Origin of the sequence: Fortiea sp. LEGE XX443 (assembly GCF_015206815.1) — a bacterium.
Classification (GTDB): Bacteria; Cyanobacteriota; Cyanobacteriia; order Cyanobacteriales; family Nostocaceae; genus Nostoc_B.
The window spans coordinates 57,672-113,852 of record NZ_JADEXZ010000008.1; the positions used below are offsets into that span (position 1 = coordinate 57,672).

The 56,181-nt window shown below is 39.5% G+C and carries 48 protein-coding genes and 1 pseudogene; 25 read left to right on the forward strand and 24 right to left on the reverse strand.

All coding sequences use genetic code 11. The annotated features are described in order from the left end of the window. The first annotated feature begins 71 nt into the window (after positions 1 to 71). Both IQ259_RS05605 and IQ259_RS05610 read left to right on the forward strand, forming a co-directional pair. Positions 72 to 887, forward strand: a complete 816-nt coding sequence (locus IQ259_RS05605; protein WP_193882156.1) for a DUF4058 family protein — start codon at positions 72 to 74, stop codon at positions 885 to 887. A gap of 33 nt (positions 888 to 920) precedes the next feature. Next, a complete protein-coding gene (locus IQ259_RS05610; RefSeq protein WP_193882159.1) occupies positions 921 to 1,808 on the forward strand; it encodes a M23 family metallopeptidase in 888 nt (295 codons plus the stop codon). 34 nt (positions 1,809 to 1,842) lie between these two features. Here IQ259_RS05610 and IQ259_RS05615 read toward each other — a convergent pair whose 3' ends face one another. Beyond that, positions 1,843 to 2,871 (reverse strand): isochorismatase, encoded by a 1,029-nt coding sequence (locus IQ259_RS05615; RefSeq protein WP_193882161.1) that lies wholly within the window; start codon positions 2,869 to 2,871, stop codon positions 1,843 to 1,845. Positions 2,872 to 3,140: 269 nt separating this feature from the next. Between IQ259_RS05615 and IQ259_RS05620 the strand changes: the two genes are divergently transcribed. From IQ259_RS05620 to IQ259_RS05630, 4 genes are all read left to right on the forward strand, one after another. Continuing rightward, on the forward strand, positions 3,141 to 3,506 hold the full coding sequence (locus IQ259_RS05620) for a hypothetical protein (protein ID WP_193882164.1): 366 nt from the start codon (positions 3,141 to 3,143) through the stop codon (positions 3,504 to 3,506). A gap of 67 nt (positions 3,507 to 3,573) precedes the next feature. Then, on the forward strand, positions 3,574 to 3,696 hold the full coding sequence (locus IQ259_RS27510; protein WP_255525245.1) for a hypothetical protein: 123 nt from the start codon (positions 3,574 to 3,576) through the stop codon (positions 3,694 to 3,696). Positions 3,697 to 3,819: 123 nt separating this feature from the next. Continuing rightward, positions 3,820 to 4,017, forward strand: coding sequence for a heterocyst-inhibiting protein PatX (gene patX / locus IQ259_RS27070; protein WP_370568003.1), 198 nt, complete (start codon positions 3,820 to 3,822; stop codon positions 4,015 to 4,017). Positions 4,018 to 4,399: 382 nt separating this feature from the next. Next, positions 4,400 to 5,155 carry a Uma2 family endonuclease gene (locus IQ259_RS05630; protein WP_193882170.1) on the forward strand — a complete coding sequence of 252 codons (756 nt, stop codon included), beginning with the start codon at positions 4,400 to 4,402 and terminating at the stop codon, positions 5,153 to 5,155. Positions 5,156 to 5,190: 35 nt separating this feature from the next. Here IQ259_RS05630 and IQ259_RS05635 read toward each other — a convergent pair whose 3' ends face one another. Further along, entirely contained in the window at positions 5,191 to 6,090 is a 900-nt protein-coding gene (locus tag IQ259_RS05635) for a ferritin-like domain-containing protein (RefSeq protein ID WP_193882173.1), read from the reverse strand. Positions 6,091 to 6,387: 297 nt separating this feature from the next. Between IQ259_RS05635 and IQ259_RS05640 the strand changes: the two genes are divergently transcribed. Further along, entirely contained in the window at positions 6,388 to 6,588 is a 201-nt protein-coding gene (locus IQ259_RS05640; RefSeq protein WP_193882176.1) for a hypothetical protein, read from the forward strand. A 292-nt stretch (positions 6,589 to 6,880) separates the two neighbouring features. Here the strand turns inward: IQ259_RS05640 and glnA are convergent, their stop codons facing one another. After that, positions 6,881 to 8,296 carry a type I glutamate--ammonia ligase gene (gene glnA / locus IQ259_RS05645; protein WP_193882179.1) on the reverse strand — a complete coding sequence of 472 codons (1,416 nt, stop codon included), beginning with the start codon at positions 8,294 to 8,296 and terminating at the stop codon, positions 6,881 to 6,883. A 359-nt stretch (positions 8,297 to 8,655) separates the two neighbouring features. Here glnA and apcB point away from each other — a divergent pair, with 359 nt between their 5' ends. The 7 genes and pseudogenes from apcB to IQ259_RS05675 all read left to right on the forward strand — a co-directional run bounded on the left by apcB (position 8,656) and on the right by IQ259_RS05675 (position 14,353). Continuing rightward, the gene (apcB, locus tag IQ259_RS05650) at positions 8,656 to 9,165 is read left to right on the forward strand and encodes an allophycocyanin subunit beta (RefSeq protein ID WP_193882182.1); all 510 of its coding nucleotides are present in this window, start codon (positions 8,656 to 8,658) and stop codon (positions 9,163 to 9,165) included. Positions 9,166 to 9,286: 121 nt separating this feature from the next. Continuing rightward, entirely contained in the window at positions 9,287 to 9,706 is a 420-nt protein-coding gene (locus IQ259_RS05655; protein ID WP_193882185.1) for a XisH family protein, read from the forward strand. Further along, positions 9,694 to 10,029, forward strand: coding sequence for a XisI protein (locus tag IQ259_RS05660; RefSeq protein WP_193882188.1), 336 nt, complete (start codon positions 9,694 to 9,696; stop codon positions 10,027 to 10,029). Before IQ259_RS05655 ends, IQ259_RS05660 begins: the two co-directional genes overlap by 13 nt. Before the next feature lie 191 nt (positions 10,030 to 10,220). Next, positions 10,221 to 10,685, forward strand: coding sequence for a hypothetical protein (locus IQ259_RS05665; RefSeq protein ID WP_193882190.1), 465 nt, complete (start codon positions 10,221 to 10,223; stop codon positions 10,683 to 10,685). An 8-nt stretch (positions 10,686 to 10,693) separates the two neighbouring features. Next, on the forward strand, positions 10,694 to 12,868 hold the full coding sequence (locus IQ259_RS05670) for a Z1 domain-containing protein (protein WP_193882192.1): 2,175 nt from the start codon (positions 10,694 to 10,696) through the stop codon (positions 12,866 to 12,868). 77 nt (positions 12,869 to 12,945) lie between these two features. Beyond that, positions 12,946 to 13,044 (forward strand): annotated as a pseudogene (locus IQ259_RS27075) (TlyA family rRNA (cytidine-2'-O)-methyltransferase); the annotation flags it as partial. A 73-nt stretch (positions 13,045 to 13,117) separates the two neighbouring features. Then, positions 13,118 to 14,353: an LL-diaminopimelate aminotransferase gene (locus IQ259_RS05675; RefSeq protein WP_193882194.1), complete on the forward strand. Its 1,236-nt coding sequence runs from the start codon at positions 13,118 to 13,120 to the stop codon at positions 14,351 to 14,353. 44 nt (positions 14,354 to 14,397) lie between these two features. On the opposite strand, the gene rppB is transcribed toward IQ259_RS05675, so the two are convergent. After that, positions 14,398 to 15,750 (reverse strand): two-component system sensor histidine kinase RppB, encoded by a 1,353-nt coding sequence (gene rppB, locus IQ259_RS05680; RefSeq protein ID WP_193882196.1) that lies wholly within the window; start codon positions 15,748 to 15,750, stop codon positions 14,398 to 14,400. Continuing rightward, a complete protein-coding gene (rppA, locus tag IQ259_RS05685) occupies positions 15,747 to 16,442 on the reverse strand; it encodes a two-component system response regulator RppA (protein ID WP_193882202.1) in 696 nt (231 codons plus the stop codon). The genes rppB and rppA overlap by 4 nt, the downstream gene beginning before the upstream one ends. 252 nt (positions 16,443 to 16,694) lie before the next feature. On the opposite strand from rppA, the gene IQ259_RS05690 reads away from it, so the two are divergent. Together IQ259_RS05690 and IQ259_RS05695 are read left to right on the forward strand one after the other, a co-directional pair. Next, the gene (locus IQ259_RS05690) at positions 16,695 to 17,792 is read left to right on the forward strand and encodes a cysteine synthase family protein (protein ID WP_193882205.1); all 1,098 of its coding nucleotides are present in this window, start codon (positions 16,695 to 16,697) and stop codon (positions 17,790 to 17,792) included. Positions 17,793 to 17,806: 14 nt separating this feature from the next. Next, positions 17,807 to 19,135 carry a hypothetical protein gene (locus IQ259_RS05695; RefSeq protein WP_193882207.1) on the forward strand — a complete coding sequence of 443 codons (1,329 nt, stop codon included), beginning with the start codon at positions 17,807 to 17,809 and terminating at the stop codon, positions 19,133 to 19,135. Positions 19,136 to 19,705: 570 nt separating this feature from the next. Here the strand turns inward: IQ259_RS05695 and IQ259_RS05700 are convergent. From IQ259_RS05700 to IQ259_RS05725, 6 genes are all read right to left on the reverse strand, one after another. Further along, on the reverse strand, positions 19,706 to 20,497 hold the full coding sequence (locus IQ259_RS05700) for an ABC transporter ATP-binding protein (RefSeq protein WP_193882210.1): 792 nt from the start codon (positions 20,495 to 20,497) through the stop codon (positions 19,706 to 19,708). Between the two features lie 18 nt (positions 20,498 to 20,515). Beyond that, entirely contained in the window at positions 20,516 to 21,451 is a 936-nt protein-coding gene (locus tag IQ259_RS05705) for a branched-chain amino acid ABC transporter permease (protein ID WP_193882213.1), read from the reverse strand. Positions 21,452 to 21,477: 26 nt separating this feature from the next. Further along, complete coding sequence (locus IQ259_RS05710) at positions 21,478 to 22,428, reverse strand: branched-chain amino acid ABC transporter permease (protein WP_193882216.1); 951 nt, start codon at positions 22,426 to 22,428, stop codon at positions 21,478 to 21,480. A gap of 7 nt (positions 22,429 to 22,435) precedes the next feature. Further along, positions 22,436 to 23,629 carry an ABC transporter substrate-binding protein gene (locus IQ259_RS05715; protein ID WP_193882219.1) on the reverse strand — a complete coding sequence of 398 codons (1,194 nt, stop codon included), beginning with the start codon at positions 23,627 to 23,629 and terminating at the stop codon, positions 22,436 to 22,438. Positions 23,630 to 23,704: 75 nt separating this feature from the next. Continuing rightward, positions 23,705 to 24,886 carry an FAD-dependent oxidoreductase gene (locus IQ259_RS05720; protein WP_193882222.1) on the reverse strand — a complete coding sequence of 394 codons (1,182 nt, stop codon included), beginning with the start codon at positions 24,884 to 24,886 and terminating at the stop codon, positions 23,705 to 23,707. A 106-nt stretch (positions 24,887 to 24,992) separates the two neighbouring features. Continuing rightward, positions 24,993 to 25,541 carry a peroxiredoxin-like family protein gene (locus IQ259_RS05725; RefSeq protein ID WP_193882225.1) on the reverse strand — a complete coding sequence of 183 codons (549 nt, stop codon included), beginning with the start codon at positions 25,539 to 25,541 and terminating at the stop codon, positions 24,993 to 24,995. A 405-nt stretch (positions 25,542 to 25,946) separates the two neighbouring features. On the opposite strand from IQ259_RS05725, the gene IQ259_RS05730 reads away from it, so the two are divergent. Beyond that, entirely contained in the window at positions 25,947 to 26,735 is a 789-nt protein-coding gene (locus tag IQ259_RS05730; protein WP_193882285.1) for an HAD family hydrolase, read from the forward strand. 398 nt (positions 26,736 to 27,133) lie between these two features. Here IQ259_RS05730 and IQ259_RS05735 read toward each other — a convergent pair whose 3' ends face one another. Together IQ259_RS05735 and IQ259_RS05740 are read right to left on the reverse strand one after the other, a co-directional pair. Further along, positions 27,134 to 27,349 carry a type II toxin-antitoxin system HicB family antitoxin gene (locus IQ259_RS05735; protein WP_370568001.1) on the reverse strand — a complete coding sequence of 72 codons (216 nt, stop codon included), beginning with the start codon at positions 27,347 to 27,349 and terminating at the stop codon, positions 27,134 to 27,136. Beyond that, positions 27,346 to 27,531: a type II toxin-antitoxin system HicA family toxin gene (locus IQ259_RS05740; RefSeq protein ID WP_193882227.1), complete on the reverse strand. Its 186-nt coding sequence runs from the start codon at positions 27,529 to 27,531 to the stop codon at positions 27,346 to 27,348. Before IQ259_RS05740 ends, IQ259_RS05735 begins: the two co-directional genes overlap by 4 nt. 124 nt (positions 27,532 to 27,655) lie before the next feature. On the opposite strand from IQ259_RS05740, the gene IQ259_RS05745 reads away from it, so the two are divergent. The 3 genes from IQ259_RS05745 to IQ259_RS05755 all read left to right on the forward strand — a co-directional run bounded on the left by IQ259_RS05745 (position 27,656) and on the right by IQ259_RS05755 (position 32,829). Continuing rightward, positions 27,656 to 28,831 carry a DNA double-strand break repair nuclease NurA gene (locus IQ259_RS05745; protein WP_193882229.1) on the forward strand — a complete coding sequence of 392 codons (1,176 nt, stop codon included), beginning with the start codon at positions 27,656 to 27,658 and terminating at the stop codon, positions 28,829 to 28,831. Positions 28,832 to 29,200: 369 nt separating this feature from the next. After that, positions 29,201 to 31,927 (forward strand): PAS domain S-box protein, encoded by a 2,727-nt coding sequence (locus tag IQ259_RS05750; RefSeq protein WP_193882231.1) that lies wholly within the window; start codon positions 29,201 to 29,203, stop codon positions 31,925 to 31,927. Positions 31,928 to 32,043: 116 nt separating this feature from the next. Further along, a complete protein-coding gene (locus IQ259_RS05755) occupies positions 32,044 to 32,829 on the forward strand; it encodes an FHA domain-containing protein (protein WP_193882233.1) in 786 nt (261 codons plus the stop codon). 63 nt (positions 32,830 to 32,892) lie between these two features. On the opposite strand, the gene IQ259_RS05760 is transcribed toward IQ259_RS05755, so the two are convergent. After that, entirely contained in the window at positions 32,893 to 35,829 is a 2,937-nt protein-coding gene (locus IQ259_RS05760) for a calcium-binding protein (RefSeq protein WP_193882235.1), read from the reverse strand. 1,631 nt (positions 35,830 to 37,460) lie between these two features. Then, entirely contained in the window at positions 37,461 to 38,228 is a 768-nt protein-coding gene (locus tag IQ259_RS05765; RefSeq protein WP_193882237.1) for a class II glutamine amidotransferase, read from the reverse strand. A gap of 554 nt (positions 38,229 to 38,782) precedes the next feature. On the opposite strand from IQ259_RS05765, the gene bla reads away from it, so the two are divergent. Together bla and IQ259_RS05775 are read left to right on the forward strand one after the other, a co-directional pair. After that, positions 38,783 to 39,631 carry a class A beta-lactamase, subclass A2 gene (gene bla / locus IQ259_RS05770; RefSeq protein WP_339383983.1) on the forward strand — a complete coding sequence of 283 codons (849 nt, stop codon included), beginning with the start codon at positions 38,783 to 38,785 and terminating at the stop codon, positions 39,629 to 39,631. Between the two features lie 468 nt (positions 39,632 to 40,099). Then, positions 40,100 to 40,390, forward strand: a complete 291-nt coding sequence (locus IQ259_RS05775; RefSeq protein WP_193882242.1) for a DNA-binding transcriptional regulator — start codon at positions 40,100 to 40,102, stop codon at positions 40,388 to 40,390. A 4-nt stretch (positions 40,391 to 40,394) separates the two neighbouring features. On the opposite strand, the gene IQ259_RS05780 is transcribed toward IQ259_RS05775, so the two are convergent. After that, positions 40,395 to 41,087, reverse strand: coding sequence for a hypothetical protein (locus IQ259_RS05780; protein ID WP_193882245.1), 693 nt, complete (start codon positions 41,085 to 41,087; stop codon positions 40,395 to 40,397). A gap of 528 nt (positions 41,088 to 41,615) precedes the next feature. Here IQ259_RS05780 and IQ259_RS05785 point away from each other — a divergent pair. Then, complete coding sequence (locus IQ259_RS05785) at positions 41,616 to 42,767, forward strand: histidine decarboxylase (RefSeq protein WP_193882248.1); 1,152 nt, start codon at positions 41,616 to 41,618, stop codon at positions 42,765 to 42,767. A 69-nt stretch (positions 42,768 to 42,836) separates the two neighbouring features. On the opposite strand, the gene IQ259_RS05790 is transcribed toward IQ259_RS05785, so the two are convergent. Then, complete coding sequence (locus IQ259_RS05790; RefSeq protein WP_193882251.1) at positions 42,837 to 46,217, reverse strand: amino acid permease; 3,381 nt, start codon at positions 46,215 to 46,217, stop codon at positions 42,837 to 42,839. Positions 46,218 to 46,384: 167 nt separating this feature from the next. Next, positions 46,385 to 47,701: an aminopeptidase P N-terminal domain-containing protein gene (locus tag IQ259_RS05795; protein WP_193882254.1), complete on the reverse strand. Its 1,317-nt coding sequence runs from the start codon at positions 47,699 to 47,701 to the stop codon at positions 46,385 to 46,387. 542 nt (positions 47,702 to 48,243) lie between these two features. On the opposite strand from IQ259_RS05795, the gene IQ259_RS05800 reads away from it, so the two are divergent. Continuing rightward, on the forward strand, positions 48,244 to 49,500 hold the full coding sequence (locus tag IQ259_RS05800; RefSeq protein WP_193882257.1) for a VCBS repeat-containing protein: 1,257 nt from the start codon (positions 48,244 to 48,246) through the stop codon (positions 49,498 to 49,500). Positions 49,501 to 50,105: 605 nt separating this feature from the next. Here IQ259_RS05800 and IQ259_RS05805 read toward each other — a convergent pair. The 6 genes from IQ259_RS05805 to IQ259_RS05830 all read right to left on the reverse strand — a co-directional run bounded on the left by IQ259_RS05805 (position 50,106) and on the right by IQ259_RS05830 (position 53,088). Beyond that, positions 50,106 to 50,477 carry a hypothetical protein gene (locus IQ259_RS05805; protein ID WP_193882260.1) on the reverse strand — a complete coding sequence of 124 codons (372 nt, stop codon included), beginning with the start codon at positions 50,475 to 50,477 and terminating at the stop codon, positions 50,106 to 50,108. Beyond that, positions 50,470 to 51,474, reverse strand: coding sequence for an LLM class flavin-dependent oxidoreductase (locus tag IQ259_RS05810; protein WP_193882262.1), 1,005 nt, complete (start codon positions 51,472 to 51,474; stop codon positions 50,470 to 50,472). The genes IQ259_RS05805 and IQ259_RS05810 overlap by 8 nt, the downstream gene beginning before the upstream one ends. A 12-nt stretch (positions 51,475 to 51,486) precedes the next feature. Continuing rightward, positions 51,487 to 51,822, reverse strand: a complete 336-nt coding sequence (locus IQ259_RS05815) for a hypothetical protein (RefSeq protein WP_228014380.1) — start codon at positions 51,820 to 51,822, stop codon at positions 51,487 to 51,489. A 235-nt stretch (positions 51,823 to 52,057) separates the two neighbouring features. Further along, entirely contained in the window at positions 52,058 to 52,369 is a 312-nt protein-coding gene (locus IQ259_RS05820) for a hypothetical protein (RefSeq protein WP_193882269.1), read from the reverse strand. A 2-nt stretch (positions 52,370 to 52,371) separates the two neighbouring features. Next, positions 52,372 to 52,653 carry a hypothetical protein gene (locus tag IQ259_RS05825; RefSeq protein WP_193882272.1) on the reverse strand — a complete coding sequence of 94 codons (282 nt, stop codon included), beginning with the start codon at positions 52,651 to 52,653 and terminating at the stop codon, positions 52,372 to 52,374. 30 nt (positions 52,654 to 52,683) lie between these two features. Beyond that, positions 52,684 to 53,088, reverse strand: a complete 405-nt coding sequence (locus IQ259_RS05830) for a hypothetical protein (RefSeq protein WP_193882275.1) — start codon at positions 53,086 to 53,088, stop codon at positions 52,684 to 52,686. A 1,581-nt stretch (positions 53,089 to 54,669) separates the two neighbouring features. Here IQ259_RS05830 and IQ259_RS05835 point away from each other — a divergent pair. Beyond that, positions 54,670 to 55,959, forward strand: a complete 1,290-nt coding sequence (locus IQ259_RS05835) for a dihydrolipoamide acetyltransferase family protein (protein WP_193882278.1) — start codon at positions 54,670 to 54,672, stop codon at positions 55,957 to 55,959. Positions 55,960 to 56,181 lie beyond the last annotated feature (222 nt).

The window sequence follows — 56,181 nt, forward strand, 5'->3', positions numbered from 1 at the left end:
GATCTAGGACTATTCAGCTACCATGATAATTAACACTCGTGGGTCAATCAAATTAAGTCTGAGGTAGATAAATGCCTTCTCCATTTCCAGGAATGAACCCATATCTAGAGCATCCTGATTTGTGGCCAGGATTACATCACTGGCTAACTATTGAAATTGCGAGGTTACTATCTCCTCAGTTGCGTCCCAAATATCGAGTGGCGGTAGAAGTTCGGATGTATGAAACCAGTGGAGTCAATTCCTTATTTGTTGGTATTCCTGATGTAACGATAAAAAGTCTATCAAATGTGGCAGATTCAACAAAATCAAATGTCGCAGTTGCAGAACCATTCACCAAACCAATAAGAGTAAAAGTTCCCACACCGGAAATTATCAAAGAAGGTTATTTAGAGGTGCGAGAAGTTGGAACGGAAGATGTAGTTACTACTATAGAAATTTTATCGCCAACTAACAAGCGCCGAGGAAAAGGGAGAGAAATGTATGAGGAAAAACGCCAAGATGTACTAGGAAGTAAAACTCATTTAGTAGAGATTGATTTACTGCGAACTGGGGAAGCAATGGCATTTTTTGATACTGACATTGAAAGCCACTATCGTATTTTAGTTTGTCGTAGCGATCGCCGTCCTTATGCTGATTTATATGCTTTTAATTTACAAGAAGTAATTCCGGCTTTTCCGCTACCTTTGCGTGGAGAAGATACCGAGCCAATTATAGATTTACAGAGATTATTAAACGAAGTGTATGAAATATCGGCTTACGATTTAGTTATAGACTACAATCAAGAGCCATTTCCACCACTATCAGAAGCTGATGTAGCTTGGGTAGATAGAATGTTGCAGGACAAAGGTTTACGCTCAACAGCAAACAGTTCTGAAATCCCCAATTAAAATCTAAAGTTAGGGATCTTTTAACTTACACTCATGACATTTTCTGATCGTCTGCTTTTGCTTTGTAGCCTAGTCAGCACATTTGGACTAGCATCCACACTACCAAACTTAGAAAGCGCTCACGCGCAAGTTGCCAACTGTCCGACTCCTGCTTTATCTCGCTTCCAGCGCCATAAAGTTGATCGTGGCGAAACTTTAGAGAGCATAGCACAGCGCTACAATCTCGCCCCAGAAACATTAATTGTGATGAACCCAGATGTGAATAATGGACGTGTTAGGGTGGGTAATGAACTGCAAATACCCCCCTACAACGGCATTGTTGTAGAAGTGCCAAGCGGTCAAAATTGGCGGCAAGTAGCAGCAAAATATAAAGTTCGTCCTGATGCACTCTTTGAAATCAATGGTTGTCAACAAAACCCCAAGATTGTATTTGTACCGGGGTTGAGTTGGTTGCCAAATCGTCCACAAACTGCATCTCTCATACCAGCAAATTCAAATACACAAACAGTATCCATCAGTGGATATCCTTTACCAAAAGTAGCAGATGTAGGGTTAGCCTATGGCTGGCAAATTAACCCCCATAATGGTGAGGTGTTTTTTCACAGTGGTATAGATTTGTTAGCCGCCGTTGGCAGTTCTGTAGAGGCGATCGCACCGGGTAGTGTAGTATTTGCTCAAGAGCAAGGTAGTTATGGCAATTTAGTCATTGTTAACCACAGCAGTGGACTGCAAAGCCGCTATGCTCATCTTGACACTATCAAGGTTAAGGTTGGTCAGCAAGTCAATGCTGGAGATTTGTTAGGAACGATTGGAACTACTGGACAGCCATCTGCTAAGGAACCACATCTCCATTTTGAAATGCGTTCTAGCTCATCTCAAGGTTGGGTGGCGCAAGACCCAAAGGGTTATTTGAAGAAGTGATAAACGCAGAGTATCGCAGAGAAGGTTTTCGGGATTAGATGAAATCAGTTGATTGAATAATGTGCATTCCTGCCTCAGCAAATCTAGTAAAGGCTGCATCTGCCTGTTCTGTATAATCTACAATACCTGGAACTACAACAGGAGAAGTGCAATCTTCTAGTAGATAAACTTTTTTGGCAAGGGTAGCATCTACCTGCTTAATTTCTGTTAATAAATCATCAATTGTCCAAGCAACACAATGGCTTTTTGCTTGACCACCGATAATAACAACATCAAATTCTAAAAGTTGCTTAATTAACTGTGTATTTTTCTGTGCAAGTGAGCGTTTATCAAAGCCAAATAAAACTTCTGGACGTAAAATAGAATAATTTTCTGTTAAAGCATTCTCACCTTTAAGTTCAAATTGTGTCTGACTTTGACGTGCAATGCAGTGAAAAAATATCGCCTCCTCTACAGATGAAACTAGAGCATGACCAATGCCACCCAACATAGAATGATAAGGCCAAACAGTCAAAGGATATTTACCATCTTGACTTAGCTGTTTAACGTAGTGATAAGCTTGCTGTTCTAGCAATTCATAGTCACCGTTAGTCACACTATTAGCAACTGCGGGATTGACTTTCCAAATACCTGTTTCAATATCTGCTGGAGTGATATTAGTAGCGGCTGGTGTTGGGTGTTCTCCGTCAGCATTCACCCAAAAAATCGGATGAAAAATTTGCATTGCTGTATGAGTATCTAGGGTTGGAATAATTGTGGTAATTGTCCCTAAGTTGTGATAAATGAACTCACACAATCTTCGGTTATCATCGACTGCACTAGTTCCAGATTTACCGCCGACAAATAATTCAAATTCGGGAATACAAAAGGTATTTTGAACATCAATTAAAAGTAGACAAATACGAGTTTTGTCTGAAGATGCTGGTTGAATATTGTGTTGTTCTGCCCATACTTCGGCTGCTGCTGCACATTCTTGGTATGGTACGCGCCAAACTTCGCCTACTTTTTCAGGGTTGAAGTGGGGAGGAATGGGAATTTTAGTTGGAATTAAAGGTTGACTCATAAAACCATCGCTTTACTGATGGTATTGATAACACAGCGATTTAGCGATCGCCTCTTAAAATTAAGAAACTTTAAGTTCTAGAGGTTCAGAATCATGCAACTCTACTCATTTAGCTGGTGGTAAGTAGAAAGGTGCAAATAAACGGAACTATGTAACGGAAAGTAAAGTAGTTTGAAAACCTCTTCCCTTCTGCCTTCTGCCCTCTGCCTCCTGCCTTGTCATAACGACAATTTTTAACACCGACCTACTTAATAGCGATCGATTGTTGAATGAAGGTTGATATTAATAATGCTCTAACTGTTTTTTCCGGTTTGCTAATGGTAGTCGGTGCTATTTATCGATTAGCTCAGGTTGAGGCGAACATCAACACCAGAATTACTCGCCTAGAATCTACTATCAATAGAGCCGTTGATGATTTGAAGGATACTTTGGTGGACAGATTGAACTTTACAGAAAAAAAATTAGATGTTCATCTGACTGAGTATACAGAGAAAAAACTGTTTGCAGAATACAGGCATAATGCTACCGACAAAATCGTTGAACATAAATTCAATCGACTTGGGGGACTAATAAAACAGCTTGCAGGCTTTCTCAATAAGGAATCTGGTTTTATTCTCCGCGATGATGAGTACTAACTCTCTGGGGATTTTTACTAATCCAAAGAGTTCTGAGTAACTTGAAATACAGCAAATATCAGCATCTATGAGTCTATCTGCCACTGCTGTTGAACATCAGCAATTATGTCCTCAAATATCGCTGTGTCCGAATTTTGTTGCCCTATCTGCGGAACTTGAGCGTAACGTCAAACTAAATTTCTTTCTGTAAAACAGAATACTATTTGCCGAACTTTCCGGACACATATTCAGAAACTAAGTAGCAGTAGATATCAGAGTTACACAATAAATATCTGCTATGCGTGTTACATTTTCACTGTTAGTTTCGAGTTTGATGTTCGGCTCATTGGCTTTTAACTGCCAAGAGAAGTTAAATCGCTCACATACACTGCTTGATGATAGAGAGGTACAAATGTTGTTTTCGGCAAAGCCTAAACCTAAACCTAATGAGCCAAAAAAAACCACGCCCCATCGCGGTAGTGGACGCAGAGATTTAAGTGAATCTCTCAATCATGCTTTTCCTATTGCTTAAGCACTTGTGATATTATGTCTCTTATAAAGACAAAAATCAGCTTGTGGCGAAGGAATCTCATAAAAATCAAACTTTTACATCACTTTCTGGCAGCCAAATCATATTTCATCCTTAAACTCTGTTTCTAGAACCTGCTTGCATCTTTGCGTTGGCAACCCCAAGCAAACTGACTTATCCATAACATCACCTATTCCTTCAATTAGATAATCTCTTCTCTTTTCCGGATTTTGCCGAGACCATACACTACAAAATCAAGGGCATCTCATTCAAATATTTTTTAAATTTGCTTAAAAATCAGCATCTAGGCATATCTACCAGCGATCGCTTCATATCTGTGTAGAGAGCGATAACATAAGAACAAACTAATCATTGTGCTGTGTTTATGGCAACCCAATTCAGTGAAGCTAAATCGCTAACTGAACCGATAATCTCTTGGGAAGCGTTGCCCGACGATTATCAATTAGAGGATGAACCAGTGGAGAATACCAATCAGCCAATTTTGGCTGGTGCTTTGCGTGAAAGCCTGGAAATTAGTGGGTTCATCCAACCACAGATGTTGATAGCCTCGAATTTTGGTCTTTGTGCGACTATCAACGGGCAATTAATTCTGAAAGCACCTGACTGGGTTTATGTTCCAGCCGTTAATCAGATTCTGAGTGATCGCAAAAGTTATACTCCTAATTTAGAAGGAGATGTGCCGGCGATCGTTATGGAATTTCTATCCGATACCGAGGGCGGGGAATATTCAGTCAAGCGCACTTATCCGCCAGGAAAATGGTTTTTCTATGAGCAAATTTTGCAGGTTCCCATCTATGTGATTTTTGAACCTAATGATGGTTTGTTGGAATTTTATCAACTAGAAAATCAACGCTATGAGTTGAAGCTACCAGACGAAAATGGTCGTCATTTTGTAGAGTCAATGAATTTATTTTTGGGAACTTGGCAAGGTACTAAAGAAGCTCGAACTGGTTATTGGTTGCGTTGGTGGGATGAGGCTGGTAATTTATTACCGTGGGCTGTGGAACAAATTGAACAAGAACGCCAACGCGCTGAACAAGAACGCCAGCAAAAAGAAAGATTGATGGCTTATTTAGCATCTCAGGGTATCGACCTGAACAATTTACCGGCCTTCGAGTAAAAATTAGGGGCGAACATTTGTTCGCCCTTATTTATTTAAACGCTATTTTTTTCTTTTGTTATCTCGTTCTTTTTAATGCCGTTGAGAAACATTGGCACAAACTTTTCCATGAATTCTTGTGGATTGCGTTGCCAAGCTTTTTGTGCAGCTTGAATTCTGGTAAACTGCAACTCAGGTGCTAACAAAGCTTGGGGTAAACGTTCCATCAGGTATTGGGGACGTTCCCACAGTGGCATTGTGTTTGACACTTCTACCAACCTTGTCACCCTTCGTAGTTCTGCACCTAGGGTAATATCCATGCCTGATTCGTAGGCTGCCTGTTCAATTGCGGCATATTTACGCTTGGCTTGCTCTACTTTTTGCCGATGTTCTGGACTTTTAGCGGCTATTTGTCCTAACCAATGATTTCCCCACCGAACGTGTCCTGCTTCTTCTGGGAGAATTTTTTCGATGGTTTCACGGATTTTGATGTTTTCTGCTGTTTGTGGTGCTTGCTTGAGGGCGTGAATGTGAGCAGAGAAATACTCACAACCACGTTTTTCGGTGATGTTAATTGCTGCCATACCAGCAATTATGGTGTCGTCCAAATTAGTTTTTGGATCGTGAGTATTTTTGTCAAGCAGCCATTCAAATTCATCAATATAAGGCATTCCTGGGGGATTTCCGACATTGGCACCCAGTTCTACTAACAGATCAGTTAGCCACATGGAATGCCGAGCTTCATCGCAAATGTGATGAGATAAATCTCGGATCAGTTCTGGTGGCTGCCCGTCTAGTTTTTCAATTACTTCAGTTAGGTCTTTGCAACTGCGTTGTTCGCTGTAGCGATAGCGGTTGAGAGTCATTAGATGCAGTTCGCGATCGCTAACTACCCGTTTTAAGATATCTCTCGCACCTAGAGTATTCTGGAATTTTCGTGGGTAAGTAACTGTCATAGTATGAAGTTTTATTAACTATTATTTTTGATGCTATCTCAGTTTTTCAGTCCCTGCCGGAAACTGAAATGATTATTTTTTACAAAGATGAATCTGAACAAAAATATCAGAAATTCATGACTTTCAGAGTTATGACTCACGCAATCATACTCATTTCAGCCCTTAAAATATTAAGATTTGTTATATTTAGAACAGAAAAATTAAAACTGTAACTTAAGCTACAGAATTTTTGCTATATTAATAAGCGAAAGGATAAATACCTAAAATATATAACTAAAACCTTAGGGGGACTGAAGTATGTCTATTCAAGAAAAATCTCGTGCATTGATAGTGCGTCAACATCATCAAGTTAAGAACCGTCAACAATCAATGCTGATGCGTGCTGCACAAGAACTCGGTCTTCCTGAAGAGGTATCCCATTATTGGAATCCCATTCAAGGCAAGATAGACCAAACTACACGCACGATTTACGGTAGCAGTCATGCTGCCATGAGCTAGGTTAAAAGAGTTGTCAACAGCGTTAACTCATAAAAAAGCCACCCCTCACAGGTGGCTTAAAAAATTACTAGTACGGCTTGGCGGAAATAAAGCTATAGCAAAGTGCTGAGTATAAAACCAGTAACTATAAGGCTTTGAGTCATCAACACTGTCTTAAGCTCAGTGACTACGGCTGTACTGTCTCAAATATGTAAAAAGCTGATGAATTCGGTCTTTTTACACCTTGGCTTCCCTGTGAGATACTAGGCGATCGCTCAGGGTGACTTTTGCCTTGTTCTACTACTGGTTGCAATTAGCAATCGTAATAGAGAAAGAACTCATAAGGATGAGGACGCAACTGCATCTGCTCAACTTCATTAGCCAGTTTGTAGTCAATCCAATTTTGGATGAAGTCTTCAGTGAACACGCCTGTATCTGTTAAGAAAGCGTGATCATTTTCGAGGGCTGCTAATGCTTTATCTAGAGAACCTGGAGTAGAAGGAACCTTTGCTAGTTCTTCTGGAGACAGTTCATAGATATTTTTATCTAAGGGTTCACCAGGATCGATTTGGTTTTTAATCCCATCTAAACCAGCACACAGCATAGCCGCAAATGCCAAGTAAGGGTTAGAAGTCGCATCTGGACAACGGAACTCTAAACGCTTGGCTTTGGGGTTGTCACCAGACAGAGGAATACGCACAGAAGCAGAACGGTTACCTTGGGAGTAAGCTAAGTTTACCGGGGCTTCATAACCAGGTACTAGACGCTTGTAGGAGTTCGTGGTGGGATTGGTGATTGCCAACAATGCTGGTGCGTGCTTGAGGATACCACCAATGTAATGCAACGCCATTTTGCTCAATTTAGCGTATTCATTACCTGCAAACAGGGGTTGACCATCTTTCCAAATGGACTGGTGACAGTGCATACCGGAACCGTTATCGCCAAAAATTGGTTTTGGCATGAAGGTGACGGTTTTGCCATACTTTTTGGCTACGTTTTTAATGACATATTTGTAAGTCATCAGCCAGTCAGCCGCTTCAATTAACTTACCGAAACGGAAACCGAGTTCGCACTGACCACCAGTTGCAACTTCGTGGTGTTGCTTTTCAATGGGAACACCGCACTTCGCCATTGTTAAGAGCATTTCTGTGCGGATATCTTGGAAACTATCTGTTGGCGAAACTGGGAAGTAACCCTCTTTGAAGCGTGGTTTGTAACCCAGGTTGGGGCCTTCTTCTCTACCAGAATTCCAACGACCTTCTACAGAATCTACGTAGTAGTAGCCGGAGTTGGCGGTTTGGTCAAAGCGGACATCATCAAAAATGAAGAATTCAGCTTCAGGGCCAAAGAATGCGGTGTCACCAAGACCAGTGGAGACTAGATAATCTACAGCTTTTTGGGCAATAACGCGCGGGCAACGGTTATACCATTCACCTGTGCGGGGTTCTTTAATGCTACAGATTATGCTGAGGGTTGGCTCTTGCATGAATGGGTCAATCCAAGCTGTGTTCGGATCTAACACCATTGTCATGTCTGATTCTTCGATACCTTTCCAACCCCGAATACTGGAACCGTCGAAAGGTACGCCATCAGAGAAAGAACTTTCATCGATTTGGTTATGGTAGACGGTTAAGTGCTGCCATGTTCCTGGTGTATCGATGAATTTCAGATCAATCATCTGAATATTTTGGTCTCGAATCAACTTCAAGACTTCTTGTGGGGTTGTCATTGTTACTCCTTCTCTGCCAATTTCCTATTGTAAAACCAGAATCTGCCAAAGCATCCTAACCCTACTGATCCGAACCAAGTTGTGACACACCTGGATTATCGTAAAGATTTGAGATTACATAATTATGTAGTTTTTGTTACAGATTGTCTGGATTACAGGTTATATTAACCTTTCGCAAGTCATCTGTACAAAACTGGAAAGTTCATTTCATCGGGGTCAACTTTGGCATAAAATCCTTAAGTAGCGGATAGATTGTTTTTGTGCCGAACTTATTTTAAATAGCACAAAAATTTACTGGTGCGTAAATGCAGCCAAATAAATATCAAACCACAGATAGTTAACGATTGGGAGAAGAAGGAATGCGCGATGCAGTCACAAGTTTAATTAAGAATTATGACGTAGCTGGGCGGTATTTTGACCGGAATGCGATCGACAGTCTGAAATCTTATTTTGAAAGCGGCACAGCACGGGTACAAGCTGCTGCTGCAATCAATTCTAATGCTGCGGCGATCGTCAAGCAGGCTGGTTCTAAATTATTTGAAGAACTACCAGAGTTGATTCGTCCCGGCGGGAATGCTTATACAACTCGTCGTTATGCAGCTTGTCTGCGGGATATGGACTACTACCTGCGCTACGCTACTTATGCGCTGGTTGCTGGTAATACAAATGTGTTGGATGAGCGTGTACTACAAGGGTTGAGAGAAACTTACAATTCTCTAGGAGTACCTATTGGCCCAACAGTTCGCGGTGTCCAGCTGATGAAGGATATGGTTAAGGAACAAGTAGCAGCAGCTGGCGTGGTTGATACTGCTTTTGTGGATGAACCTTTTGATCACATCACCCGTGAGTTGAGTGAACAGGATGTTTAGTGACGTAAAGATCAGCTAGATGTCTGTCATATAGTTTAATAAAGCGATCGCCTCTTGATTATGTTAACGAGAAGCGATCGCTTTTTTACAAAGATTATACTTAAGGAGTGAGTTTCAACCAATGCCTGCCAGAGATATCTATCATGCCGCAGTCATTCAAGCACTTATAGCAGATGGTTGGGTAATAACCAATGATCCCTTTTATCTCGCCTATGGAGGTAGAGAACTTTACATAGATATTGGAGCAGAAAAAGTTACAATTGCTGCTGAGAAAGATAATGAAAAAATAGCCGTTGAAATCAAAAGTTTTCTAAGTCTTTCTCCTGTGAGTGACTTGCAAGAGGCTGTGGGACAGTATGAAATTTATCGCACTGTGCTGAAAGAAGTAGAGCCAACACGCCAACTTTATTTGGCAGTGAATAAGCGTGTTTACGAAGGTATATTTTCTGAACGTTTTGGTCAGCTAATTGTTAATAAAATAGGAATAAACCTAATTGTTTTTGACGAGCAACTAGAGAGGATTATCAAATGGATAAACTAACTCGTTATCGAGAAATTATTCGTCAATTGATATTTGAATATGCTGGACACAAACCTGCTAATGGTAAAATAGAAACGGAAGCAGTTATTGACTCAGAACGCGACCATTACGAAGTAGTACATGTTGGCTGGGATGGTGTGCGCCGCGTGCATGGTTCAGTAGTGCATATAGATATTATTAATAATAAAGTGTGGATTCAGTATGATGGTACGTCTGAACCTGTAGCCACAGCATTGTTAGAAGCTGGTATCCCGCGCGAAGATATTGTGTTAGGTTTCCATCCCGCAGAACTGCGCCAATACACAGATTTTGCTATATCTTAATTATTTTGATGTAGGGCGTGGTAAGGCTAAAATTTTGCTTACTTTCGTGTGGGATGAGCATCTAGCTGCTTATCCTACACGAATCATTCGTTTATTCCGCAATGCCAAAATGACTTATATCCCTTTAACAACAATACTAAACTTTAGCTGTATACTATGTATTATAGTATACAGCTAAAGCCAATAGTTCCATGAGCATTAATGATCTAGAATTTTTGCACGGTGCAGCTTTTCTCCGACTCCTTAAAGGAACGTCTCATGTATCTATAAGTTATTTATCTTGCATTCATCCGTCTCTTTATCTCACTGAAAGTAAAAATAAACAATCCGCCATTTTATTTAAAATATCAAAAAAGCCCAATTCTTCTTGGTCATTTAGCTTCAGTTCACAGGAAGAATTTGCGCTGATAAGTTTTCAAAAAAGTTATCCTGATGTCAAACTTTTTATCGCATTAATTTGTCATCGGGATGGTATTTGTTGTCTATCAGAAGAACAATTATGGACAATTCTTGATCAGAATGAAGGTTTAGCAAATCAGCGTATTTCTGTAAAAAGAGAACTAAGAGGGAGTTATTATGTTAAAGGTACTGGGAGAGTGCCTTTAGAGCGAACAATCCCTCAAAATAATTGGCCGGATGCAATTTTATCAGCATGAAATAATTTATGACGAATACTCCTATCGAAAATAATGGCGACTGCATTAATAGATTAATTAAGAGATTAGAGAAACAAATCGGACAAAAAGAAGCTAATCAACTTAAAGAAACCGCTATTGAAGTTGTTCAAAACTGTGTCAATGTTTATTCAGAAAATTTTGGTGCTGGTGATGTTGGAAAAAATAGCACAGGGTTAGTCAAGCAACTTTATAAAGGACAAGACCCTATTCCAAATGGTACAACCGGACTCATTTATGGTCGAGTTCAAAGTGGTAAGACAAACACAACCATTGCAACTTTAGCACTGGCTCATGAAAATAATTTTCGTTGTTTTATCATCTTAACATCTGATAATACTTGGTTAGGGAAACAAACGGCTGATCGATTTAACAATCAAATTAAAGGCCCTGCTTTTTTTGATTGGGAAGCATGGAAAAAAGACCCCGATGGTTTTGCAGAAACTAAAGTTATACCTTATATCAAAGATAGAGGTATTGTATTAGTCTCTACAAAAAATGTTCATCACTTGGAGAATTTATTGAAGGTTTTAAAAAAAGCTAAAGTCAAATATGTCCCCACACTGATTTTTGATGATGAAGCAGATAATGCTAGTTTAAATACGAATGAATCTAAACAAGCTAGACAAGGTAAAGATACGATTTCAGATAGTGCGATTTTTGAAAAAATAGGTGGAATTCGTCAAGAAGTTTCTAATCATATTTATATTCAAATCACTGCAACTCCCCAGAGTTTATTATTACAAAAGCTCTCTCATCCTTGTAAACCAAAATTTTGTGCAGCACTACCAAAGCCAGGAGTTAGTTATATGGGAGGAGAGTTATTTTTCACAGAGCAAAGTAACTACTCTTGTATTGTAGATGCTGAAGAAATTAACCTATTGAAGAAACAAAAAGGTTCAATTAATCCTGGTAATCAATGGATAATTCCTGAAGGATTAAGACTTGCATTGTGTTGCTTCTTTCTAGGTTCAACTTACAAAATGTTATCTTCGGATCAAGAAGATGCAAAGTATTCCTTTCTTGCTCATATTTGTTATAAACAAGATATACATAGTGTTTTAGAAAAAGTTATTGGTCAGTTTGTGATTAATTTAGATAAAGCAATCAGAGAAAAAAGTTCTGAGACAGAAAATAAACAAGCTAGAAAATGGTTAGAACAAGCTTATGAAGAGTTAAATAAAACTGCCAATAACTTACCTACACTAGATGAATTAATAGATGAGTTAAAAAGCCAAATTGGTAGTGTAATTACACCTAAAATAATTAATGCAAATAATCCTGACAAACAACCTAATTATAATCCAGGTATGAATATACTAATAGGAGGTAATAGATTGGGTCGGGGAGTTACAATTGACGGTTTAATGGTAACTTATTATGGGCGTGATCCAAAACAGAAAATGATAGATACGGTTCATCAACACGCTCGAATGTATGGTTATCGTCCACAACTGAAAGATGTTACCCGTCTTTTTTTACCTGAACATATACTAAAATCTTTTCGCTCTATTCACGAAGCGGATGAAGCAATGCGTCAAGCAATAGGAGATGACATTCATAATATTCAACTTCAACCTGTATGGATAGGAGGAAATTTAAAACCAACCCGCTCTAATGTTTTAGATCCATCAGTCATTGATGTATTAGTCCCAGGTTCGTTAGTTTTTCCTCAAAATCCAGCTTATAAAAAAGAAGAAATTGAGCAAAATTTTGGAGAGATTGAAAAGCTTTTAATTAATTATCAAGATAATGATCTATATGATGAAGTAGATATAGATTTTATTATTAAAATACTCGGTTATACGAAAAGTTATTATGTACCTTCAGAAAAATGGGAAGATAAGCGTATAATCAAAGGCTTAACAGACATGAAATCGAAAGGTATGACAAAAGGCCGTTTAAATGTTCGCAGAGGTGAAAGAAATCATAACCAAGGATTAGATATGGCCAGAAAAGAACCTTTTCAATGGATGTTTGGCTTCGGTTCAGGTAGGTGGTCAATAAAAGCTCAACAAGAATATACTGATATTCCAACATTAATTATTTGTTATCAAAAAGGAGATAAAAATAAGGGATGGGGTGGACATCCCATCTATCTACCCATGTTAGTTTTGCCTAAACAAAAATTTGTTTTAATGTTTAATTATGCTGAAGATGAGTAATGTCTGAAAGTGCCATTCTAATTTCAACGAAAAATTCAGGTGAAAATTTTTAGAAGGTAAGCTTGGTTAATTAGCGATTGGATACGCTACTCGTAAATTTAAATTTATGTTCTTCTCGCGCCATAGAACAGAGGCTAATTCAGACGGATGAGGTTAATGTGAATGAGCAGGTAATCGCGTGATAAAAGAGAGATATCGCCAAGAGCAATTAGCTGTAAGCTGTTGTAGTGCGTGTTTCACTATATTACTATGGCAACGATTAACGACAACTACCTGAAGCTGAAAGCTGGTTATCTGTTCCCGGAAATTGCGCGGCGGGTAAACGCTTTCGCCGAAGCTAACCCTGATGCCAAAATTATTCGGTTGGGAATCGGCGACGTTACCGAACCTTTACCAGAAGCTTGTCGCACAGCGATGATTAAAGCTGTGGAAGAAATGGGCGATCGCGCAACTTTTAAAGGCTATGGGCCAGAACAAGGCTATGCTTGGTTAAGGGAAAAAATTGCAGCCCAAGACTTTCAAGCACGGGGAGCAGAAGTAGATGCTGATGAAATCTTTATCTCCGATGGTTCCAAGTGCGACACAGGTAACATTCTCGATATCTTTGGTAACAACAACGTCATTGCTGTCACCGATCCTGTGTATCCTGTATATGTAGACACAAATGTTATGGCAGGACACACAGGTTCAGCCAACGATAAAGGCGAATTTGAAGGCTTAGTATATCTGCCAGTTACCGCAGAAAATAATTTTACAGCGGAAATTCCTAGGCAAAAAGTTGACTTAATTTATCTGTGTTTTCCCAATAACCCCACGGGTGCAACTGCAACCAAAGAACATCTCAAAGCATGGGTAGACTACGCCAAAGCCAACGGCTCAATTATTTTCTTTGATGCAGCCTACGAAGCGTATATTACCGATTCTTCCTTACCTCATTCCATTTACGAAATTGCAGGTGCAAGAGATTGCGCGATCGAATTTCGTTCCTTCTCCAAGAATGCAGGCTTTACCGGAACTCGTTGCGCCTTAACCGTCGTACCCAAAACCTTGAAAGCCAAAGCCGCCGACGGTTCCGACGTAGAACTGTGGAAGTTGTGGAACCGCCGCCAGTCCACCAAGTTCAACGGTGTATCTTACATCGTCCAACGAGGTGCGGAAGCAGTTTACTCTGAAAATGGACAAGCACAAATTAAGGCATTGGTCAATTTCTATTTAGAAAATGCCACAATCATTCGGGAAAAACTGACAGCCGCTGGACTAGCAGTCTATGGTGGTGTAAATGCGCCTTACGTTTGGGTGAAAACACCTAATGGCCTTTCCAGTTGGGATTTCTTCGATAAATTACTGCATACTTGCAATGTTGTCGGTACACCTGGTTCTGGCTTTGGGGCTGCGGGTGAAGGTTACTTCCGCATTTCTGCATTCAACAGCCGTGAGAATGTAGAGGAAGCGATGAAGCGAATTACAGAGAAGTTTAAGGTGTAAAAGTTTGAGGTGAGCATTACTCACCTCATGTTTCTACCTGACTGTTATTGATGTGAGCGGACATCGAAAGGTAACTTAACAGTAAAAGTGCTACCTTTACCAAATTTACTCTGCACATCTATACTGCCGTGGTGTGCATGGATAATTGCTTGAGCGATCGCTAGTCCTAATCCAGAACCACCAGTGCTACGGGAGCGATCGCTATTCACTCGATAGAAGCGGTCAAAAATCTGAGTCAGATCCGGCTGCGGAATCCCAATGCCTGTATCTTGAACCTGAATCACAGCATAATGGTCACTGCGGTCTAAGCAAACGGTGATCTTTCCGCCTTTTGGAGTATATTGAATTGCATTGATAATTAAGTTAGAAAACAAGCGATAAAGTTGATCTGCATTACCAATAACATCCAAAGAAGTTGACATCCGTACTGAAGATGTCAATGTTACACCTTGAGCGATCGCCAATGCTGCAAATTCCTCTATTAAATCGTTAATGATATCATCCAAGCAGCAAATGTCTCGTTGCATTGGTACTGATTGACGATCCAGGCGAGTCAGCAGTAATAAATCTGTTACCAGAGTTGTGAGTCGCTGATTCTGACGCTGGAGAGTTTGCAGAATATCCCGCGCCTCTATTTCTTCTATTTGAGGCATCAAAAGGGCTGATTCTACTGTTGCTTGTGTTGCGGCTAGAGGTGTCCGTAATTCGTGTGCAGCATCTGCTGTAAATTGTTGAATTTGTCTATATGATCGATAAATCGGCTGCATTGCTAATCGTGCTAACCACCAACTAGCAACACCAACCAGAATCATGATTATTGGTAATCCCAATCCTAAAGTGAGTTTCACAGCCACAAGATAACTCTTGAAGTCTGCAAGACTTCGACCTACTTGAATGTAACCCCAATCACGATTTTCTTGAGTGTGCAGAACAAAAGAAATCTGATGGTAGAGATGTCCTTTGCTATCTTTTAGAGTTTGCCAAAGTTCCTTATTAAAAAACTGAGACAATCCTTGGGGATAATTTCCGGCGATCGCAATCAAGCGTCCTGAATTATCAAAAAAACGCACATAATAATTACCTTGATTGATTGCGCTTAAAATATGACGTTTAGAACTTAACTCCTCTTGAATACACCTTTTATCAACCACACAAATATTAGGTAAAAGCTGTTGTATAACTGGTTCTAATTCACCAGGTTGCTGTAATTTCAGTTCAATACTGTCGTGTAATGTTCCGGCAACAGATTCCAATTCTCGATCTAATGTCATCCAATGAGCATGAGAAATTGCTCTATAAATACCGAATCCACAGAGGCTTAAAATCAAAGCCATGACGAGCGCATACCACAGCGCCAAACGCAAGCGGGTTTGCTGAAACAGTTTATTTTGATTCATGGCGTGAAATTGAAACGATATCCCATACCATGCAAAGTTTCAATCATGTTCTTACAACCACTATTAGCTAGTTTACGACGCAGTAAACGCATTTGAGCAGCAACCACATTACTAACTGGTTCTGCACTCACTTCCCAAAGCTGATTACGAATTTGCTCAGTGGTAACAATTTGGTTCGGGTGCTTCATAAAATACTCTAGTAGCTGAAATTCTTTATTAGTAAGAGGAATTTCCTGTTTATTTCCCGCAGTATTTTGACTAACAACCATATTGTTGCCGTAATCTAGAGTCAAGTTGCCAACAGTTAATTCCTGTGGCTGAAATTGAGGCGATCGCCTCTGCAAAGCCCGCAATCTAGCCAGTAATTCCGCCATCCCAAATGGCTTTACCAAGTAGTCATCAGCACCTGCATCTAGTCCAGCAACTTTATCTTCCATTCGATCTTTTGCTGTCAGCATCAATATAGGCAGAGGGCTTTTGTAAGAACGTAGTATTTTGCACAACTCTAAACCTGACATTCCCGGTAGCATCCAATCAAAAATAGCTAACGTGTATTGTGTCCACTTATTTTCTAAATATGCCCACGCATCAGTACCATCCATTACCCAATCAACCAAGTACTTCTGCTGTGTAAGAGTTCGTTTAATAGCAGCACCCAAATCTGGTTCATCTTCGACTAGTAGCACTCTCATAAGCTAAAATACCTCTCATTTACATATCAAAATTTTATCAATCTCTTGTGGGCTAGTATCTTCTTCGCCCTACGGATTGTAACTTAAATACCGATTAATTTAGACTTCATCTGTCAACAGTAAGTTGTTATTTTTTGGGGAAATATTTAAGACAAGAACTGAAATTTCATCTTGATTTCATATTCATCCTTCACCATAGAAATATCGGGTCTATTTATAGTGGAATATTCCTCATTTTTCTAGATATTGAATATGAATTATCTTCCCAAGTCTTTATCTTTCGATAACTTTTATAGTTCACAATGTAATAATCGTAATAGATACAAAAAAATTGCATCTGTCGATGTTACTCAGGCACTAGGAAATGTGCCGATTGTCAGGATTGGAAACATCTCCCGTGTATGCCTTGAATCAGAGTGTTTATTGAAGCTTGAAAGTTGTAATCCCGGAGGATCAATTAAGGAGAAAAATGCAGTCTATTTGGTTACACGTGCGGAGAAAGAGGGGCTACTTGTACCTGGTGGTACGATTATCGAGTCAAGCTCAGGAAATTTCGGCGTTGGGCTGGCGATGGTAGGGGCAGTCCGGGGGTATCGAGTTATGATTGTTGTCGATACCAAAACTGCTCCACCGTTTAGACGGATGTTGAAAGCGTATGGTGCTGAACTTGTCGATGTACCGCTACATGAAGCAGACGAATCGGGATCTATGCAAAAGGCACGAATGAAACGGGCGAAAGAACTTGTAGCAACCATTCCTAATGCTTGGTATCCATGTCAGCACTTGAATCCTTGGAATACTGAGGCACATTCATACTACACTGCGCGGGAAATTGAAGCCCACTTTGCTGATGAACTTGATGCTGTGGTAGTTGGTGTGAGTACTGCGGGGCAAATCATGGGAATAGCTCATTATCTTAAACCGCGATTCCCGAAAATTCGTATTGTTGGCGTTGATGTGGTGGGTTCAGTGATTATGGGAACACCAGCAAAACCGTACAAGATGACGGGTATAGGGTTATCTTTCTTTCCACCGAATTTGGATCTCTCGCTGCTCGATCGCGCTTACATAGTACCCGAAGATTTGGCTTACTCGGTGTGTCACGCCCTGGCACGTCGTGAGGGATTGCTTCTGGGTGCGTCAACAGGAGCAATTGTAGCTGGTGGACTGCATCTGGCGCGTGAGCTTGGTGCTGGTGCGCGGATTTTGATGATCAATCCAGACCGAGGGGATAGATATCTTGAGACAGTGTATGATTCCGATTGGCTTGATCGTCATGGATTCACCCTGAAACAAGACTCACATCTTGAGGATGCGATCGCTTCACTAAGTCCCGTGTATTTTGAGTAGTGCTGAAAAATATCATGAACACCTCACCCCAACAGAAACAAGAAAGTAATCAAATAAGTTCTGGGCGATCGCTACTAGCACTACTGACGCAGTTTATTCCACTTTCCCTGTCTGATGTGGCCATGACTCTGGGAGATCCGCTTCAGACATCTGCACTTAGTCGCCTACCCTTTCCCCAAGAGACATTAGCCGGAGTCGGGGTAGTTAAAGGAGTGGCTATATTTTTAGAAAGCCCGATCATCATGATTCTTCATGCCTCAACAGCACTGGGAGGCCAAGCCAAATCTCGACGCGCACTTTGGCAGTTTACGATAATTGGGGGACTAGTTCTTAGTGGTATCTTTCTGTTACTCACCTGGGAACCTTTATATAACTGGTTACTGCTGGATATATTCGGCGTTAGCTCATCAATTGCCGCACGAGGCAGAACTACTTTTTTATTAATGTTTTTGTGGCCTTTCGTGATTGCTTGGCGGCGATTCTTTCAAGGGTTGCTAATTCGCGCCCACAAAAGCATAGCTGTAGGTTGGGCGAGTGTAGCGCGATTGACTTGGGTAATTGTGGCGCTGGCAGTGGGAGTAAGTTTGCGGTTAGATGGAGCAATGCTCGCAGGGATCACCATGATGGGAGCCATACTCATTGAGGCAGTATTGGTGACATGGTTTTGTTTGCGTCTTGGTGCGATCGCTATTCTTAACCAACAAGTATATTCTGAGACTAAGAAACTGCCTCAAACCTTTGGTGGAGTCACCTTTTACTATCTTCCTTTAGCCTCAACAATGCTTGTGGTTTGGGGTGCAAGAGCCATACTCTTGAGTCTGATTGCTCGTTCATTCGATGGCAGTCTGGCACTTGCTGTCTGGCCTGCGGCCTGGGGACTTGTTCTTTCAGTCGCTAACGGTACACGCATGATTCAACAAGTGGTAATTTCTGTTTATGAAGAAACTTCCAAGCGAACACTTGCTGCTTTTGTAATTATTGTCGGGCTGAGTTTTACTTTAATACCGTTTTGGCTGGGGTATACAGAGCAAGGATTATTTTTACTGCGTCAATTTTTGGGGAATAATCCCCCTCTTGTGGAAGCAGCTCGTCCAGTTGTACAAATACTCTCATGTTTACCCCTGCTTTTGGCTCTGCAAAATACGTTTCAAGGGCTGCTTATTCACAAAGGCAAGAACTGGTTCATCAACTTGGCAACACTGGTTGCGGCAATTTTTACTTTAGTTGTGTGTGGAAGTCTGATTTTTACCAGACATAGTGGAGCTACTTCAGCAGCATTTGGAATGCTTGCGGGTGTAATTAGTGAAGTGGTAGTACTTTTTCTCGCGCTACAACGTAAATAATTGGATATATAGCAGGTGACAGGGAACAGGTGACACTTCGGCATGGTTCGACTGCGCTCACCAGCCGCTCAGTGACCGCATGTGACAGGGTTAAAAGTCTTTTAGTACATGAGTTTTATCATTGGCCGATGTCCTAACTGCCTTGGCTACTGCTATAACCCTGTTCTGTCACTCTCCGAAAACATTTGCTATTGCTGAATTCTAGAGCTTTTGCATAGCAAGCGATCGCACGATTATTTTCTAATCACAAATACAAGACCCATTTTTTTCTAATAGGATAGCTTGTATTGATTGCCTCATAAGACTTCTAGCAATTGCCCTCCCGGAAAGTGACAAAAGCGGGATAACCTTGGTTTGTCATTTGGGCGGCAGCACAATAATGTGTAAACGCTAAAACCAAGACACACAGAAAATAGTACAGCCTTCCCTTGAATTTTGCTGTAATTGTAGGAATAAGCTAGTCGTCATTTAAATTGCACAATTTTCATAATAGTAAAAGCTGCAAACCCTCTCCCTTGCTCCCTGCCCCCTTGCGGTCTTAATGTGCTTTCTTATATGCTTAACAGCTTATCATTCATTTCCTAAATAAGCTGCAATTACAGCCGGGTTATTTCTAACTACAGATGGTTCACCCAAAGCAATTAATTGCCCAAAATCTAAAACAGCAATGCGATCGCATAAACCCATTACCAAGGGTACGTGATGTTCAATTAGAATGATTGTTAAATTGAAGCGATCGCGAATATTGCGAATAAATTTACTCAGGTGCTGTTTTTCACTGGGGTTCATCCCTGCTGCGGGTTCATCTAGGAGTAAAATTTGTGGTTTTAAAGCTAAAGCACGGGCAATTTCTAAGCGACGTTGATCACCGTAAGCGAAGTTTTTAGCTTTTTCTTCGGTGCGATCGCTCAATCCAACTAATTCTAATAATTCTAAAGCTTGTTGCCTACTTTTGTACTCTTCACTGGGAGCAGGTGGCAATCCCAAAACTCCTGTAATCATATTACTTTTAGTATGTAAATGTCTGGCAATTATGATATTTTCTAATGCTGATAGTTCAGCAAACAATCGGATGTTTTGAAAGGTTCGAGCAATACCTAAACTTGCAATTTGATATGGACGCAGTTGAGATATTTCCGTACCTTGATAAATTAATTTTCCATCAGAAGGCGGAATGAAGGCTGTAATTAAATTAAATAGAGTTGTTTTACCAGCGCCGTTAGGGCCAATTAATCCAAAAATCTCATATTGATTGACTTTAAAAGATACATTATTCACTGCTATCAAACCCCCAAAGCTGCGGGTTAGGGACTTGATTTCTAATAAAACTTTGCTTTCATCTGTAGAAGTAATCTGAGCCATTTTTAAATTTGCATATATTTACTTATTTCTTACTTTACTCAATTTAAAAATATCAGGAGTAACTAAACCTTGAGGAAAGAAAATAGTACCTATCACTATGAGTAGACCAAAAATAATTAATCTTCCATCTCTGAGAAATTGCGCTAACCAATTTAACCAATTAGGAAAAATACCTGAGTCGGCTATAGCGCGTAAAATTTCTGGTAAAGCTGTAAATACCATCCCGCCTACAACTGAACCTAAAAAAGTTCTGGAACCGCCAATTAAAACAAAAGTTAAGTAAATAATACTAGCATCAAATGTACCTTGTCGCGCATTCCAAGTATTCAGAAAATGAGCGCTAATTGCACCTACAATTCCTGCCAAAATTGCACCAAGAGTAAAGGCTAAAACTTTATAGTAAGTGGGATTAATTCCCATAGCCCCTGCTGCTAATTCATCTTCCCGAATAGCGGTAAATGCCCTACCAACTCGTACACGTTCTAAACGGTAAAATAACACCATACTAATTAATAGTAATGGCAAAGCAATCCATAAATATTCAATTTGTGTTTGAAAGGGTTGAGGAATGCCAAAAATACCAACAGCACCACCTGTAATTTCTAAATTTAAGGAAAAAACTCGCAATACTTCGACAAAAGCAATAGTAGCGATCGCTAAATAAATTCCTCGTAACCTTAGGGCTGGAATTCCCACAACTGCACCTAATATACCAGACACTAAACCAGCAATTAACATTTCTAATAAAAGTAAATATATCGGAAATGAATTACTATTAGATGCAAAAAATTTTGTGGACAAAATCGCTGCAATATATCCACCTAAAGCATAAAATCCTGGACTTGCTAAAGATAATTGCCCAGTCATTAGAGGTAAATAAAGTGAAAGTCCTAATAACGCTCCTAACACCATAGAGACGATGAGTGAACCATAAGTTGAAAAAAAATCAGCCATAAATGACAGTCAGAATGCAAAATTAATTAGACTTTTTGAATAAATCGACGACCTAGTAAACCTTGAGGTCTAACTAACAGCATGATAAACAAAATACCAAAGGCGACAGCATCTTTGTAGCCTGAATATTCTGCGGGGACAAAAGCTTCTACCAATCCAATTAATAATCCTCCCAGTACTGCACCAGGAATACTACCTAAGCCACCCAAGACTATCACTGCTAAACCTCGCAATCCGAAGGCGATACCAAAATAAGGGCCAGCAATACTCACGCTAGAAGCCACCAAAGTTCCTGCTAATCCTGCTAAAAAACTGCTGATGAAGAATGTCAGAACAATAAAGCGATCGCTGTTGATACCGAGTAGACTAGCAGTGGTTGGATCTTCTGCGATCGCCTGCATGGCTTTACCATATTTAGTTTTATTAATAAAATAGGTAAGAATTGCCACAATTACCACTGATACAACAAAAATTAACACCTGCACACTGCGAATTGGAATTGGTTTTTCAACAGTACCGAAGTTAATTGCAGGTGGTAAATTACCAAAAGTATTGGCTGGATATGTGTAACTTTCTGCACCTACTAAATACTGAATTAAATTGACAATTACTACTGCTACACCCAAGCTAGAAACAACTGTTAACAAAGAGTCAGATCCTTGACGACGTAACGGTAGAAAAGCAACACGTTCCATTACTACTCCTACCAATCCTGCTAAGGCACTTCCGATAATTATGGATATAGCAAATGGTAATTGTACCGGAAGTGCCGCATTAGCCAGCAAACCGTTAAATCCAAAAGTTCCACCCATGAGTGAGTATGTGAAATATGCACCCAAGGTAAAAATTGCACCATGAGCTAAGTTAATGATGCCTAAAATTGAATAAACTAGAGTATATCCTAAAGCAAAAATTGCATAAACACTGCCAATAGATAACCCATTTAATAATTGTTGTAAAAACAGACTAATATCCATGTAGTCACTATTTTAAAAATGTAAATTTGCCTTTACTTCCGTCTGATTCCATTTTAATTTGAGCTACATAAAAGTCTTTTTGGACTACTTCTCCTATGGGTGTAAAACCAATTTCACCTAAAGGTGTGTTGTACTTCCCAGTTAGTAGCTGTTTGTTCAATTCTGTTCGCAATTCTTGGATTTGTAACTGATTAACTTTGCTCTTTTGATCTAAAGATTTGAGAGCTTCTACATATACCTGTACTGCGGCAAAAGCTTGGGCGCTAAATTGTGGTGGTTCTTTCTTATATTGGTCTACATAGGCTTTACGAAACGCCGCATTAATTTCGCCTGGATGTTCAGGGCTATATGCTTGAGCAATCAGTACACCATCGCAAAGTGCTTTACAAACTGGCAATATATTTGAAGTGTTCAAACCATTACCACCGACAATTAAGCCTTTATAACCTAGTTCTCGGAGTTGTCTAACTAAGTTACCGCCATCAGCGGCTAAACCTGAGATAATCACTAAATCTGGTTTAAGGTTAATAGCATTGGTTGCTTGGCTTTGAAAATCTGTGTCGCTAGTTTGGAACCTTTGGACTGTGACTAATTCCAAACCTTGCTCCTTCACAGTTTGTTGAAAAATCTCTGTTTCTGATTTGCTGAATGCGTCATTTTGTGCATAGAAAACCGCAACTCTTTTAATGTTAGGATTTAGTTTGATTGCAGCTTTTACGGAATTAGGAGCAACGACAGAAACAGGTGCCGAAACACGAGCAATGTAATCGCCGATTTCGGGTATACCTTTGGCTGTATTTGATGGGCCAAGCACTGGTATTTTAGAACGTTCAGCAATTGGGTCAGCACTAAAAGCTTGTTGTGATAAAGTAGGCCCGACAATTCCAACAACTTTATCTTTATTAATTAATGCTTGAAAGGCGTTAATTGTTCCAGCTTCATCACCGGCTGTATCTTGAAATACTAATTTAAACGGTGTGCCATTAATCCCACCTTTATCGTTGAAATATTTCTCGGCAATTTTAGCTCCAGCAACTTGTTCTTGACCGAGTAATGCAACATTACTAGTTTGTGCAACAGCGATACCAATGGGAATAATTTTATTTGTAGAGTTTGTGCTAGTGTTAGAGCCACCACAGGCGGTTAGTAATAAAGCGCAAGTAGATAATAATGCTGTGATATGAGTAAAAGCGTTTTTCATCAAAAAGTAATTATGTACTGAATCGGGGAATAAATTTATCAAGGCGCGAAGACTATGATATCGTACAGCGCAGAATTAACGAAAGCGTTCCATAAAACGGCGGTCAATCCAATCTTTCCAGCACCATAATAGGGGATGGGGTGGTAAGGTGAATGCGCCTTTGGTGGCGATCGCTCTTTTGTCGCCTGTACCAATTAAACTTAAATATTGTTGTTGTGGTTTATAAGCTTTGAGTGGCTTACCTAATACAGTTCGTTGCAAGTTCTCAAATAACGGCTTACCTTGACGTACCGCAAATACTCCAGCTTTCGGACAAGGATGATTTACTATTGTGGCAATATCACCTACTGCAAATACCTGTGGATGGGTTTGAGATTGCAAAGTATCTTCTACTAAAATAAAGCCTTGTTCATCAGTTCCTAATCCTGTAGTTTTTAACCAGTCTGGTGCTGATGCTTGTGTTACCCAAAAAACTTTTTGACACTCCAGACTTAATCCAGATTCACATTTAACTGTAAATAATTCTTCATTTCTCTTACTCACAGGTGCAATTTCAGATACAGTTTCCCCTAGATGCAACTTAATATCTCGACTAGTTAAAACTTGTTTTACTTGGTATTGCACAGAGGAATGATAATGAGGCAATATTTTTTGATGGCGCTGAAATAAGTGAACTTCTAGATTTTGAATTGATTGTTGATTTGCCTTCAAAATCTGCTGTAAATGTGTTTGCATAGACAGTGCTAATTCCACGCCACCAGCGCCACCACCAACAATAGCAATTTTAAGTTTTTGTTGGGGATTATCTTCTACACTTTGCAGTAATTTATACCAATGTTCTAATAGTTTTGCTACTGGTTTAGCTGGGATTGTATATTCTGCTGCACCAGATACAGATATTGTGGCTGGAGTGCTGCCAATATCAACAGACAGAATATCAAAATTTATAGCAGGACGATTAGCACAAATGACTTTGTGATTGTTTAAATCTAGACCAATTACTCGGTCTATATATAACTGTGCATGAGCAAAGTTAGCTAATTTATACAAATCAATATGGCATTCATCATAACTATATAACCCGGCAATGTGTCCTGGTAACATCCCAGAATAAGGTGTATTGGATGCTGGGCTAATTAAAGTTAAATGCACACCTAGTAATGGTTTCATACCAAACATTCTTAAGGCGATCGCATGACTATGACCACCACCAATCAGCACTAAGTCTTTAACTATGGGCTGTAAATTTTGCTGCATTTATGCGTTACATTCACTGACTTTGCTATGTGGAGTAAGTGATAGAGCAACTGTCTACCCTTACCCCATCATTATTAACAAAATTAACGCTAATCTAGTCTAAAAATTACTCCCACTCGGTTCCACGGAAAGGGTAGTTTCTGGGAATGATGTACTCCAGTCCTTGTAGTAAGAAACCAAAATCTACACGGGAGAAGGGATGAGTACCGATGTTTGCAAAGTATAAGCGACCATCCGGCTTGATGAGAAACACAGCAGGTTCGCTAAATAAAGCTGGTTCACTTTCAAAATGTCCTTTGGTGAGATACAGTCCCCAACGGCGCATTTCATCGGGGGTCAAGCTGTACCCAATTGTGATATTTTGGGTATTGGCTTTTTGTTGAAATTGTTGCGCTCTTTCTACAGTATCGCCGCTGATTGCGATCGCTCCTACACCTAGTTTTTTGAAAGCATCAAGTTTTTGCTCTAAATCGGTAATATATTGTTCGCAAATGGGACAGTGTAGACCTCGGTAGAACACAACCATTGTGTAGTTTTCCGGGGTTTGGTCAGCTAGTTTCCAAATGCTTCCATCTAAGGTTTTGACCTCCAAAACAGGAGCCGGATTGCCCATGATTAGTTTCGGTGAGGTCATTTTTTCGGATTGAGTAATCATGATTTTGTCTCCAATTTAATAGGTGCGTTCAGTCAAAAATTTACCTCGCACCTGTTTATACCTTGAAGGTGAACTATTGAGCAAGACTATTTTGAAGATAAAACTTATAAAAGTTATCAATAATTTTTTAGTGGGAAGTATGCACAAGGTAAAAATTCAGGTTTGAGCGAACAATATAATGTGTCAACCCTACAAAATAAATAATGTTTTCTTAATTTCTTTTTTTAGAGATATTTGTAATAGCAACTATAGCAGTTCTAAATCGTGCGTGAATAAAAATATCCCCAACTTCTTAGAGAAGTAGAGAATCTAAATCTTTCAATATTTTGCAAAAACTAACGAAAATTACCATCAGATTTTGATTTTTCAGGTAAGCTGGCAAAAGCAGTTTTCATGCTCAAAACTATGACGGCCAGTAGCCCTACAATTTTAGCCTTAGACTTTGACGGAGTAATTTGTGACGGACTAATTGAATATTTTGAGGTAGCATGGCGTACCTACTGTGCAATTTGGTCGCCTGTTAACGATACACCACCCGACGATGACTTGGCTTTAAGATTTTACCGTCTTAGACCTGTGATTGAAACAGGTTGGGAAATGCCTTTGTTAATCAAAGCTTTGTTAGAGGGAGTGTCTGATGAGCAGATTCTTCAGGAATGGGTAACGATTACTCCACAAATTTTGTTAAATGATAAGTTGCAGGCTAGAGAAATTGGTGCAAAACTAGATCACCTGCGGGATGACTGGATTGCTACAGATTTAGATGGCTGGCTGAGTCTGCACAAATTTTATCCAGGTGTGATCGAAAAAATTAAATTGACTCTAGATAGTGATGTGCAGTTGTTCATCGTCACCACTAAAGAAGGGCGGTTTGTGCAGCAACTGTTACAACAAGAAGGGGTGAATTTACCGTCAGCAGCAATTTTTGGCAAAGAAGTGAAACGACCCAAATACGAAATTCTGCGAGAATTAATTCAGACAGCCAATCAACAGCCAGTTAGTTTATGGTTTATCGAAGACCGAATTAAGACTTTGCAGTTAGTTCAACAGCAAGGTGACCTTGAAGATGTAAAACTTTTCTTGGCAGATTGGGGCTATAATACTCAACCAGAAAGAAAAGCTGCTCAAGATGACCAGCGGATTCAGTTACTATCGCTGTCGCAGTTTGCCAAAAACTTCTCTGATTGGTTGTAAAAAAGTTGTAGAGACGTGATATTTTGCGTCTCTAGTTTATCAAAGCTTGTCTGGGTCAATACCCAATGCTGTGAGTTTAGCAGCTAGTTTCTCCCGTTATCGAATAATCGCATGTTACTTTATGAGAGGTGATGGAATCCAGTATTATGGACTACCGTTGTTTTGAATCACATGATCAAAGACCTTAATGAGCCAGTCTTCAAAAGAGTCATTTTCCACACAAATACTCTACTTATATTTTCCCGTCCGACTTTACCTTGAGACTTGCGCGTGTACTGCCGATCATAAGTCCACGCTCTGTACGAATGATACTTATTTGTTCATTAAATACTGGACTCATAGTATAGCCTCATCTCAAGTCCAACAGTAAAATTCACGTTGCATTTATTTTACCTGTATTAAGCGGCGACTTCGATATAAGCTGATGAGGTTGTGGGCTGCGGAATCTCCAATCCTTCTAACTTCAAACCATCAAGATGGAATTCTACCGCCTCACGCATATTTTGTTCAACTTCTTCACGGGTTTCTCCTGTCGAGACACATCCTAGTAAGTCAGGAGAATAGGCAGAATATCCAGTTTCTGTCTTTTCAATCACAATAAGATATTGCATCATTTCAGACCCGCTTGTTTTAAGATGCTATCCAATGTTCCCGGAGCCAGATCATCACCCGGTTTTCCTGGTACAGTAACCAAACCCAATTTATCAGGGTGTTTGTATTGACGATGGCTACCTCGTGTTCGAGCCAAATACCATCCATATTCTTCAATTAGTTTGATTATATCTCTAACCTTCATTTCTTAAGTTTATGCTACGCTCAGTACAAGTTTGTAATTAAGAAAGTCAGATATGATTGATGTGGGTTTCGCATTTTGAATGTGTTGTTGAATTTTAAAGAATTGATATAACTTCTAAAAATCTATGCTTGACCTGACAAAATTAGCGCGACAAATGCAAGGTTTAAGTCAGCATCTATCACTAGAAGCTGTTGCTGGTCGTCAGCGTTTAGAGTTAGCGCAACAACATTTAAAAAATGCTTACGAGTGTCAGTCAGATTTAATCGAACGTCAAGAGAAATGGCGCGATCGCATTCTCTTTGCTAATGCTACTCCAATTGAGCCATTAGAAACTCGCATTGATATTCCTGTACCGCCTAAGGTACATACTGTGATTGCAACGGATGGTTCACAAATTGCACCCAGCCATCACGAAATTGCTTACTGCTATCTCTTAAATATTGGCAGAGTTGTTTTACACTACGGTCAAAATCGCCATCCACTACTTGATAGTTTGCCAGAGGTATTTTACCGCCCAGAAGATTTATATGTGTCTCGACAGTGGGGAATTAGAACTGAGGAATGGATGGGTTTTTGTCGTACAGCTAGTGAAACAACGGTACTAGCCGAATTAGCATGTGCAGCTAGGGGAGATGCACCAACTCTCGCAATGGTGGATGGTTCGTTAATTTATTGGTTTTTGGAACAATTACCACTTGATGCACGCGATCGCATTTTACCGCCGATTTTGCAAGCTTGGCAGCAAATGCGTGAGGCAAAAATCCCGTTAATGGGTTATCTCAGCGCTTCTCGTAATGTTGAAGGTATCAACTTTTTGCGGTTGATGGCTTGTCCTCATCCAGTCCCCGATTGTGTAAGTTATTGTCCAAACCAGTTAGAAAAAGTTCCTTGCAAAGTTTTTGAACCATTACGAGACACGTCTTTGTGGTCAACCCAACTCCAACCAGGACAACGCGGCCCTCTGTGGCGGAGTAATGCGCGGATTTTAGAGTTTTATGAAGGAAAAAGCATTTATTTTTGTTACGTCCACGTTGGTGCGGAAATTGCCCGCATCGAAGTACCAGCATGGGTTGTAGAGAATGCAGCGATGTTTGATGAAGCTTTGGGGTTAATGTTGGCGCAAGTCCAAAAAGGATATGGCTACCCAGTGGCGATCGCAGAAGCGCATAATCAAGCTGTGGTAAGAGGTGGCGATAAAGCGCGTTTCTTTGCCCTTTTAGAAAAACAAATGATTAAAGCTGGTTTGAAGAATGTCGGCACTTCCTACAAAGAAGCACGAAAACGGGGAAGTATTGCTTAAAGATTTGCATAGTTTGCTGCTTGTAAACAATTATCAACCTTTTACAAACATCGTTAAATAACTTTTTGTCACATTTCTTATCTTAATTTTGAATAGTTAACGTTAACTTAACAGTTTTTTAGGGAAATCTATACTTATAAGATTGGGTAACAAAATACTATTCATACTCGACAACACAAAGTTATCAGGTAAATCTAATTACAAAAAGTGGAGAAGTAGGGCGGAAATTTAACAACATTTATAATACTTTTTCATTGAAATTAACCGAATAATTTTATCTTGTCGAGTTGCTAGTACTTTATTGGCATGACTTGTGAAAATGTAGTAATTCTCACAAATCAATATTTTCAATAACTGGCAAACTTGAATATGAAAATCAAAGTTCAATCAACAAATTACCAATCCGAAGAACAATATTCTCGGTTCTTTTCTCTGTCTTTAGATTTATTATGTATTGCAAGTTTTGATGGCTATTTTAAGGAAATAAACCCAGCCTGGACAAAAATATTGGGTTGGTCAGAGCAGGAATTACTTGGCAAACCATTTATCGAGTTTGTACATTTAGAAGACCAAGAGTCTACTGTTTTAGAAGCCCAAAAACTAGCAATGTCTTTTGAGACAATTCGCTTTGAAAACCGCTATTTATGCCGGGATGGTTCTTATAAATGGCTCTCATGGACTGCAACACCATTTAGTGAAGAAAAGTTGATTTATGCAGTAGCTTGTGATATTAGCTTCCAAAAAGAAAACGAAATTGCATTGCAAAAAACTATCCAGGAATTAGAAGCATTCAAATTTGCTTTAAACGCTCATTCTTTGGTAGCTATTACCGATGCAACAGGACGGATAAATTATGCTAATAAATTATTTTGTGAAGTTTCGCAATATTCAAAAGAAGAATTATTAGGACAAGACCATAGAATTATTAATTCTGGGTATCATTCTAAGGAATTTTTTAGCAATTTATGGAAAACTATTTCCGCAGGAGAAATCTGGAGAGGCGAAATTAAAAATAAAGCCAAGGATGGTAGTTTTTACTGGGTAGATACTCTAATTGCACCTATGTTGGGTGCGAACGGTAAACCACAGCAATATGTAGCGATTCGTACAGATATTACAGAGCGTAAACTTTCCGAGTTAGCTTTGTTGGAGCGATCGCGTTTATCATTATTAAGTGCAGAAGTCAGCTTGGCTTTATCTCAAAGTGGTACACTTTCAGATATTCTTCAAAGTTGCACAAATACAATATCGAAATATCTTGATGTTGATTTTGTCTGTATCTGGACTTTTGAGCGACAAACACAGCAGCTAGAATTACAAGCTGGCGTTCATTGTCAAGATGCTACTTGTAATGCTTTAAACGATGATCAAGAGTTTCCCAATCACATGATTGTGGCTAACAAAATCGTTAGCGTCATGTCTCAAAGCTGTCAACCGATTTTAAATGAAGAAGTCAGAGTAAATTATCCAGATAATTTACTGGATACAGCATTTTCAATTTTGAAATTTTCTGCCTATCCCTTAATTATTGAGCAGCAATTAATTGGTATTATGGCTTTGTTTAGTCAGGAATTGTTTAATGAACCTAGTCATAACTTGTTAAATTGGATTGCCAATAACATTGCTGTTGCTATTGATAGAATTTGGGCTAGAGAAGAACTGTTAAGTCGTCGAGAAGCATTATTACTGCGTCTAGCTAGTCAAATTCGTAGTTCTCTTGATCTCGATACTATTCTAGAAACTGCTGTTCACGAAATCCGCAGTTTATTACAAGTAGATCGTTGCTATTTTCTGAAATACTCACCTGATTCTTATCAACCTAACCTGACTATTACCCATGAAGCTCGGAACATTAATTTACCTTCTATCTTAGATAATTTATCGCTGCAAAATAATCCTTATTTGACAAAAATGCTCTTAGATCAAAAGTTAGTTTGCATCGACGATATTCACAGGGATTTGCACAATGATCAAAATATCCAAGCACTCCTGAGTGAGTTTGGCATTACTTCTCAAGTATTACTACCAGTTAAAAGCAATTCTGGTGAATTTGGCGCTATTGTTTGCAGTCATTGTCATGGCGATCGCATTTGGAGCAATAGTGATATTGGACTGTTGCAAGCCGTTACCGATCAACTAGCGATCGCAATTGATCACGCTCAATTATATACTCAAAGTCAAACTGCTACTCTAGCCGCCCAAGCTCAAACCGAAAAACTTACTGAAGCCTTACATCAATTACAGCAAACTCAATCTCAACTGATTCAACATGAAAAAATGTCTAGCTTGGGACAATTAGTAGCTGGAGTTGCTCATGAAATTAATAATCCAGTTAACTTTATTCATGGCAATATTACTTATGCTAATGAATACGTTGAAAATTTACTAAGTCTGTTAAATTTGTACCAAGAACAGTACCCTGAACCTACACCAGGAATTGTCGAACTTGCAGCAGAATTTGATTTAGAATTTATTACTGATGACCTCTCAAAAATTCTGACTTCGATGAAGATGGGAACTAATCGGATTCGGGAGATTGTTTTAAGTTTGCGAAACTTTTCTCGTCTTGATGAAGCAGATAAAAAGTTAGTTGATATCCACGAAGGCATTGACAATACTTTGCTAATTCTACACCATCGCTGGAAAGATAGTGGGATTGGATTAAGTATATCTATTATTAGAGAATACACTAATTTACCATTAGTCGATTGCTATCCTGGGCAATTAAATCAGGTATTGATGAATATTTTAACTAATGCGATCGATGCTTTGGAAGAGTCAATAGTTAAGGCGAAAAACTTAACAAATAACTTCAAAGAATTACTCAATCCTACAATTTGTATTCGTACAGAAGTTTTAGATAATAACTTTATTTCTATCAGAATTGCTGATAACGGTTCTGGGATGACCGAAGAAGTTAAAAACCGTTTGTTTGACCCATTTTTTACAACTAAACCTGTAGGTAAAGGCACAGGTTTAGGATTATCTATTAGCTATCAAATTATTGTAGAAAAACATGGTGGTAGCTTGCAATGTATTTCGGAACCAGGAAAAGGTACAGAGTTTATAATTCAAATTCCTGTAACGTTAGATTAAAAACTGGATTAATTACGAAGTAGAGGCACGATTAATCACGCCTCTACTGAAATTAGAAAAGCTGTCAGCGATCGCCTAAACTATCTAACATAGGGTTAGCGCTACAACGGTAAGCCATGCAAAATTTAAATCAATTCAACACTACAAGGCTGAGTTTAGAACTATTGCATGTCCAGACAAATACTGCTTTTGAGTTACCGCCGAGTCTGACAGTCATTCGCATTGGTAAGCCAAATGAGCAAAATTCGCCTGATATTGACGTTTCAGAACTTCCAGATGCTGAGATTGTTTCTCGAATTCACGCCCAGATTGTGGTAGACGGTAGCAATTACTTGATTGAAGACTTAGGCAGTTCTAACGGTACATTTCTCAACGATATCAAGTTAGAACCAGGAATTGCCTCTCAGATTAATTTAGGCGATCGCATCAACCTTGGGCAAGGTCATAACGTAACTTTTATTTTTCACAATAAACTAGAACATTCACAAAATTTGCTGCCTACCGCCAATATCACTGAAATTGCTCCACAAATAGTTGAGCAAAATAGACCAAATGTGGCAAGTAAAACAACTAAGCTGGTAGGTTTGACTTTGATAGTTGCCAGCATCGTGATTTTAACTGCAAATATTAGAATAGGGGTATTTTTTAGGATTCCTGGCGTAATCTTATGTGTTGCCGGAATTTTTGTATTATGCCAGCAACGCATCAATCGCAATCTAGGCTGGGTTTTGATTGCTTTAGGAATCGCCGTGATGATATTTACGGGCAATATTTTCGCCTCAGTTAACCTGTTACTTTTGCTGGCAACATCGGCTTTATTTGTTGTAGGATATCTACTTTTTACAACTGGTAAAATATTGGGGCATGATTGGCGATCGCTCCAGCAATTAATCAATAAATAAAGGTCACGCTATTAGCATGACCTTTATTTACTACACTATTTCAAATATACTTTCTGGAAGTCATTAAACAATCACGAAATTGCTTACAGTCAGAGAAGGTGCGCCAGATAGTTGAGCTAATTGTACCTGTCTAAATCCACCAGAGTTACCATCTCGGTCAAAATACAGCGCACCAGTAGTGTCATTATAGACAAATCGCTGATCGCTTGTTGTCGCAGATGTTCCCAGTGTAAATTGAGCGATTGAGAGTGAACCTGCTAACAATCCGCCACCAAAGCCAGCAGCAGATATCTGAAGGATGTCATCAATTACATTGAAGTCAGTAATAGTATCAGTACCTTCGTTGAAACTATTAAAGACAATGGTATCAGCACCGCCACCGCCAGTGATGAGATCGCTACTTCTACCACCGATCAGAATATCATTGCCATCACTGCCAATCAGGGTATCATTTCCATCACCACCGTCGAGGATGTTATTGCCAGATGCACCAACGGCGGAGAGATAATCACTACCACTGCCACCATTCAGCAGGTTATTGCCTGTTGAAAAGTCCACAATTAATGTGTCGCTACCATTACCACCGTTGAGGATGTTATCACCAGATGCACCAATAGCAGAAAGCTCATCATTACCTACACCTCCATCTAGTAAATTATTCCCTGTTGAATAATCCACAATTAATGTATCGTTACCACCTCTGGCGTTGAGGATGTTATCACCAGATGAAGCGATCGCAGAAAGATAATCATCAGCATTGTCACCATTCAGTTCGTTATTGCCGGTTGAATCGTCCACAACTAATGTATTGCTACCAGCGCCACCATTGAGGGTGTTATTACCAAATGAACCAACCGCGAACAGAAAATCATCACCAGTGCCACCACTCAGCACGTTATTGCCGGTAGACTGATCCACATCCAATACATCGTCACCTGCACCACCGATGAGAGTGTTATCACCAGATGAATTAAAAGCAGAAAGGTAATCATTATCGTTGTAACCATTCAGCAGGTTATCACCTGTCGAATAGTCTGCGCTCAATCTATCGTCACCTACACCACCGTCGAGGTTGCTATTACCAGATGCACTAATAGCGGAAAGAAAATCATCGCCAGCGCCACCATTCAGTAGGTTATCCCCTGTTGAACCGTCAACGTTTAATGTATCGTCACCAGCGCCGCCGTTAATCCTATCATTGCCAGCAATACCACCAAAGAGTATGTCGTCGCCGTTAGTTCCCACAATATTGTCATCGAAGGCTGTGCCGATAATCTCTATGCTTTCGATGTTGCTGTAATTAACCCGATTTCCACCTGCGATAACTCTCCCACTGTTAGTTGAAGCATTGTATGTGGAAGTGATACCAGCTGTGGCATCACGGTAGTCTACTGATAGGTAGTCTTCTCCTGCGCCACCGTTTACTGTTTGCACGACAATTTCACTCAACTCTGGAAAGACAGCGCTGATGTAGATTTCGTCATCACCTTCGCCGCCGTTGAGGGTGTTATTCCCAAATGCGCCAATAGCCGAAAGGTAATCATCACCACCGCCACCATTCAACTCGTTATCCCCAGTTGAAAAGTCCGCAACTAATGAGTCATCACCTTCGCCACCGTTGAGGATGTTATTACCAGATGCACCAATTGTAGAAAGGTAATCATCACCAGCGCCGCCATTCAACTCGTTATCCCCGGTTGAGAAGTCCGCAATTAATGTGTCATCACCTTCGCCGCCATTGAGGATGTTATCACCAGATGAAGCAGTCACAGAAAGATAATCAACACCAGCATCACCATTCAGCAGGTTATCCCCTGTTGAATCATCCACAATTAATGTGTCGTCACCTTCGCCACCGTTGAGGATGTTATTCCCAGATGAATTAACCGCGAACAAGAAATCATCACCACTGTCACCATTCAACAAGTTATCGCCGGTTGATAAATCCACATCCAATGTATCGTCACCTTCGCCACCGTTGAGGGTGTTATTCCCAAATGCACTAAAAGCCGAAAGGTAATCATCACCAGCGTCACCATTCAACTCGTTATCTCCGGTTGAATCATCAACATCTAATCTGTCATTACCTCCGCCACCGTTGAGGGTGTTATTCCCAAATGCGCCAATAGCGGAAAGGTAATCATCACCAGCGTCACCATTCAACTCGTTATCCCCGGTTGAATCGTCAACATCTAATGTGTCATCACCACCGCCACCGTTGAGGGTGTTATTCCCAAATGCACTAATAGCGGAAAGGTAATCAATACCAGCGCCGCCATTCAACTCGTTATCCCCAGTTGAAAAGTCTGCAACTAATGAGTCATCACCACCGCCACCGTTGAGGATGTTATTACCAGATGCACCAATAGCGGAGAGTTCATCAATACCAGCGCCGCCATTCAACTCGTTATCCCCGGTTGAGAAGTCCGCAATTAATGTGTCATCACCTTCGCCGCCGTTGAGGGTGTTATCACCAGATGAAGCAACAGCAGAAAGAAAATTATTACCAGTGCCACCATTCAGCAGGTTATCCCCTGTTGAATCATCCACAATTAATGTATCGTCACCTTCGCCACCGTTGAGGATGTTATTCCCAAATGAACTAACCGCGAACAAGAAATCATCCCCAGTGCCACCATTCAACAAGTTATCGCCGGTTGATAAATCCACATCCAATGAGTCGTCACCTGCACCCCCTCTGAGAATGTTATCTCCCGTTGCAAAGGTAGCTATTAGAGTGTCATCATCTGCACCACCCGCTAAAATGTTATCTCCAGAAGAACCGGTAATATCTAAAAAATCATTTCCTCTTCTGCCTCTGAGGATATTGTCGCCTGTGGAATTGGCAGCATTCAAAGTATCTTCTCCAGCACCACCATCTAGTATGTCGTTGCCCCCGTTACCGAATATGGTATCGTTCCCCGCAAAGCCTCTAATGTTATCATCGCCATCTGTGCCAGTGAGGTTATCATCGCCATTAGTACCGTTGATATTTGCCATAAGTTTTACCTAAATAAATTGATTGTTTCAGTAACTTGAAAATTTTCAAATTGCAGTTTGTGCTGTTTTAAGGGACAAAAAACATGCCGATAGTTGAAGCTTTCAGCATATTTATTTGACTATTGAGACAATACAGTTCAGTTAACTTGCAAAAGCACAATTTGCAAGATTTTGTTGAATTTTGCTATGAAGTTATCCAACTTACAAACATATTTAACTGAAGCATATTGACTCATATAAGGACAGTAATTTTTTATGAAGTTTTACTTGCTAACTATGAAGAAACAGATTGATATAGAGTACCTCAAAATCATACTGTTAGGCAGCATAAAGTGTACTCTTAAAAAGCCTTTGAACAGCTTGTTTGCAGCAAGAGTATAACTATCTCATCTGTTAAGCATTTAATTTGCACATTGTGAAAATGATGCAATTTAAATGACGATTAGCTTAGAATTTAAAAACTTTCTGAAGCTGAGGAAAGGCGAATATGCGCTATGAAACAATACCAATTTCAATAATCTTGGTGATACATCAATTTTTTGTCAGAGAGAAATCCTGCACTCTTAAATCAGCTTAGGAGAGTGAGTGTACGATCTCAGCAAGTTATCTGCTGTATCCTTTTTCTAAATTGGTATGAATTGTATTTCAATGTGTTATCTCTGCATTCTCTGTGCCTTGATAATACCAACGAAAATAGTCGGCTTCAGGCTTTGTTTCAACCATCCTTTGATCAGTAGCGATCGCTAAGTTAGTTAATAAAGTGTCGAAATATCAAGCTTAAAGATGCGTGTTACATAGAAAGACGTTACCACGCCTATATTGCCGGGTATTGTCTGTGATTATTTAGGCTAAAGGTAGTAATATCTAAATAATTTATCTAAATTGTACTGTAGATTTACTGAGGTGTCTATTCTTACTCACCGTATCTTTACAGACTCTTCACAGTATTTACCAAAGATGTATACATAAGTATACTTATATTGTATTTGTGTATTATTCACTTTTTCATCGTGAATAAATATGGTAATAGAGGTTTGTAGATTAGGCATCTTTGTATTAGCAAAGTAAGGCGTAGCCCAGAAATAGCAGGAATACGGACTGCTATCCATAACAGTCCTAAATCATTTGTGAACAACAATATCCCTTATTTTTCAAACAAGTGGGGGATTTGAGCTTCTTGATTTTTACAAATCAAATAAAATTCCTACATCATGAATGCAAATAAAAATAAAAATATTATTAACCTCTTTCCTTGTATCTGAGCCTAGGCGCTATAATTCTCAGTCATGTTTTTGTAATTTGTAGTTGTTGCCAAGTATTGTTAATTTTTTTAGCAGGTTGTATCTTTTCAGAAATTTCACCATCAATTTATAAATCATTAATCCGATTTATGTATTACAAGAGAGATTGATAGATGAGCCTTTTTTAATATAACTTTCTACTTTTATTCAAAAAATAACTTAACCTTAATTATTAAACTTTATTACTTTTTGAATTTATTTAGACTTTGGTTGAGAGTTTTTCCAATTTCACATTTACAGCAGAATTCAAAAGTAAAACACTTACGAGTCATTCTAGTAATTACAAGGATTTCTTATTTTTATCTGCTGAGAGAGAGTAATGGAAGAGAATTATTTCTGGGGTAATCCGTCTTGAAATACGAGCAATTCACCTGGTTGGATTGTTGTCCACACTTCGTTATCGGTGAGCGGTGTAGTAGCGATAACAGCGACGCGATCGCTTGGCGAAGTCAATTCACGAAAATCTACAGTCATGTCTTGATCAATCAAGTGGGCAGCTGCAAAGGGTGCTTGACGTACAATATAAGTGAGTTTAGTTGAACAGTGGGCAAAAAAGTGTTCGCCATCCGATAATAAGTAGTTAAAAATACCTATTGTTGCTATTTCAGCCGTAATTTGACGCAGTACAACATCAAGTTTTTCTAAGGGAGGTTTACCGTTAGGAAAAGCTTCTCGGAGAGTTTCTAAGATTATGCAGAACGCTTTTTCACTATCGGTATTCCCCACAGGTTCATAAAAACCCATGTTTTTGGGATTAAAATCTGGTAAATTTCCATTATGGGCAAATACCCAATACCTTCCCCACAGTTCCCTTTGAAAAGGATGACAGTTTCTTAGGGCTACTTCACCTTGAGTTGCTTTACGGATATGGGCGATTACATGGGTAGAGTGGATGGGATAGCGCCGTACCAAATCTGCTATTGGAGATGTAACAGAAGGCTTGTCATCTAAAAGTAGCCGACATCCCTTCCCTTCAAAAAACGCAATACCCCAACCATCTCTATGATCATCCGTTTGTCCGCCTCGTGCAGAAAAACCTTCAAAGGAAAAGCAAATATCCGTGGGAACATTGCAGTTCATCCCTAGCAGTTGGCACATAGTTAGTAACTATCAGTTTGAGTATGTTTGATTTTTATATACAGTATTAAAACCCACATTCCGCACCCAGAACTGGCACATCAAGAAAGCAGTAAGTAAATTCGGAAATATGGTAAAAATTATGACAATAAGCGGAAATAGTTAAATAGGTATTAAATAATTCACAAGCAGGGGTAGCACAGAGCGATCGCTCAAATCTCGTTGCGGGGAATCCCTATAACTTCGTTGTTTAAGTGAACTCACACCTAGTTCTACACCTTTGTGTAGAATTTTCAGTCTAGGGTAAGTTTTGGGTGTAGAAGAAAGTGTATTAGTGCAGTGGGTGAACTTTGGCTCAATTGCTTTCCCTACTAAAAATTTAACAAAACCTCAACTCTGAAATTCAGTAATAGTTAAGTGTAGCTCTAGCTGTTCACAACTCCAGTTTAAGGTATATGATTCAAGTAACGATTAAGAAAGCTTGGCTTTGCACAATTTGCTTCTTTTTACTGACTGTTGGTTGCACAAGCATTAACTCCAGTAACAAAGAGGTCACCTCAAACAGCCAAACGAGCGTGCTGAACGGGATCACAACAGCCAACATTGATCGCACAAACGAATTACGTGATCGGATTGAACAAATTTCTTATGCTGCTCAAGGGCGTGTTGGGGTTACAGCCACGGTGCTAGAAACCGGAGAGTCAGTGACTCTGAATGGAAATCAGCAATTTCCAATGCAAAGCGTTTACAAGTTTCCCATTGCGATGGCTGTTCTAGCTCAAGTAGACCAAGGAAAACTAAAGCTAGACCAAAAGATTCGTGTTGAGACAAGCGATGTCGTCCAAGGTAGTCGGATTCTAGACGAGAAATCCCAGGGAATGGAATTCAGTCTGGCTGAACTATTGAAGTACATGGTTTCTGAAAGTGATAATACCGCTTGTGATGTGCTGTTACGACTCGTCGGTGAACCAAAGATTGTTATGGAGTATTTGCGTGGTTTTGGCGTAAATGATATCGTTGTCGCTAACACGGAGAAGGAGCTAGGACAAGACCTAGCAGTGCAGTATCGTAACTATGCAACGCCTGATGCCGCAGTCGTTTTGTTACGCGCATTTCATGAGGGAAAAAGGCTTTCAAAATCTAGTCGAGCCTTATTGCTGCAATTGATGACAGAGACATCTACAGGTCTAAAGCGCATTAAAGGACTATTGCCTGATGGGACGGTTGTGGCTCACAAAACTGGTACTTCGTCTACTGTAAATAAAGTGACGGCTGCAACCAATGATGTTGGACTCGTGATGCTTCCGAATGGGCGGCATTTGGCGATCGCAGTTTTTGTTTTAGATTCTCAGGCAAACGATGCGATACGCGAGGAAGTAATCGCAAAAATAGCGAAGGCAGCATGGGACGAATGGAGCAAATAGACATGAAAGATTATAGCGAACCGTTTCTTTAGTGTTTGAAAATCTCGCTCAATTGGGATCGCAACCATTCATGAGCAGGGTCGCGCTTTCGTTCATGCCACATCATTTGCAATTCTGGTAATGTAACTGTTTGTTAGCACCGTTACTGTCTATGCTATCTGTATTGCTTAGTCAATTGATTAGTACAGGACTCGGTGTCCTCCTGCTCACCTATGTGATTATGCCGCGCCTAACACAATTATTTCGCAAATGGCTATACGGTTCGGATAAGAAAATTCGATAAACTACGTTAAAAAGGTAAGTTTACATCTCGATAAATTTTTTAATCATGAATCTTATCCCTCGTTTGCTAGAGGATCAGGCGATCGCTTATAAAATAAGATAGTTAATAAATTCTTTGCAATCGGCTTAAACGCCAATCGATTTAAGAAATTAATTCAAAATTATTTTTAAGGGGAGCATGGAACTATGGATATGCAAGTCCTGAGAGAGCGTGCTGGACTTAGCCGTGCAGAGGTGGCCTTCAGGCTTGCAATTAGTGAAACCAGTGTGCGTAACTGGGAAGCTGGGCGCACTGAACCAACGATGACACCCAAAAAGTATCTAGAAGCTTTGCGCTTGTTTAAATGTACACCAGAAGAATTGGCAGCCGCAAGTGAAAAGTCTATCAATCAACGGCATAAACGTAAACCTGGAAGACCAAAACGCTTTCCCGATAATCAGGTAGCGCAGGTGACGGATTCACCGGTTTGTAGCTAATTACTTACTCTAATGACGGTAGTTGTTGCGTTATCACGGCTTGACGAACAGGGATATGAATCTCTGTAACAAAATTTTTTGCATCCGATGTGTAGAAAACTAGTAAAGTGGAGTCATTAGGTTGATGAGTTGACCAAATTCTGTCTACTTGGCGGATGATTTCAGTGTAATTTTCTCCTGAAACATGGGAAAGTGCCACAGTTTTTTTATCGTCTGTTGTCAAGCGCTTATCACCATCGCTATCAGCAGTTACTACTTCATACCAAACCCCTTGCACATTTTTGACAACATCTTCAAGAGGGTTTGATTGACCTAGTTTTTCATGACGCAAAAACAAAAAGTTATTATTGAGAACTAACTTCCGAGCCGATTTATCGCTAGTATTAAAAAATAAAAAATTACGAATGCTCGAAGCTTCTTTTTCGTAGTAAGACTGACGATAATTTTGTTGGAAACTAACAGCCGCCATCAGGTAATTCGTACCTTTGAGTGGTTCAAACACCCCTAAATTTGTTTTGACTTGGACATTAGGGGTAGTTTCTGTATTAACTATGTTAGAAACAAGACGTTCTCGAAATAACCCTTGATAGATTCGATAGGCTGTGTAGCCTGATATGATCAAGGTAATTAAACCAGAGGCCAAGATAATTAGTAATCTAGCAGATGTAAGCCAAGTAGGAAATCGAAATCTACTCATTTTTCATTTAGGGTATGTTGTTGCCCAGCGCAGCACTTTATCATAATTTTTGGCTGCATCTCAGTTTTTATAGCCTGCAACGACAGGCTTTGTTCGTATAGCAATACCCTAGAAGGGCATTGAATAGAAAAGTGGGATACTCCCTAGTTTTTTTGTTCAAAGTAATTTTTACTACCTAGTAATTTCTTTTAAGTATATCTTAATGACTGTCTGTAATTACTCTGAATTTCAAAAATGTCAGGATGGAAAATTAAGTAAAATTTACTAGATTTATTCTGTTACATTTTTGATTCTTCATCAACCATACTTGATGCTTTACTTACACAACATAATTTAGCCAGGAAGATTACGGCAAGCTTGATTAATCTAGGAATTTTGTCTAAATTTCATCCGTAATATCCCTGTTTTTTCCAGCATTTTATTGTAATAATATAGTTATTAAGAAAATCTAAAAATATCCAATTGATACCTAATATATAAGGTAAAACTTGCGTGAACTCAAAATAAAAATACAAGAGATATAGAAATATGTTAGATACTGTGAGCAAGGAATTAGCACTTTTTTGGCAGCAAATAGAACAGCGATCGCAGTTCCATGCAGGCTATCCGTACAATTTAAATTGTGATTACACTCATATAGGCAAATTTTTCAATTTTCTGTTAAATAATGCTGGAGACCCTTATGTTGAGCCAGATTTTGGTCTTCATTCTCGCAAATTTGAACAAGAAGTTTTATCTTTCTTTGCTGAACTCTACAAGATTCCAGAAAACGAATTTTGGGGCTATGTGACAGCGGGTGGAACTGAAGGTAATTTATATGGAATTTTATTAGCTAGGGAAATCTATCCAAATGGAATTCTGTACTCATCACAGGATTCTCATTACTCAATTGCAAAAGCAGCCAGACTATTCGGTATTCAACATCAGGTGATTAATTCGCAAGCGAATGGAGAGATGAATTATGAACATTTATCCCAAGTAATTAGACAAAATTCGCAGCAGCCAGTGATTATCAACCTAAATATTGGTACTACAGTCAAAGGTGCAATTGATGACCTAGACAAAGTTTTAGAAATTTTAACCCGTCATCAGATTAAAGATTATTACATTCATTGTGATGCGGCACTTTCAGGGATGATATTACCGTTTCTAGATGGCGCTCCTCAAGTTAACTTTCAAAAACCCATAGATAGTGTGGCCATTTCTGGTAAATTTATTGGTTCTCCTCTACCTTGTGGTGTAGTTTTAACCAAGAAGAAATGGGTAGAAAAAGTTGAAACGATGATTGAATATATTGGCTCAAAAGATACAACTATTCTCGGTTCTAGAAACGGTCACACTCCCCTAATTATTTGGTATGCTCTGCAAACTAGAGGTTATGAAGGATTTGCAAAAGAGGCCAAGACATGTATTCAAAATGCTCAATATTTATTCCAGCAACTTAAATTGAGAGAATATCCATGTATGCTCAATAAATTCTCGAATACTGTTGTATTTCAAAAGCCTTGCCAAAAGTTAATTAAAAAATGGCAGTTAGCAACTCAGGGTAACTGGGCGCATATTATAGTTATGCAAAATATAGATCGGCAAAAAATTGACACTTTTGTGAATGAACTTGTTTTACAAGAGGGATTAATGCCAGAATCAGAGTATCTACATCTACAACCAGCACTAACTTAGTCCAGAATAGCAATTAAACCTGCTTGCTAAACTTTTTAGAGAGTGTATGTAAACTGAATTAAAGGGTTTTTACACCTCTAAAAAGTTTTTGCCACACAACTTACTAGCCAGTAATACTTCTACAGCGGCACATTCCAAAGGTGGGAAAAAGAAATATCCTTGTCCTTGATCACATTGTAATGCTTTGAGTTGGGCTAACTGTTCTACTGTTTCTATGCCTTCTGCGGTCACTGACATATTTAAATTATGAGCTAATGTTACAATCGCGCGGATAATTTCTAAATTCTCTCCCCGACTGCCTATATTACTAATAAAAGAGCGATCAATTTTAATAGTTTTGAGCGGTAAGCGGTGCAAATAACTTAAAGATGAATAACCTGTACCAAAATCATCCATATGCAACTCTACATTTAATGTTGTTAGCTGTGAAAGCATGGTGGTAGCCAATTCAAAATTATCCATCAGCAAGCTTTCAGTAATTTCCAGCTTCAAACTACCTGCATTTAAACCAGTTTCTTGTAAAACTTGTTTAACTTGTTTGACGATATCAGGTTGCATAATTTGTTTGCCAGAAAAATTCACGCTAATTGTCAGGGCTGGCCAAGTAGGAAATTTTTGATGCCAAGTTTGCAATTGGTAGCACGCTTCATAAAGCACCCATTGTCCAATAGAAGTAATCATTCCAGTTTCCTCCGCCAGGGGAATAAAATCTTCTGGAGAAATAATTCCTCTTTCTGGATGATGCCACCTAATCAATGCCTCAAATCCGATAATTTTGCCCGTCATTAGTGAAACAATCGGCTGGTAGTGGAGGCGAAATTCTTCTTGTTGGATGAGTGCATGTCGCATAGCAGTTTCTAGCTGCAATAGCAGAGATGCACCCTCGTGCATTTTGGGATGAAACACTTCATAACGTGCTTTACCAAGGGCTTTAGCAGAGTACATTGCCACATCCGCATCTCGTAGGATATGTGCGGCTTGCTCATAATCAGTTCGACTCAAGGCGATACCCATACTTGCATTGGTAAACACCTTATGTTCATCTAATTGAAAAGGTAAAGCTAGTAAATTTTGAATTCGCTCGGCTACCTGTATGGCATCATCTATACCTTCAATATGATCAAGCAAAATTGTGAACTCGTCACCGCCAAAACGGGCAACAATATCTCCAGAACGAAGAACTGACTGGAGGCGATGAGAAATGGCAATTAAAAGTTGATTTCCTAGCAAATGTCCCAGGCTGTCATTCACTACTTTAAAGCGGTCTAAATCTAAGAAGAGTACAGCAAATAAATCATTTTTTTGTTGTTTGGTGCGTTCTAGAGCCTGTTTTACCCGTTCCATGAATAAGGATTGGTTGGGTAATCCAGTGAGAGCATCATGCAGACTGTTGTGCAGTAATAGTTCTTGTGCGCGTTGTCGTTCAATAATATCTTGTTGCAGTTGTTGATTGACTCTAATGAGTTCAGTGGTGCGTTCTGCTACTAATTGCTCAAGTTGACAACGGTATTGCTTTAATTCTTCTTCTGCCAGTTTACGCTGTGTGATATCTCGTAGGATGACAACATATTGTCGCATCTGGAGATTAGATGGCTGCGAAACAGTAGATTCAACGATATATGAGCCTTGATTAGTTTTCAGGGTTTTTTCACTTCTGACAGACCACTGCTCTGGTTTGCCATAATGATCTACAAAGAATTGATTCAAGTTCTGCCCAACTAACTGCTGAGTACTAATTTGAAATAGTTCTTCAGCAGCCACATTGGTCTGAAGAATTGTACCCTTTTCATCAAGGACTAAAACAGTATCTGGAACGGTATTGAAGGTAGTAATAAATAGATTTTTTGCTTGTTGGCGTGCCTCATCAATAGCAGCAATTTGTGGTAGGGTAGTCCAGCAAGCGATCGCTACCCCGATAAATGAAAGCGTTACTAGTGCCACCGCGAGTAAAGAGTTACGCGATGTGTCATGAATTCCATCCAATAAATCACGTAGAAACCAACTACCAATAGCAGCACTACAGATTAATGAGACTAGAACAATTACCTGGAGGACAAAAAAGTCTGGGTTGTACTTACTAGGCTTTGCTTCGTAATATTTTGTCCACCATTGAGAGTGAAATGGTGCAAATCTAGAGCGCCGTAGGGCAGCATCTCCGATCATCAAGACAAAGGGTAATATTATTCCAGCTAATAACTCTTGCCAATTCCAAGCCAAACCCCCAACTATTAAAACTACCGCTTCTACCAAAAAAAAACCCAATGACAACCAAGGCCACAATACCTCTGGCTTACCCCGATACAACCACAATCCTAAATGCAGTCCCATAATCGATAGTAGATAACATGTACCTGCTACTGTGACAATTCGAGATATATTACCTAAATTCAAACAAAGCAAACTGAGTAAAAAAGTAATAAAGATAGCAGGCCCCAAAATACCTTGGCGGGAAACTACTGTGAATACGGGAGAAAGTTGACCATCTAAGGCAAGTTGGTAGAGAATGCGCGGAGAATTAGTAACTGCCGTGGCACAACTGAGCAAGCATGAAAAAGCAATGAGCAGTGTTACTAAAAAAGGGGCAAATTGACCCCAAAAAGGTTCCGATGCTGCCAATAAATTCAAGAAAGTATCTTCACCTATTTCTGGAGTGGTAGCAGCACACATTAATACCCAAGAACCACCCAGAAATACTGGTGGAATTAGCCAAGCAGCTGTGGTTAAAAACTTCAAAGTTTTATGAGGAGAGCGGCTATCAGCTACAAAAGAAGACGTAGTTTCACAGGCGTAAACGGAATAACTGCCTAGGAAAAACCACTTTGTCCATTCTCCAAAGCTGAGGTTATGTGTGCTAGGTGGGAACAGATTAGTCGTATTTGAAAACGCTAACCAGACTACACCTTGAGTACAAAACAAAAGTACTAATGAAATCGCTGGGATGGCAAAAAACAAGTGCAGCAATGCTAAAGCACGAGTGCGACTAAACGCCACAATAAAAGGAATTGCTGTAAATACGACTTTTAAGAAATTTTCTGGACAAGTAATGCCTAAAGATTGAAAATTAACCTTAACTAAGTCTGTGAGGATAATTGCGTATAATGCTGGTGCCGCTGCCCAGCTAAAATAATATCCCAAAGCGACATAGCGACCCAAACCAGGAAAATCCTTGAGTAGCCGAGCCGTATAATTGGGTGTTCCTCCTGTGACATCCAATAAATGTCTACCTAAACTTTGAATTTGCAAGTTCAAAATACAAGAAACGATCGCACCAAATAACCAAACTAAAATAGCTTTAGATCCTAGTGCTGCGTGAATAACCGGTGCAGTGCCAATCCATCCTACATGACCCGTCAGCCCAAAACCACAGGTTTCTAGATAACTCAATGTGCGTGGCAGGCGCATCACCAAGCGCTGATTTTTATCTGCCTGCACTGAACTATTATTGACCATTGTCTTATAGCTAGATGTACTGACTCTCTTTCACTGAATAACTGATCTCACCTTTTATAGCTTCCGTGTAACTGCTGAACTTGCTTGGAAGTATGAAGTTTAAAGTCTAAAGTCTGAAGTCTGAAATTGTATCCTACCCTGTGGGTTTTGCTTTAGCAGTACAGCCTTTAACCAATTCGTTCTACTTCATCTACTTCTTTGGGAACTCCGGCGGTTAACACTTCATGTCCTGTAGGTGTAACTAACACATCATCTTCGATACGAATGCCAATGCCAATCCAGCGTGGGTCTGTTTCTGGTTGGTCTTCTGCTAGTTTCGTATCTGGTACTATATAAAGTCCTGGTTCTACTGTCAGTACTTGACCGGGTTGTAAAATCTGCGGTTTGTCGTCACCATGTTGGTAAACGCCAACATCATGAACATCCAAACCTAGCCAATGGCTGGTGCGGTGCATATAGTATGGTTTGTATTTTTCTTCTTCAATGATTTTGTCAAGTTCGCCTTTGAGAATACCAAGGTCAACTAAGCCTTCGGTGAGGACGCGCACAGCGGTATCATGAACTGATTTGAAAGAGTTACCCGGTTGCACTTGGGCGATCGCTTGCTTTTGTGCTTCTAGTACAATCTCATATAATATCTTTTGCTCTGGCTTAAACTGACCACCAACGGGAAATGTGCGGGTGATGTCAGAGTTGTAATAACCATAAGCGCAGCCAGCATCAATCAGCAGCAATTCCCCATCCTGCATCTGGCGATGATTTTCAATATAGTGAAGAACGCAAGCATTCGCGCCGGAAGCGACAATGGAAGGATAAGCTGGCCCCATACCCCCCCGCACCCGAAAAATACGCTCTATTTCGGCTTGAATTTCATATTCATAACGTCCAGGTTTAGCGATCGCCATTGCCTGATTATGTGCTTCAATAGCGATCGCTACTGCTTGTCGCATCATTTCTAACTCGAATTCTGTTTTGATCAGCCTCATACTATGGAGAACCGAACAGGTATCTTCAATGGCAATTGGCCCTGTACCTCGTTTTGGGTAAGTCCGCAGGAGACTTTGGTAATGTTCTAAAATTTTTTCATTAAAAGTGCGATCGCGTCCTAAATGATAATAAAGGCGATCGGCTTTTTCTAGATATTGGGGCAACTTCTCATCTAATTCGTTGATGGGGTAAGCTTCATCTGCACCATAAATTTCTTTGGCTGCATCTACTCCACAGCGATAACCAGACCAAACTTCTTTTTCTCGATCTTTGGGTTGGACAAACAAGACAAAGCGATGTTCTGGATGATGCGGTGCTAACACTGCCACTGCTTGGGTTTCATTAAAGCCTGTTAAATAAAAAAAATCACTATCTTGTCGATAAGCATATTCGACATCGTTGTGCATTACTGCCATTGGCGCACTCCGAAAAATCGCAGTGCCATGACCAATTTTCATCATTAATTGCTCTCGACGTTGCCGATATTCTAATTGCATAGCTGTTTACTTTGTGACATTATCGTGCTATTTTACACGTTTTACAACTAGGGGCTATACAGATAAAGCCTCTCAGTAGTTGCTTGTTTAAGTATTTTAACTAATATTTACTACCCATCCAGTTGTGGAGCATTTCAAAATTTAACTGTTACTGAGTTGAGGATTGATTTAAATTACACCTCAAATTAAGATACTGAAATTAAGTATACTTTCTTTTTAACTAGCATTTTGTTAGAGAATTTTTGTATTTCTTGTGCATTTTAATTTTGCACTGATGATAACTAGATAACAAACTTATTTTATATATTTAAAGCATGACATAAATGAAATATCCTGACAAATTGGTTGATTGATTATTCATGACTTGCAAAAAATATGGAAATAATTTATAGAAGATCAATTGTGTATATAAACCTTGATATTTATATTTTAAAAATGTTTGTAAAAAAAAATAGAAAAAACAACAACTGTTATTAAAATACAGAAATGGATGTAATTCTTAGGTTAAAACTTTAATGACAACCCAGTCATAAAAACACACTATGCCTGCAACTCCAAAATCCCCAGCATTAGGAACAAATAACAACCTGTTTTATCAATCTTTGAACAAATCAAATGAATTGGTAAACAACCTGAACACTCAGCAGGGTTTTGGTAATTCTTTTCTAGGACGTAGTAGTTCATCTCAACCATTAGAAACTAATTCCTTATCAACACAGCAAGTTTCAGCACCAACAGTAAGTGCTAATCCCAATCCCAATCCATACTTAAGAAGTGCAGCAATTGCTCCCGATTTCAACGGTGATGGCAAGGTAGATAAACTGTGGGTTAATGCTCAAACCGGTGAGATTGTCATTCGCCTCATGGATGGCGCACAAGTTCTCTCACAAGGTTCTATGGGTACATTTGACATCAATTCTTGGACTTACAGAATTGCCGATTTTAATAATGATGGCAAAACTGACTTTTTGTTGCGGAATAGTAAGACAGGGGAGAATAGAATTGCTCTCATGGATGGTACAAGGGTTGCTAGTACAGCAGCTTTAGAAAAAGTTGATGCTAACTGGAATCCTTTAATTGGTGATTTCAATGGCGATCGCAGAACTGATATCTTCTGGAATAATGCCGCAACTGGTCAAAATGCCATCTGGTTGATGGATGGTACAAGAGTTACAAGTGCGAATGTTCTAGAAACCACAGCAGTAGGCTTGACACCGACTATTGTTGATTTTGACGGCAATGGTAAGAGTGATATCTTCTGGCGCAATCCTACAACTGGTGCCAATAATGCTTGGTTTATGGATGGCACAAGAGCTAGTAAATTTACTCTACAATCTCAAGCTGCATCTTGGACTCCTATCCTTGGTGATTTCAACGGCGACTTAAGAACTGATATTCTCTGGAGAAATACTTCCACAGGTCAAAACAAAATTTGGACTATGAACGGTATCGTAGTCACTGAAGGCGCTGCTAAGACACTTGATTCATCTTGGCAAGCTAACATTGGTGATTTTGACGGTGATGGCAGAACAGATATCTTCTGGCACAATCAGAGGACTGGTGAGAATACAGCTTGGTTGATGAATGGCACAGCAGTTAAATCTGAAGCATTTCTCCCCAGTAATAGCGCATCCTTGACACCATCCTTTGGTGATTTCAATGGCGATGGCAAAACTGATGTGTACTGGCGCGATCAAGCAGCAGGCGCAGACAAAATTTGGACATTGAATGGTACACAAGCAACAGAGACTGCTGTAGCTAGTAAAGACAGACTTGGTGCTGCTTGGTATACAGGCTAAAACTTGGTTGTATAGGCCGCTTTTTGAAGGTAGAAGGCAATAGTTATTTACACCATTTCATCAAACCTTCTTTCATGGCAGTATGCTCACAATACCTAAATCATACTGCTTATTTAAGGGTAGACGCGTACTCCTACGCGTAACTTGTCAAAGACATCGTTGTTATGAATGAGTGAATTACTTAAATAAGTCCCCAAACAGGCAAATTGCTTTCTTAATTTGCCTGTTTTTTTGCAAAACACACCAAAATAACTACGCGATCTACTGAAATGAGAAAGCATTTAAGCTAAATGAGAAAGTAATCAGGCTGTTTAAAAAGACATTTAAGCTAAATGAGAAAGCAATCAGGCTGTTTAAGAAAGCATTTAAGCTAAATGAGAAAGCAATCAGGCTGTTTAAAAAGACATTTAAACTAAACGAGAAAGCATTTAGGCTTTTTGCTTACTCAATTTGACTTTATTTATTTTGTCGATGAAGTAATTAGTTATGGCGATCGCCATTGCAAACTGCGAACTGCAAATTTTTCTTTAATCTAAATTTTTGGGTGAAAATACAAAAACCCGGTTTTTTGAAAAACCGGGTTGCTGAGTCTTAGTAAATATACTTTACAGCCAATCTCGATAAGCCGCAATTTCATTCACACTAATTTCTAACGGCGCACCTTTACCAAAAGGGGGATAAACTCTAATTCTGGCGTTGTTTGTAAATCTCTCCAGTCTATTACCCAACTGGGCAATATTGCTGACTATATGCCAGTAAGATACGATGTCAGGGCAATCAATTACTAACATCACTTTAGTGTTTTTCTGGGTGAGATACCACTGACAATTAGTGAGTAGTACTTGGGTAATGCGATCGCAACTTTGATAAAAGCATCTCCCAATCGATTGCTCTAGCTCTAAGTGCAGCATTCCATCCTCTCTTGTTACCTCGGTTGGAGGTAAATCATCGGGTGGAAGCTGGTTTAATTTAGACATGATTGCGTACCTCTTGGTTGTAGCGCTGCAAACTTTCGATGTTTTTTTGCAAGTCAAACGATGTCGGTTTGAGCGCTAATGTCCCTAGATTCAACTCGTCTTGAAATTTTTTGATTTTGTCTCGACAAGTGATAGAATCACCAACGATTGAATTTTCAATCAAATAGTCTTCGTCAAAACAAATGTTTGTTCGATCAAATGCTTTATGACCATTGTGGGAACCATTCTGCATTACTAGCGCCGAATTTGCTGTCATTTTTTGGCTAAATTGGCGGATAAAAGGCATTGCTTCATTGACAGCTGCTTCGTTGGTTTGTCCAACAAAAAAGAACCGCGCTAACACAAAATTGTCTGCACCACTGGGATTAATATCTCGATATTGGCTGACTGTCTTTTTCAATCTTTCTAGCGCGAAGGGTGGCCCTCCCATCAAGCTGAAGGAATTTTTAGCCGCAAATTCTATGCTTGTGTCATCACCGCTGGCTATGTACACCGGAATCTGCTGTTGCAAAGGTTTGGGGTGAACAGTCAGGCGATCGCATTGATAATGTTGTCCGTCAAATGAAACATCATTTTCATATAACAGCTTTTGAATCAATGCGATCGCTTCTAGCATTTTGGCACGAGATTCTGCCATTGATATGGCAAAATGCTTATTTTGCTGGGGGAAAGGCCCGCCTTTGGCAACTCCAAATAATAATCTGCCATTGCACAAATTATCCAAGGTAGCGATATCCTCTGCTACCCGAATCGGGTTGTGGAATGGTAGTAAAACCGCAGCTGTACCTAATCGAATTTTTGAGGTAACACCTGCTAAATGTGCCATCAATACCAGCATAGAAGAACTGAGATTGACTTCACTAAAATGATGCTCACTCAACCAAGCTTCTTCAAAGTTTAAGCTTTCCGCCTGTCTCACCAGGGCGACTTGCTCAAAAATGGCACGGCGGGCATTTTGGTGATGATTTTCGTAATTGCAGAAAAGTCCGGTTTTCATTGTTTATTATTCTTAGGTTGCCACCATTTGCAACTCCAACCACAAGCGTGGATCTGTATCTTTGAGCTTCGATTTGGGATCGCGGATTAAGCGTTTAGCGTTCATACAAACTACTTGGACTAATCCCATGTTCTCTGCTATATCTCTGAGTATTTTTTGGTGATCTTTGACATAGGGCAGCATTTCCTCAGAGCAATAAATCCCTATGTATTGTAAACGTCTAGCTGGTCTTCCCCAAAAACAGGTGATGACTTTCACATGACACCCGTCTAGTAGTTCACCAACTTTAGGATAATACTCGCTGACAATTCTAATGAATTCTTTAGCGATGATATCTTCAGTAATCATTTTAACTGATATTTCTGTAGCGTTCATCACGCTATTTAATATAACATAAATTTGTCAAATAAGCATGATAAAAAATGTGATTTATATAGCAATTTAAGCTTTAAAAATATATAAAAAATGAGGTGTAGTTTTATTTGCCTACACCTCAATGTATTAGATTAATAATCACCCGTAAAACAATTTTGTATTTTAGATAACTACACAGATAAATCTGGAGGCTTAAATTAGGATAATTTCATCGAGATTTGCGCTCTGCCACTAACACTTCAGCCAGCATTTCAGGTAAATCAGAAACATCAGAAAATCCTTCTTTACCACTAATAGGAGAAGCGAATGTATAGTTTGGGTCGCATTCTCCTGTATCATAAACTTGAATAAACCATCTATCAGGAAAGCCTTCTATACCCAACTCTACTATGTACCAACTCTCGCCAATTAAACGAGATTTCATAATAGTAAACCACTCTCTATATTCTTCACGGATATTCCAGTCTGCTAAAAGAAATTCTAATGCTATGTGTCCAGCATCAGTTGCCGTAAGTAGCATGACTACTCCTTATTTATAACTTCAGATTTTGCCGCTTCTGAATTTGTAAAATCAGGATATAACCCTAATTGTTTTGCTAACTCTCGTGCTACATGAAACAAAAAGTGAGCGCCATCTTGATTACCTTCGTGAGCAAATATTGTGGCAACTTTGACCATTGCTTCTACGAAGTTAGCATCAATTAATTCTGAATGTGCTTCTAAAATTTCTGGCTCTTGGCCATTAGGACATTGGAGCAATTTATCGATTAAATCAAAATATTGGGCTTGCCGTTCTTCAGTCATAGTATTTTGTAATGTTGAAGCGTGAATTGATTACTGCTCGATACTTTGCTGCCAAAGCTTTTCTAGCATTTCTACTTGTTCTTGAAATACAGCAGCACGATGAACTAAATACCTGTCGTATACAAGAATTCCTAACCCGATACCAACTGGGGTTAGCAAGATAAACCATTGCAGGATAATGGCAAGTTTATATGCAAAATCAGTCATTAGCGCTTTGTTCACGACTGGGCGATCGCAATTATTAGCACCAGCCGTCACCGAGGGATATAAGGCTTGATTTGCTTTGCTAATCTTATTAAGTTCACAGTTTAAATTCTGTGTCTTAACTAACTCTATATGTTTTTGCCAAACTACTTTCAGGACTACTATCCCTGGGGAAATCACTATTAGTGTTACTAGACAAACTGTGAGAACATTTAGAAGTTTGACTTTCATTTTTGCTCTCCTTTGCTAGGTAGAATACACCTAGAAGGTGAATGTATTTACTAGTTATCTTTTCTAATTATCAACAGTTTTGATGTTAAACAGAATCTGCAAAAGGTAATTTGGTTATGAGCTATTGTCAGTTAAAATACATTAACTACTGGCTGATAAACAATTACTTAATTTTCCACAAATTCTATATTTATACCTGCGGAACTAACGCACTCTCACCTCAAAAAGTCGTTTTATGTCTTTGGCGACAATGTGAGGGTTAAGAAGTCCCCCCTAGTTCGCTGGCAAAGCCTTAGAATTTCGGGGGGTAGAGGGGAATCTCTGCGTAAATCCTATATTGTTTATATCAGCCGACTTCTCAACAGCTATCTAGTTGGTGCGGGTTAAGTTTATTAAATTTATTAAAGTTGTACTCAAAAGCTAAATCAATTGCTGCAAAAGCTATCCAAAAATTACTTGGGGTATGGGGACTAGTATTTTTGGGTAAAGGTACTAGTATTGCTCAGGTGGGGGTTTAGTATTTTTGCACTCAGTCTCAAAGCTATACAAGCTCTAGTTAAAAACGTTTTTTATTGATGATTTTTCTTATAAAAAAATGTACTCAAAGCCAATAATTATTTATTGAAGTAACTGAAAATAGGCAGAAAGTCAACTAAAAAATGACAGAATATGGCTGCTGTATTTAATTTACATTTTAGACCTTTATATAAGGAAAACCAGATATTTTATTAAACTGTAAAATAGAATGTTGATTTAGATGTTGGTGTAAGAGAAAATATGAGTTAAGTTTTTATAATGCTGTTCTCTTAGACCACAATTAGGATGATTAAGTTTCAACAAAAAAGCAAAAATTTAGTTATTAACAATACTTAAATTACGTTATTTTCAATCAATGGTAGTAGTTAATACGAATTTAGGAGTAAATTAAGCAAAATTATTTCCTGGGGCTACATATTTATGCTTTAGTGAATATGACCGACTAACTACGAGTTATAAGTACAGAAGGGTGAGTCAGTGCGATCGCTGTGATAAGCTAATCGTCATTTAAATTGCACCATTTTTATGGTAATCAAAGCTGCAAACCCTCTCCCTTGCTCCCTGCCCCCCTGCGGCCTCAATGTGCCCTAGCCTTGGCGATTAGAAATCGCGGCTATACAAACGAAGTCCCTGACGCTCGTTCCTCGCTACCGCTTCGCTAACGGGTTTGCCAGTCGCTTGCGGTTTGCGTTAGCGTCTCGTAAAAGAGGGAAACCCTTCCGCAGCGCTGGTCTCACCCCCTGCGCGGACTCATGGAAAATCAAGGCTTTTAATCCGCGTAGGCGGGTTTGGACTGCATAGCAGTGACTTGCAGTCGCCTGGTGCAAGACAAGAGTTAGGAGATTTTGAGAGAGTAAATACTAGCAACAATAATACTTTTACCTCTTGCCCATTCAATTTTAGATTTGTCATCAACCAATCCAAAATCCAAAATCCAAAATCTAAAATTCTTCTGCCCCCTGCCATAAAACTCTCCCGCCAAGATACAATTCAATCTGGGAAAAGCTGTTAAAGTCCATAAATTATTGATTTTGAAACCACCATATGAGCATTCACGAAGTATTCATGCCGGCGCTTAGTTCCACCATGACTGAAGGTAAGATAGTTTCCTGGGTAAAATCGCCGGGGGATAAAGTGGAAAAAGGTGAAACAGTGGTGGTTGTCGAGTCAGATAAGGCAGATATGGATGTAGAAACCTTCTATGAAGGATATCTAGCCCACATCATTGTACAAGCAGGTGAGAGTGCCAACGTAGGTAGTGCGATCGCTTACGTAGTTGAAACCGAAGCTGAAATCGAAGCTGCGAAATCTCTCGCTAACGCAGGTCAAACTACTGCTAAAACCCCTGCTCCCGAAAAAGTACCAGCTACAGCCTCCATCGGCGCACCTACTCACAACGGTAACGGCTCGAACCACAAAGAAGGTAGACTCGTCGCATCTCCCCGCGCTCGCAAATTAGCAAAAGAATTAAAAGTTGATTTAACTACTCTCAAAGGTAGTGGCCCTTACGGTCGCATTGTGGCTGAAGATGTGGAAGCTGTAATCAACAAGGGTAAACCAGCGGCTCCATCAACCCCTGCACCAACCATTACACCAGTTCAGCCACCTGCACCTGTGATAGCAGCACCTACACCAGTCCCCGGCGCCAGCAGTGCAGTTCCCGGTCAAGTAGTACCTCTGACTACCTTGCAAAATGCTGTAGTGCGGACTATGGTTGCTACTGTATCCGTGCCTGTTTTCCGTGTAGGCTACACGATAACCACCGATGGTTTAGACAAACTTTACAAACAAATTAAATCCAAAGGTGTGACTATGACAGCGCTATTGGCGAAAGCCGTAGCAGTGACATTGCAAAAGCACCCATTACTAAACGCCAGTTACTCAGAGCAAGGCATTGTCTATCACTCTGATATCAATATTTCTGTAGCTGTGGCAATGGATGACGGAGGATTAATTACACCAGTATTGCGGAATGCAGACATGGTAGATATTTATTCTCTCTCACGCACTTGGAAATCTTTAGTAGACCGCGCTCGTGCCAAACAACTACAACCTGAAGAATATAATAGCGGTACTTTTACCCTGTCTAACTTGGGAATGTTTGGTGTAGATACCTTTGATGCCATTTTACCACCTGGACAAGGTTCAATTTTGGCGATCGGTGCTGCTCGTCTGCAAGTTGTCGGTACACCTGATGGCTTATTTGGAGTACGCCAGCAAATGCAGGTAAATATCACCTGTGACCACCGAATTATTTACGGCGCTCACGCCGCGGCTTTCTTGCAAGACTTGGCGAAGTTGATTGAGACAAATGCTCAATCTTTAACCCTCTAAATTTAAATTACTGAAATAAGAAAAGTTAAATCAGAGACTTGGAATACTTGAAATTCCTGGTCTTTGTTTTTATGGAAATACTCAAGTATTAATACTGAACTTATCGTATTATGCAGAACTATATTATTAAAACTAACTACAAAAAATTTCACTTATACCAATTCACGAAAATCTTGATACAAATTAATGGTTTTTAATTCTTTCCCCCTGCTCCCTACCCCC

Bases quoted from the DNA above. Each gene is read 5' to 3' on its own strand.
- IQ259_RS05605 (WP_193882156.1), top strand. From the start codon at position 72: ATGCCTTCTCCATTTCCAGGAATGAACCCATATCTAGAGCATCCTGAT.
- IQ259_RS05610 (WP_193882159.1), top strand. From the start codon at position 921: ATGACATTTTCTGATCGTCTGCTTTTGCTTTGTAGCCTAGTCAGCACA.
- IQ259_RS05615 (WP_193882161.1), bottom strand. From the start codon at position 2,871: ATGAGTCAACCTTTAATTCCAACTAAAATTCCCATTCCTCCCCACTTC.
- IQ259_RS05620 (WP_193882164.1), top strand. From the start codon at position 3,141: ATGAAGGTTGATATTAATAATGCTCTAACTGTTTTTTCCGGTTTGCTA.
- IQ259_RS27510 (WP_255525245.1), top strand. From the start codon at position 3,574: ATGAGTCTATCTGCCACTGCTGTTGAACATCAGCAATTATGTCCTCAA.
- patX (WP_370568003.1), top strand. From the start codon at position 3,820: ATGTTCGGCTCATTGGCTTTTAACTGCCAAGAGAAGTTAAATCGCTCA.
- IQ259_RS05630 (WP_193882170.1), top strand. From the start codon at position 4,400: ATGGCAACCCAATTCAGTGAAGCTAAATCGCTAACTGAACCGATAATC.
- IQ259_RS05635 (WP_193882173.1), bottom strand. From the start codon at position 6,090: ATGACAGTTACTTACCCACGAAAATTCCAGAATACTCTAGGTGCGAGA.
- IQ259_RS05640 (WP_193882176.1), top strand. From the start codon at position 6,388: ATGTCTATTCAAGAAAAATCTCGTGCATTGATAGTGCGTCAACATCAT.
- glnA (WP_193882179.1), bottom strand. From the start codon at position 8,296: ATGACAACCCCACAAGAAGTCTTGAAGTTGATTCGAGACCAAAATATT.
- apcB (WP_193882182.1), top strand. From the start codon at position 8,656: ATGCGCGATGCAGTCACAAGTTTAATTAAGAATTATGACGTAGCTGGG.
- IQ259_RS05655 (WP_193882185.1), top strand. From the start codon at position 9,287: ATGCCTGCCAGAGATATCTATCATGCCGCAGTCATTCAAGCACTTATA.
- IQ259_RS05660 (WP_193882188.1), top strand. From the start codon at position 9,694: ATGGATAAACTAACTCGTTATCGAGAAATTATTCGTCAATTGATATTT.
- IQ259_RS05665 (WP_193882190.1), top strand. From the start codon at position 10,221: ATGAGCATTAATGATCTAGAATTTTTGCACGGTGCAGCTTTTCTCCGA.
- IQ259_RS05670 (WP_193882192.1), top strand. From the start codon at position 10,694: ATGACGAATACTCCTATCGAAAATAATGGCGACTGCATTAATAGATTA.
- IQ259_RS05675 (WP_193882194.1), top strand. From the start codon at position 13,118: ATGGCAACGATTAACGACAACTACCTGAAGCTGAAAGCTGGTTATCTG.
- rppB (WP_193882196.1), bottom strand. From the start codon at position 15,750: ATGAATCAAAATAAACTGTTTCAGCAAACCCGCTTGCGTTTGGCGCTG.
- rppA (WP_193882202.1), bottom strand. From the start codon at position 16,442: ATGAGAGTGCTACTAGTCGAAGATGAACCAGATTTGGGTGCTGCTATT.
- IQ259_RS05690 (WP_193882205.1), top strand. From the start codon at position 16,695: ATGAATTATCTTCCCAAGTCTTTATCTTTCGATAACTTTTATAGTTCA.
- IQ259_RS05695 (WP_193882207.1), top strand. From the start codon at position 17,807: ATGAACACCTCACCCCAACAGAAACAAGAAAGTAATCAAATAAGTTCT.
- IQ259_RS05700 (WP_193882210.1), bottom strand. From the start codon at position 20,497: ATGGCTCAGATTACTTCTACAGATGAAAGCAAAGTTTTATTAGAAATC.
- IQ259_RS05705 (WP_193882213.1), bottom strand. From the start codon at position 21,451: ATGGCTGATTTTTTTTCAACTTATGGTTCACTCATCGTCTCTATGGTG.
- IQ259_RS05710 (WP_193882216.1), bottom strand. From the start codon at position 22,428: ATGGATATTAGTCTGTTTTTACAACAATTATTAAATGGGTTATCTATT.
- IQ259_RS05715 (WP_193882219.1), bottom strand. From the start codon at position 23,629: ATGAAAAACGCTTTTACTCATATCACAGCATTATTATCTACTTGCGCT.
- IQ259_RS05720 (WP_193882222.1), bottom strand. From the start codon at position 24,886: ATGCAGCAAAATTTACAGCCCATAGTTAAAGACTTAGTGCTGATTGGT.
- IQ259_RS05725 (WP_193882225.1), bottom strand. From the start codon at position 25,541: ATGATTACTCAATCCGAAAAAATGACCTCACCGAAACTAATCATGGGC.
- IQ259_RS05730 (WP_193882285.1), top strand. From the start codon at position 25,947: ATGACGGCCAGTAGCCCTACAATTTTAGCCTTAGACTTTGACGGAGTA.
- IQ259_RS05735 (WP_370568001.1), bottom strand. From the start codon at position 27,349: ATGATGCAATATCTTATTGTGATTGAAAAGACAGAAACTGGATATTCT.
- IQ259_RS05740 (WP_193882227.1), bottom strand. From the start codon at position 27,531: ATGAAGGTTAGAGATATAATCAAACTAATTGAAGAATATGGATGGTAT.
- IQ259_RS05745 (WP_193882229.1), top strand. From the start codon at position 27,656: ATGCTTGACCTGACAAAATTAGCGCGACAAATGCAAGGTTTAAGTCAG.
- IQ259_RS05750 (WP_193882231.1), top strand. From the start codon at position 29,201: ATGAAAATCAAAGTTCAATCAACAAATTACCAATCCGAAGAACAATAT.
- IQ259_RS05755 (WP_193882233.1), top strand. From the start codon at position 32,044: ATGCAAAATTTAAATCAATTCAACACTACAAGGCTGAGTTTAGAACTA.
- IQ259_RS05760 (WP_193882235.1), bottom strand. From the start codon at position 35,829: ATGGCAAATATCAACGGTACTAATGGCGATGATAACCTCACTGGCACA.
- IQ259_RS05765 (WP_193882237.1), bottom strand. From the start codon at position 38,228: ATGTGCCAACTGCTAGGGATGAACTGCAATGTTCCCACGGATATTTGC.
- IQ259_RS05775 (WP_193882242.1), top strand. From the start codon at position 40,100: ATGGATATGCAAGTCCTGAGAGAGCGTGCTGGACTTAGCCGTGCAGAG.
- IQ259_RS05780 (WP_193882245.1), bottom strand. From the start codon at position 41,087: ATGAGTAGATTTCGATTTCCTACTTGGCTTACATCTGCTAGATTACTA.
- IQ259_RS05785 (WP_193882248.1), top strand. From the start codon at position 41,616: ATGTTAGATACTGTGAGCAAGGAATTAGCACTTTTTTGGCAGCAAATA.
- IQ259_RS05790 (WP_193882251.1), bottom strand. From the start codon at position 46,217: ATGGTCAATAATAGTTCAGTGCAGGCAGATAAAAATCAGCGCTTGGTG.
- IQ259_RS05795 (WP_193882254.1), bottom strand. From the start codon at position 47,701: ATGCAATTAGAATATCGGCAACGTCGAGAGCAATTAATGATGAAAATT.
- IQ259_RS05800 (WP_193882257.1), top strand. From the start codon at position 48,244: ATGCCTGCAACTCCAAAATCCCCAGCATTAGGAACAAATAACAACCTG.
- IQ259_RS05805 (WP_193882260.1), bottom strand. From the start codon at position 50,477: ATGTCTAAATTAAACCAGCTTCCACCCGATGATTTACCTCCAACCGAG.
- IQ259_RS05810 (WP_193882262.1), bottom strand. From the start codon at position 51,474: ATGAAAACCGGACTTTTCTGCAATTACGAAAATCATCACCAAAATGCC.
- IQ259_RS05815 (WP_228014380.1), bottom strand. From the start codon at position 51,822: ATGATTACTGAAGATATCATCGCTAAAGAATTCATTAGAATTGTCAGC.
- IQ259_RS05820 (WP_193882269.1), bottom strand. From the start codon at position 52,369: ATGCTACTTACGGCAACTGATGCTGGACACATAGCATTAGAATTTCTT.
- IQ259_RS05825 (WP_193882272.1), bottom strand. From the start codon at position 52,653: ATGACTGAAGAACGGCAAGCCCAATATTTTGATTTAATCGATAAATTG.
- IQ259_RS05830 (WP_193882275.1), bottom strand. From the start codon at position 53,088: ATGAAAGTCAAACTTCTAAATGTTCTCACAGTTTGTCTAGTAACACTA.
- IQ259_RS05835 (WP_193882278.1), top strand. From the start codon at position 54,670: ATGAGCATTCACGAAGTATTCATGCCGGCGCTTAGTTCCACCATGACT.